General features: G+C 43.6%; 49 protein-coding genes (2 of these 49 only partly in view). 32 read left to right on the forward strand and 17 right to left on the reverse strand.

Features of this window, described 5'->3' with window-relative positions; translation table 11 throughout:
• The 10 genes from atpA to ACZ41C_RS07550 all read left to right on the forward strand — a co-directional run.
• Window positions 1–92: the 3' portion of a F0F1 ATP synthase subunit alpha gene (atpA, locus tag ACZ41C_RS07505; RefSeq protein ID WP_138256598.1), read on the forward strand. The gene continues 1,489 nt to the left of window position 1, outside the view; the window shows 92 of its 1,581 coding nt (coding positions 1,490–1,581); the start codon falls outside the window, past its left edge; the stop codon is at window positions 90–92.
• Between the two features lie 86 nt (window positions 93–178).
• Window positions 179–1,039: an ATP synthase F1 subunit gamma gene (gene atpG, locus ACZ41C_RS07510; RefSeq protein ID WP_464565282.1), complete on the forward strand. Its 861-nt coding sequence runs from the start codon at window positions 179–181 to the stop codon at window positions 1,037–1,039.
• A gap of 93 nt (window positions 1,040–1,132) precedes the next feature.
• A complete protein-coding gene (locus ACZ41C_RS07515; RefSeq protein WP_464565284.1) occupies window positions 1,133–2,377 on the forward strand; it encodes a TCR/Tet family MFS transporter in 1,245 nt (414 codons plus the stop codon).
• A gap of 80 nt (window positions 2,378–2,457) precedes the next feature.
• The gene (locus tag ACZ41C_RS07520; protein WP_464565286.1) at window positions 2,458–3,915 is read left to right on the forward strand and encodes a lipopolysaccharide biosynthesis protein; all 1,458 of its coding nucleotides are present in this window, start codon (window positions 2,458–2,460) and stop codon (window positions 3,913–3,915) included.
• An 18-nt stretch (window positions 3,916–3,933) separates the two neighbouring features.
• A complete protein-coding gene (gene dut, locus ACZ41C_RS07525) occupies window positions 3,934–4,368 on the forward strand; it encodes a dUTP diphosphatase (protein WP_138256594.1) in 435 nt (144 codons plus the stop codon).
• A 156-nt stretch (window positions 4,369–4,524) separates the two neighbouring features.
• Entirely contained in the window at window positions 4,525–5,463 is a 939-nt protein-coding gene (locus ACZ41C_RS07530) for a tetratricopeptide repeat protein (protein ID WP_464565288.1), read from the forward strand.
• A complete protein-coding gene (lolB1, locus tag ACZ41C_RS07535) occupies window positions 5,463–6,251 on the forward strand; it encodes a lipoprotein insertase outer membrane protein LolB1 (RefSeq protein WP_464565290.1) in 789 nt (262 codons plus the stop codon). The genes ACZ41C_RS07530 and lolB1 overlap by 1 nt, the downstream gene beginning before the upstream one ends.
• Before the next feature lie 4 nt (window positions 6,252–6,255).
• A complete protein-coding gene (locus tag ACZ41C_RS07540; protein WP_464565292.1) occupies window positions 6,256–7,482 on the forward strand; it encodes a murein hydrolase activator EnvC family protein in 1,227 nt (408 codons plus the stop codon).
• Between the two features lie 305 nt (window positions 7,483–7,787).
• Window positions 7,788–8,621, forward strand: coding sequence for an aldo/keto reductase (locus ACZ41C_RS07545; protein ID WP_464565294.1), 834 nt, complete (start codon window positions 7,788–7,790; stop codon window positions 8,619–8,621).
• A gap of 241 nt (window positions 8,622–8,862) precedes the next feature.
• Window positions 8,863–10,143, forward strand: coding sequence for a metal-dependent hydrolase family protein (locus ACZ41C_RS07550; protein ID WP_464565296.1), 1,281 nt, complete (start codon window positions 8,863–8,865; stop codon window positions 10,141–10,143).
• Window positions 10,144–10,180: 37 nt separating this feature from the next.
• Here the strand turns inward: ACZ41C_RS07550 and ACZ41C_RS07555 are convergent, their stop codons facing one another.
• The 3 genes from ACZ41C_RS07555 to ACZ41C_RS07565 all read right to left on the reverse strand — a co-directional run bounded on the left by ACZ41C_RS07555 (window position 10,181) and on the right by ACZ41C_RS07565 (window position 12,539).
• Window positions 10,181–10,354, reverse strand: coding sequence for a hypothetical protein (locus ACZ41C_RS07555; RefSeq protein WP_464565298.1), 174 nt, complete (start codon window positions 10,352–10,354; stop codon window positions 10,181–10,183).
• 2 nt (window positions 10,355–10,356) lie between these two features.
• The gene (locus tag ACZ41C_RS07560; protein WP_464565300.1) at window positions 10,357–11,127 is read right to left on the reverse strand and encodes an exodeoxyribonuclease III; all 771 of its coding nucleotides are present in this window, start codon (window positions 11,125–11,127) and stop codon (window positions 10,357–10,359) included.
• 113 nt (window positions 11,128–11,240) lie between these two features.
• Window positions 11,241–12,539 (reverse strand): aminopeptidase P family protein, encoded by a 1,299-nt coding sequence (locus tag ACZ41C_RS07565; RefSeq protein ID WP_138256588.1) that lies wholly within the window; start codon window positions 12,537–12,539, stop codon window positions 11,241–11,243.
• A gap of 150 nt (window positions 12,540–12,689) precedes the next feature.
• Between ACZ41C_RS07565 and ACZ41C_RS07570 the strand changes: the two genes are divergently transcribed.
• The 9 genes from ACZ41C_RS07570 to ACZ41C_RS07610 all read left to right on the forward strand — a co-directional run bounded on the left by ACZ41C_RS07570 (window position 12,690) and on the right by ACZ41C_RS07610 (window position 25,890).
• Window positions 12,690–15,851, forward strand: coding sequence for a WD40/YVTN/BNR-like repeat-containing protein (locus ACZ41C_RS07570; protein ID WP_464565303.1), 3,162 nt, complete (start codon window positions 12,690–12,692; stop codon window positions 15,849–15,851).
• A 22-nt stretch (window positions 15,852–15,873) separates the two neighbouring features.
• Window positions 15,874–17,325, forward strand: coding sequence for a M20/M25/M40 family metallo-hydrolase (locus tag ACZ41C_RS07575; RefSeq protein WP_464565305.1), 1,452 nt, complete (start codon window positions 15,874–15,876; stop codon window positions 17,323–17,325).
• A gap of 96 nt (window positions 17,326–17,421) precedes the next feature.
• On the forward strand, window positions 17,422–18,966 hold the full coding sequence (locus ACZ41C_RS07580; RefSeq protein WP_464565307.1) for a sulfatase family protein: 1,545 nt from the start codon (window positions 17,422–17,424) through the stop codon (window positions 18,964–18,966).
• Window positions 18,967–18,983: 17 nt separating this feature from the next.
• Window positions 18,984–19,673, forward strand: coding sequence for a hypothetical protein (locus ACZ41C_RS07585; protein WP_464565309.1), 690 nt, complete (start codon window positions 18,984–18,986; stop codon window positions 19,671–19,673).
• Window positions 19,674–19,829: 156 nt separating this feature from the next.
• The gene (locus tag ACZ41C_RS07590) at window positions 19,830–21,566 is read left to right on the forward strand and encodes a M28 family peptidase (protein ID WP_464565311.1); all 1,737 of its coding nucleotides are present in this window, start codon (window positions 19,830–19,832) and stop codon (window positions 21,564–21,566) included.
• Window positions 21,567–21,641: 75 nt separating this feature from the next.
• Window positions 21,642–24,488, forward strand: a complete 2,847-nt coding sequence (locus tag ACZ41C_RS07595) for a VPS10 domain-containing protein (RefSeq protein WP_464565313.1) — start codon at window positions 21,642–21,644, stop codon at window positions 24,486–24,488.
• 19 nt (window positions 24,489–24,507) lie between these two features.
• Window positions 24,508–24,846: a cupin domain-containing protein gene (locus ACZ41C_RS07600; RefSeq protein WP_464565315.1), complete on the forward strand. Its 339-nt coding sequence runs from the start codon at window positions 24,508–24,510 to the stop codon at window positions 24,844–24,846.
• A gap of 13 nt (window positions 24,847–24,859) precedes the next feature.
• Window positions 24,860–25,249, forward strand: a complete 390-nt coding sequence (locus tag ACZ41C_RS07605; RefSeq protein ID WP_138256581.1) for a DUF2721 domain-containing protein — start codon at window positions 24,860–24,862, stop codon at window positions 25,247–25,249.
• Between the two features lie 212 nt (window positions 25,250–25,461).
• Complete coding sequence (locus tag ACZ41C_RS07610) at window positions 25,462–25,890, forward strand: hypothetical protein (RefSeq protein ID WP_138256580.1); 429 nt, start codon at window positions 25,462–25,464, stop codon at window positions 25,888–25,890.
• Between the two features lie 58 nt (window positions 25,891–25,948).
• Here ACZ41C_RS07610 and ACZ41C_RS07615 read toward each other — a convergent pair whose 3' ends face one another.
• Window positions 25,949–29,794 carry an Ig-like domain-containing protein gene (locus ACZ41C_RS07615; protein WP_464565318.1) on the reverse strand — a complete coding sequence of 1,282 codons (3,846 nt, stop codon included), beginning with the start codon at window positions 29,792–29,794 and terminating at the stop codon, window positions 25,949–25,951.
• Window positions 29,795–30,237: 443 nt separating this feature from the next.
• On the opposite strand from ACZ41C_RS07615, the gene ACZ41C_RS07620 reads away from it, so the two are divergent.
• The 6 genes from ACZ41C_RS07620 (at window position 30,238) to ACZ41C_RS07645 (ending at window position 36,120) form a co-directional block, all read left to right on the forward strand.
• Window positions 30,238–30,915: a succinate dehydrogenase cytochrome b subunit gene (locus ACZ41C_RS07620; protein ID WP_464565320.1), complete on the forward strand. Its 678-nt coding sequence runs from the start codon at window positions 30,238–30,240 to the stop codon at window positions 30,913–30,915.
• Window positions 30,916–30,926: 11 nt separating this feature from the next.
• Window positions 30,927–32,924, forward strand: a complete 1,998-nt coding sequence (locus ACZ41C_RS07625) for a fumarate reductase/succinate dehydrogenase flavoprotein subunit (protein WP_138256577.1) — start codon at window positions 30,927–30,929, stop codon at window positions 32,922–32,924.
• Between the two features lie 9 nt (window positions 32,925–32,933).
• Complete coding sequence (locus tag ACZ41C_RS07630) at window positions 32,934–33,680, forward strand: succinate dehydrogenase/fumarate reductase iron-sulfur subunit (protein ID WP_464565322.1); 747 nt, start codon at window positions 32,934–32,936, stop codon at window positions 33,678–33,680.
• Window positions 33,681–33,745: 65 nt separating this feature from the next.
• Window positions 33,746–34,216, forward strand: a complete 471-nt coding sequence (locus ACZ41C_RS07635) for a very short patch repair endonuclease (protein ID WP_154917660.1) — start codon at window positions 33,746–33,748, stop codon at window positions 34,214–34,216.
• Window positions 34,217–34,351: 135 nt separating this feature from the next.
• Entirely contained in the window at window positions 34,352–34,897 is a 546-nt protein-coding gene (locus tag ACZ41C_RS07640) for a type 1 glutamine amidotransferase domain-containing protein (RefSeq protein ID WP_464565325.1), read from the forward strand.
• 68 nt (window positions 34,898–34,965) lie between these two features.
• Complete coding sequence (locus ACZ41C_RS07645) at window positions 34,966–36,120, forward strand: methionine aminotransferase (protein WP_464565327.1); 1,155 nt, start codon at window positions 34,966–34,968, stop codon at window positions 36,118–36,120.
• Here ACZ41C_RS07645 and ACZ41C_RS07650 read toward each other — a convergent pair.
• From ACZ41C_RS07650 to trhO, 9 genes are all read right to left on the reverse strand, one after another.
• Window positions 36,117–37,268 carry a serine hydrolase domain-containing protein gene (locus tag ACZ41C_RS07650; protein ID WP_464565329.1) on the reverse strand — a complete coding sequence of 384 codons (1,152 nt, stop codon included), beginning with the start codon at window positions 37,266–37,268 and terminating at the stop codon, window positions 36,117–36,119. The genes ACZ41C_RS07645 and ACZ41C_RS07650 overlap by 4 nt on opposite strands.
• Window positions 37,269–37,379: 111 nt before the next feature.
• Window positions 37,380–37,907, reverse strand: a complete 528-nt coding sequence (locus ACZ41C_RS07655) for a GNAT family N-acetyltransferase (RefSeq protein WP_138256571.1) — start codon at window positions 37,905–37,907, stop codon at window positions 37,380–37,382.
• 2 nt (window positions 37,908–37,909) lie between these two features.
• Entirely contained in the window at window positions 37,910–40,282 is a 2,373-nt protein-coding gene (locus ACZ41C_RS07660) for a S9 family peptidase (protein WP_464565331.1), read from the reverse strand.
• Window positions 40,283–40,776: 494 nt separating this feature from the next.
• On the reverse strand, window positions 40,777–41,433 hold the full coding sequence (locus ACZ41C_RS07665) for a CoA transferase subunit B (RefSeq protein WP_138257312.1): 657 nt from the start codon (window positions 41,431–41,433) through the stop codon (window positions 40,777–40,779).
• 1 nt (window position 41,434) lies between these two features.
• Window positions 41,435–42,136, reverse strand: a complete 702-nt coding sequence (locus ACZ41C_RS07670; RefSeq protein ID WP_138256569.1) for a CoA transferase subunit A — start codon at window positions 42,134–42,136, stop codon at window positions 41,435–41,437.
• Between the two features lie 112 nt (window positions 42,137–42,248).
• On the reverse strand, window positions 42,249–44,591 hold the full coding sequence (locus ACZ41C_RS07675; RefSeq protein ID WP_464565334.1) for a penicillin-binding protein 1A: 2,343 nt from the start codon (window positions 44,589–44,591) through the stop codon (window positions 42,249–42,251).
• Between the two features lie 4 nt (window positions 44,592–44,595).
• Window positions 44,596–45,081 (reverse strand): gliding motility lipoprotein GldH, encoded by a 486-nt coding sequence (locus tag ACZ41C_RS07680; RefSeq protein WP_464565336.1) that lies wholly within the window; start codon window positions 45,079–45,081, stop codon window positions 44,596–44,598.
• A complete protein-coding gene (locus ACZ41C_RS07685; protein ID WP_272635824.1) occupies window positions 45,074–46,255 on the reverse strand; it encodes a PSP1 domain-containing protein in 1,182 nt (393 codons plus the stop codon). The genes ACZ41C_RS07680 and ACZ41C_RS07685 overlap by 8 nt, the downstream gene beginning before the upstream one ends.
• 143 nt (window positions 46,256–46,398) lie before the next feature.
• Window positions 46,399–47,439, reverse strand: coding sequence for an oxygen-dependent tRNA uridine(34) hydroxylase TrhO (gene trhO / locus ACZ41C_RS07690; RefSeq protein ID WP_464565338.1), 1,041 nt, complete (start codon window positions 47,437–47,439; stop codon window positions 46,399–46,401).
• Between the two features lie 331 nt (window positions 47,440–47,770).
• Here trhO and recA point away from each other — a divergent pair, with 331 nt between their 5' ends.
• The 4 genes from recA (at window position 47,771) to ACZ41C_RS07710 (ending at window position 51,573) form a co-directional block, all read left to right on the forward strand.
• A complete protein-coding gene (gene recA / locus ACZ41C_RS07695) occupies window positions 47,771–48,778 on the forward strand; it encodes a recombinase RecA (protein ID WP_138256564.1) in 1,008 nt (335 codons plus the stop codon).
• A 204-nt stretch (window positions 48,779–48,982) separates the two neighbouring features.
• Complete coding sequence (locus ACZ41C_RS07700) at window positions 48,983–49,399, forward strand: hypothetical protein (RefSeq protein ID WP_138256563.1); 417 nt, start codon at window positions 48,983–48,985, stop codon at window positions 49,397–49,399.
• A 70-nt stretch (window positions 49,400–49,469) separates the two neighbouring features.
• Window positions 49,470–50,033 (forward strand): RNA polymerase sigma factor, encoded by a 564-nt coding sequence (locus ACZ41C_RS07705; RefSeq protein ID WP_464565341.1) that lies wholly within the window; start codon window positions 49,470–49,472, stop codon window positions 50,031–50,033.
• A 37-nt stretch (window positions 50,034–50,070) separates the two neighbouring features.
• Entirely contained in the window at window positions 50,071–51,573 is a 1,503-nt protein-coding gene (locus ACZ41C_RS07710) for a porin family protein (RefSeq protein WP_464565343.1), read from the forward strand.
• Between the two features lie 11 nt (window positions 51,574–51,584).
• On the opposite strand, the gene ACZ41C_RS07715 is transcribed toward ACZ41C_RS07710, so the two are convergent.
• Window positions 51,585–52,325: a lysophospholipid acyltransferase family protein gene (locus ACZ41C_RS07715; RefSeq protein WP_464565345.1), complete on the reverse strand. Its 741-nt coding sequence runs from the start codon at window positions 52,323–52,325 to the stop codon at window positions 51,585–51,587.
• A 73-nt stretch (window positions 52,326–52,398) separates the two neighbouring features.
• Between ACZ41C_RS07715 and trpS the strand changes: the two genes are divergently transcribed.
• Window positions 52,399–53,367 (forward strand): tryptophan--tRNA ligase, encoded by a 969-nt coding sequence (trpS, locus tag ACZ41C_RS07720; RefSeq protein WP_464565347.1) that lies wholly within the window; start codon window positions 52,399–52,401, stop codon window positions 53,365–53,367.
• A gap of 273 nt (window positions 53,368–53,640) precedes the next feature.
• On the opposite strand, the gene dprA is transcribed toward trpS, so the two are convergent.
• A complete protein-coding gene (gene dprA, locus ACZ41C_RS07725) occupies window positions 53,641–54,759 on the reverse strand; it encodes a DNA-processing protein DprA (protein ID WP_138256558.1) in 1,119 nt (372 codons plus the stop codon).
• Between the two features lie 91 nt (window positions 54,760–54,850).
• Between dprA and ACZ41C_RS07730 the strand changes: the two genes are divergently transcribed.
• Both ACZ41C_RS07730 and ACZ41C_RS07735 read left to right on the forward strand, forming a co-directional pair.
• Window positions 54,851–55,813: an HU domain-containing protein gene (locus tag ACZ41C_RS07730; RefSeq protein ID WP_464565349.1), complete on the forward strand. Its 963-nt coding sequence runs from the start codon at window positions 54,851–54,853 to the stop codon at window positions 55,811–55,813.
• A gap of 58 nt (window positions 55,814–55,871) precedes the next feature.
• The gene (locus tag ACZ41C_RS07735; RefSeq protein ID WP_138256556.1) at window positions 55,872–56,387 is read left to right on the forward strand and encodes an acyl-CoA thioesterase; all 516 of its coding nucleotides are present in this window, start codon (window positions 55,872–55,874) and stop codon (window positions 56,385–56,387) included.
• Between the two features lie 80 nt (window positions 56,388–56,467).
• On the opposite strand, the gene ACZ41C_RS07740 is transcribed toward ACZ41C_RS07735, so the two are convergent.
• The gene (locus tag ACZ41C_RS07740) at window positions 56,468–56,893 is read right to left on the reverse strand and encodes a hypothetical protein (RefSeq protein ID WP_138256555.1); all 426 of its coding nucleotides are present in this window, start codon (window positions 56,891–56,893) and stop codon (window positions 56,468–56,470) included.
• Between the two features lie 37 nt (window positions 56,894–56,930).
• Window positions 56,931–57,671, reverse strand: the 3' portion of a protein-coding gene (gene brnQ, locus ACZ41C_RS07745; protein WP_464565352.1) for a branched-chain amino acid transport system II carrier protein. It continues 567 nt past the right edge of the window; only the last 741 of its 1,308 coding nucleotides appear in the window; its start codon lies beyond the right edge, outside the window — the gene reads right to left on this strand; the stop codon is at window positions 56,931–56,933.

Below are 57,671 nucleotides of genomic sequence, written 5' to 3' on the forward strand. Positions count from 1 at the left end.
TGGATACCTTAAAAGCAGGTAAACTGACCGATGAGGTTACAGATACGCTTGCAACGGTTTGTAAGGAGCTTTCAGCGAAATATAAGAAGTAAGAACATAGTACTGAGTATGGAGTATTAAGATTTTCTTTGAGAAAGATTGTCTAAATACTAATAACTAAATACTAACTACTAAAAACATGGCCAATTTAAAGGAAATACGGAACAGGATTACATCGGTGTCATCGACCATGCAGATAACCAGTGCCATGAAAATGGTATCTGCCGCAAAGTTGAAAAAGGCACAGGATGCAATTACCGCCATGAGACCCTATGCGGATAAACTAACGGAGCTGCTTCAGAATCTTAGTGCTAGCTTGGAAGGCGACTCTGGTAGTGTATATGCGAGCAATAGGGCGGTCAATAAGGTTTTGGTGGTTTCCATTACATCCAACCGTGGTCTTTGTGGTGCCTTTAACTCGAATATCTTAAAACAGAGCGTTCATCTTGTAGAAAACGTTTATACAGGTAAGCAAGTCGACTTTGTTGCAATCGGAAAAAAGGCGAATGATTATCTAAAAAAGCGTTACAATGTGATTTCAAATCACAATGGGATATTTGACGATTTGACCTTTGATAATGTTTCGGAAATCGCCGAGGATTTAATGGAAAAGTTTGCCAAAGGGGAGTATGACCGCATCGATATCGTGTACAACAAATTCAAGAATGCGGCTACCCAGTTGGTCATGACGGAACAATTCTTACCGATTATTCCTGCGGAAGGTGAGGAAGGAAGTAATTCAGACTATATGTTCGAACCTTCCAAAGCTGAAATCGTGGAGCAATTGATTCCTAAATCCCTGAAAACACAGTTGTACAAAGCTATTAGGGATTCCTTTGCCAGTGAGCATGGAGCACGAATGACGGCCATGCACAAGGCGACCGACAATGCCAAGGAATTGCGGGATCAATTGAAATTGACGTATAACAAGGCAAGACAAGCGGCCATTACCAATGAAATACTCGAGATTGTAGGAGGCGCCGAGGCTTTGAACAACTAAGTGATTTAAATAATTTAATTGAAAACCCCTTCGGAAACGTTGGGGTTTTTATTTGCACATGAGAAGACTTTTTTTCCGACTTTTGTCCCTTCTATGAAATCAAGAAAATCGGCCCTACTCTTTATTTTCGTCACCATTTTGGTGGATGTTATAGGAATTGGCATCATTCTCCCTATTATCCCAGATTTGATCATGGAACTAACCGGCGAAGGGACGGCCATGGCCGTAATCTATGGGATGTGGTTGACCACGGCATTCGCAGGGATGCAATTTTTGTTTTCGCCCGTTTTAGGCGAGATTTCGGATAAGTTTGGAAGGCGCCCTATTCTTTTGCTGGCATTGCTGGGTTTAAGTATCGATTACCTGATACATGCCTGGGCACCGAGTATTACCTGGTTGTTCTTGGGTAGGTTTTTGGCCGGTATTACCGGTGCTAGTTTTACGGTGGCATCGGCCTATATTGCCGATGTTAGCACCAAAGAGAACAAGGCCAAGAACTTTGGATTGATCGGTGCCGCTTTTGGTCTGGGTTTTATCATTGGTCCGGGCGTGGGCGGTTTTTTCGGGGAGATCGACATCCGCCTACCCTTTTACATCGCCGCTGGACTGACCTTTGCGAATTTCCTATTCGGATTGTTTTTTGTGCCTGAATCCCTAACACCGGAAAATAGAAGAGCTGTCAATCTTACAAAGATGATTCCCGGGGTCTCCTTATTTGCCCTCCGGAAATACAAGGGGGTGCTTTTACTCATTTTAGCTTTTTTTCTGGCGAATTTGGCCGGTCAGGCCCTACCCTCCACATGGTCTTACTACGGAATTGAACGCTATAATTGGAGTCCCAAGGAAATAGGGGTATCCTTGATGGTAGTAGGGCTTTTGGTGGCCATCGTTCAAGGTGTATTGGTAGGTGTCCTGGTCAAAAAGTTTGGAAAGCGATTTGTGGTCACGGTCGGTTTTTTACTTTGGACCGTAGGCATGTTCTTCTTTTCCCTGGCATCGGAACCATGGATGTTATATGCCTTTTTAATCCCGTATGCCTTGGGCGGGGTTGCCGGTCCAACGGTACAAGGAATCATTTCCAACCAAGTTTCCGAAAAGGAACAGGGAAACCTCCAAGGTTCCATCACAGGTCTTGTGAGCATTACCGCCATTCTTGGTCAGTTGGTTTTCTCGCCCGTATTCTACTTTTTTATCCGTCCCGGCGGAGGAATCTACTATCCCGGTGCGCCCTATACATTGGCCGCCTTTTTCTTGTTGGTGGCGTTTTTAATGGCATTTATTGCCATGAAACGACTGGAACTCTCGGACGAGCAGGCCCCGGTTCAAGTTGAGGATTGAACAAATGTGTTGATTGGGGGGAAATCCAACTTTGTATAACGAAGGTAAATAGGTACATTTAACACTTCAATCTAAGTTGCTTGAATCCGCTTAAAAAACTTTTTAAACAAACGGCGATTTATGGCTTGGCAACCGTGCTCCCGCGGATGTTGTCCTTCCTTTTGGTTCCCATTTATACCTCGGTCATGCCACCGGGAACGTATGGAGAAGTGACCCTTATTTTTACTTGGTTTGCCATCTTCAATATTTTCTTGGCCTATGGTATGGAAACCGCTTTTTTTAGGTTTTACAAGGATTCTGAGAACAAAAAGAAGGTTGTCTCAACGGCCTTGCTATCGTTGGGGGGTTCCTCGTTCTTATTTCTTTTGATCGGTCTGTTATTTAAAAAGACAATTGCCGCTGCCATCAATATAGAGGCCCAGTACATGAACTACGTGCTATGTATCCTAGTATTGGATGCCCTGGTAATCATTCCCTTTGCTTGGTTGAGGGCGAATGAAAAACCCATGCGATATGCCATGGTAAAGACGCTTAACGTAGCGCTGAACTTGGGGTTAAATCTGTTTTTTCTTTTAGTTCTCCCATCGTTGGCAGTTGAGAATGGGGCCGGTTTCTTCAACAAATTGTACGTGCAGGATTATGAGATATCCTACATACTGATTTCCAATCTACTTGCCAGCGCGGTTACACTGTTGCTTATGATACGGGTATACCTTAGAAGGCCGTATATTTTTGATGTGGATTTATGGAAACGGATGTTGATCTATGCTATGCCGGTAATGGTCGCTGGTATTGCCTTTACAATAAATGAGGTTTTTGATAAGTATTTGTTATCGGAATTATTACCGCCCGATATTGCCAAAAGTGAAATGGGAAAATATGCGGCCTGCTATAAATTGGCCTTGTTCATGACGCTTTTTGCTACCGCATTTCGATTAGGAATAGAGCCCTTTTTCTTTAGCCATTCGGACACTAAAAATCCTCAGAAGGCCTATGCACAGATTACCAACTACTTTGTGGTATTGGGGAGTATTATTCTGTTGACCGTAGTTGTATTTGCCGATGTTTTAAAACAACTCTTTATCCAGGACACTTCGTATTGGGATGCCATGTCCGTAGTGCCGATCATAATCCTGGCCAGTTTTTTCTTGGGTATTTACCACAACCTCTCTGTCTGGTACAAAGTAACGGATCGAACCAAGTTTGGGGCCTATATTTCAATGATCGGAGCCGTTCTCACCATCATCATAAATGTTGCCTTGATACAATACTTTAGCTATGTGGCTTCTGCCGTGGCGACTTTGGTCGCATATGCATCTATGATGTTAATGTCCTTTTATTTTGGGCGTATGTACTATCCCATACCCTATAATTTCAGAAAAATTATATTTTACTTAGGAGTTTCCATACTGTTTTCAATTATATCCTTCTATATCTTTGATAGAAATTTATTTGTAGGGATTCCTTTATTGTTGATTTTCTTGGGATTGGTGTACAAAATGGAAATCGAGAATTTGAAAAAGGTATTTGTCAAATAAGAGTAGCGAACAATAAAAATGAAGATTAGGATAATCAACAAATCAGAACATGAGCTGCCCCATTACGAAACCGAGGCTTCGGCAGGAATGGACCTCAGGGCCAATATCGCAGAACCAATTACCCTAAAACCGTTGGATAGGGCCATTATTAAAACAGGCCTGTTTATAGAGTTGCCCATAGGTTATGAGGCCCAAGTACGCCCAAGAAGCGGTTTGGCGGCCAAAAAGGGAATTACCGTGTTGAATGCCCCTGGCACGATAGATGCGGATTATAGGGGGGAAGTCGGTGTTATTTTGGTGAATTTATCAAACACAGATTTTACCATTGAAAACGGGGAGCGTATTGCCCAGATGGTTATCGCCAAACATGAGCGCGCCGAATGGGAGGTAGTAGAAGAACTATCCGAAACCCTTAGGGGAGCCGGTGGCTTTGGCAGTACCGGAGTAAAATAGAACTACGAATGAAACGAGCATTAAAAAAATTTAAAAATTTCTTCATAAAAGGGAATTTTTAAAATTTTTAATGAGAGAACGAGTACAGCGAGTGAATGCACACGTTCTTAATTTTATAATTCATTTATTATCAAATAATTATTAAAATTTAAACGTTTGAAAAAGACAGTCCCAATGCTACTACTTTTTTTAGGAGCAACGCTTTCCCCAGGGATTGTTTTGTCCCAAGAGGAAGGTCCCATCACCGAGGAGGAGAGTGCGGAAGTATCATTTGAGGAGTATTCAGATGAATTTCAGCAATATTTTTTTGAAGGTCTAAAACAAAAGGGCATTCAAAATTACGATAAGGCCATAAACGCATTTTTAAAGTGCAAGAATTTGGAACCGGAAAAGGAAGTTGTTTCCTTTGAACTCGCCAAATCCTATTTGTTGGACAAGCAGTATATCAATGCCCAGGAATATGCGCAGGAAGCCGTTTTGGAGGATCCGGAAAATTATTGGTATGCTAACACCTTGGCAGAGAGTTTGCAGGCCCAAAACACTACCGTGAGCACCATAAAAGAACAGATTCCTTGGAATAATCGGGAATTAAAATCGAACCTGGCCACTATTTATTATGAACTGGGAAACTATCAAGAAGCCAAGAGCATATTGATGGAATTGGAGAAAACGGTGAAAACCGAGTACCTTCAATCCAAAATAAACGATTCCATTGCAAAGCAGCGGACTATAACGAACAAGATTGACATATCTGAAAACAAGAGCGGGGATGCCAGCGATTTGGGTACGTTTGAAAAGCGGATACAGGACTTGATAAACGCATCCAGGGATGCCAAAACACTGCTAGAGCTTACTGAGGAGGCTCTTGAAAAGTATCCCCTACAGCCCTTTTTATACTATGCAAATGGAGTCGCCCTTAAAATGGGCAACACCCTCAACGAGGCAAAGGAGGCCTTGGAGACGGCCTTGGATTATCTAATAGACGACCCGGTATTGGAGAATAAAATCTATAAGGAGCTTTCAGAGGTGTACGGTGCCATGGGGAATACGGAAAAGGCAAACGAATATTTGAACAAGGTGAAACCCGGATTTTAATGATGCAATTGAGTTTACGAACATATTTAAGAATGGCTACGGTATGTAGTTTCGCGCTTATTGTCTTTTCCTGTAAAAGTGCCAAGGTAATTTCCGATGGTTCCATGGATGATCGGCTATCGGCAAAGTCCGTTGTAAAGGCCCACTACCAAAATAAGTTGGAATTCAAGACACTTACGGGAAGGGTCAAAATCGATTATTCCGATGGGGAGGATGAACAAAGCGTATCCGTAAGTCTACGGATGGAAAAGGATAAGGGCATATGGATCAGCGCTCCTTTAGGAATCGTAAAGGCATATATCACTCCGGATAGGGTATCCTTTTACAACAAAATGGACAATGAATATTTTGATGGTGATTTCTCCTATTTGAGCAAGCTTTTGGGAACCGAGGTGGATTACTCCATCCTTCAAAACATGTTGTTGGGACAGGCCCTTTTTGACTTAAGAAATGACAAGTTTGACCTTTCAATAGGTAAGGATAACTATCGATTGACCCCAAAAACTGCCGGTGCGCTTTACAAGACCCTGTTCCAAATCGAGCCCAAGAACTTTAAGATGGACCTACAGCAATTGTCACAGCCCCTGAAAAAGCGCTTGTTGGAAATCAAATATGAAAACTACCAACTTGTGGGGAAGGAAGCCATACCCAATGAGGTATCCATTTTGGCGATAGAAGAAAACAACGAGAACCGGATTCTTTTGGAATATAGAAACATAGAATTGAATCGTGACGTCAATTTTCCTTATAATATACCGAAAGGTTTTAAAGAAATCGTTTTGGAGTAGCGTAATGGTAGCAAAACAACATTGCAGTATCTTTTTTCTTCTTTTGCTATGGGGAGCACCTCTTTTATGGTCGCAAACCACCGAGCAAAAGGCCTTGGAGGAAAAGCGGGAACAACTACAGAACGAAATCCGGGAAATCAATAGATTATTGTTATCCGAAAAAAAGGAAAGGGGCACGGTACTGGATCAGATGGAGGCCCTCGATAAAAAAATCACAGTACGTCAACAATTGATCCGGGTTACAAACCAGCAGGCCAATTTGCTGAATAGACAAATAAATACCAACATACGAAACATCAGTAAGCTCAAGGGAGAGCTTCAGCAAATAAAGGAGGAATATGCCAGGATGATCCAAAAATCCTATCAGAACAAATCCAAGCAAAATAGATTGATGTTCCTATTGTCCTCAGAAAGCTTTTACCAGGCATTTAAACGGCTTCAATACATGAAGCAGTACACGGACTATAGAAAGGAGCAGGGAGCACAGATTTTGGCCAAAACGGAGGAGTTAACGCGTTTGAACATGGATCTGAACGAGGAGCGCAAGGTTAAGGAGGTACTGTTGGCCCAGAACACCAAGGCCAAAGACCAATTGTTCGCGGAGATACAGGAGCAGAAAGAACTATTGGGAACCATCCGACAGAACGAAAGCAAATATGCCAAGGCCATTGAGGAAAAGAAGCGGGAGGCGCGTAAAATAGACCAACAGATAGAAAACCTGATACGGTCGGCCATAGCCGCCTCAAACAAGGAAGCCGGGAAAACGACTACCAGTGCCAGTAAATTCGTGTTGACACCGGAGGCGACCCTAGTGGCCAACAATTTTTCGGCGAATAAAGGAAAATTAATTTGGCCCGTTGAGAAGGGCATTAAAAGTCAGGGTTTTGGTATATACAACGATGCCGTATACCCTGGAATAAAACACCAAAGCAACGGGGTCATCATAGCCACAGATCCTGGATCTAAGGCAAGGGCCATATTTGAAGGCGAGGTTATCGCCATTTTGGCAGTGCCTGGCGGAAACAAGGGAGTTCAGGTAAAGCACGGTAATTTTATAAGTACGTACTATAATTTGTCCGAACTTTATGTAAAAAAAGGAGATAAGGTGAAAATAAAGGATGAATTGGGAACCATATATACCAATCGGTCAAATGGCCAGACCCGACTAAAATTCTACTTATACCAAGACACGGATAGGTTGAATCCAGAGGAATGGGTATACCGGTTGTAAGTGGGTGGTAGTTAGTGAAAAGTGAAAAATGAAAAGTGAAAAATAACTTTTACATTATGAACAACTCCTGCCCCTGAGCAGAGCCGAAGGGAACAACCAAAAATCGAAACATATGAAATGAGCCATAACAAGTCTTGATACCCACTGAAACCAAAGGTTCACGAGCACCTTTTTTGAAAATAGACGAGCTTCGTGAGTAAATGGTTATTGGCGAAATCAAAGATTCATGAACACCTTTTGAAAATACAATAAACAGCGATGTGAATAATTACATCTGACCTATGAAAAACAATAAAAATAAACATATGAAAATTACGGACATTTCAGGGGGAGTTGAATTACGAAACGGGGTTTTTATGCCTTATTTAGGTTTGGGTACCTACCAAGCCGATAACGACCAAGAGGTCATAGATTCCGTAAAGCATGCCTTGGATTTGGGGTACAGACATATCGATACGGCTTCGGTGTATAAGAATGAAGAAGGTGTGGGCAGGGGAATCAAGGAAAGTTCCGTAGTCAGGGAGGATATTTTTCTGGTGACGAAGGTTTGGAACAGCGAACAAGGATATAATACTACGCTACAGTCGTTTGAAGATAGCATCAACCGATTGCAGGTGGATTATCTCGACCTATTTCTGGTGCACTGGCCCGTTAAGGGGAAATACAAGGATACTTGGAGGGCTTTGGAATATTTATACGAAACTAAAAAGGTTAGGGCAATCGGGGTCAGTAACTTTTTGCGGCATCACTTGGATGACTTATTAAGTGACTGCAATATCGTACCTATGGTGAATCAAATGGAATTTCACCCATATTTAGTGCAGCAGGACCTTTTGGATTTTTGCAATAAAAATACCATTCAGTATGAAGCTTGGTCTCCCTTCATGCAAGGGAAACTATTCCAATTGGATTTTTATAAGGATTTGACCGAAAAGTACAACAAATCGGCTGCTCAAATCATCCTGCGATGGAACCTACAGAAAGGGGTGGTCACCATACCAAAATCAGTACATAAAAAGCGTATCGCCTCCAATGCGGATATTTTCGACTTTGAGCTTTCCAATGAGGACATGGCCTTTTTGGATAGCTTGGACAGGGATGAACGCAGTGGGCCACATCCTGACCATTTTGATTTTTAAGCCTTAAAAGAGTAGGCTTTTTGCACTTTGTTTCGTTTTCATTTATTAGACCGATTCGTGCAAATCAGAAGCTTTTGTATTCTAGGCAATATGGAAGTGTATTTGCTGAGCTTTCTATTTTTCATAGCTACCCACCTAAACTTCGAAATATGTCCTTAAGGTAGCATTACGGGTACTGAATTTTAAACATAGGGATGATGAAAATTGTATCTTTCCTACATATACTAACACTACGAGAATAATGAATAGAATCCGTCTATCTTTCGTTTTTATCTTTTTATGTTTCAGCATTGCCTGGGCACAGGAAACAACGGCCTTAATTTGCGGAAATCTTATCACGGCAAAAGATACGCAAGTTCAAGCCGATGCCGTAATACTTGTAGAGGGGGATCGGATTATTGAAGTGGGCACCATGGACCTGCTAAAACCGGGATATACCGTTATCGATTTAAGTGAATATACCGTATTACCAGGAATGATAGATGCCCACACCCACCCTTTAATTTACGGCAGTGAATACCAAACCAATCACTTAAAGGGTTCCTCGGCTTTTAACGCATTACGGGGATTAAAGACGGTACAGGAATGGCTGGAAGCTGGTTGGACCACGATAAGGATTGCCGGTGATGCCGATACCAAATATGCACATTTTGAGATCCGCAATGCTATAAATGCCGGCCTGTTCAAAGGACCACGGATTTTTGGTGCCGGGCACTATATTTCAGTAACCGGAGGGGGAGGGGATATAAATTATATTTCCAACGAACAATCCGTTATCCCTGATGGTCTCATTGTGGATGGCAAGGATGAAATGCGGAAGGCCATTAGACAAGAAATCAAGAATGGGAGCGACTGGATCAAACTTTTGGTCACTGGGGCTTTTATGTCTACAGGAGACAACCCAAGGAACGTACATTTTAGCGATGAGGAACTTAAAACGGCGGTAGAGGAAGCCGGACAAAGGGATATTCCGGTCATGATGCACGCACATGCCAAAGAGGGGATTGTTAAAGCTATAAAATTTGGGGCAAGATCCATAGAGCATGGGACCTTTTTGGATGCTGAAACGATAGACTTGTTTTTGGAGTACGACACCTATATAGTACCAACTTTGACGGTTGGCACCTATTTTCGCTTAAAAGACCCCGGGAATGTGGCACTGACAAAAACGCAACGTTCCCAAAAGGAATTTAGGGAAGCCAGAATGAAGGTACTTGGGGAGGCCCATAAGAGAGGGGTAAAGCTGGGTATTGGTTCGGACAATGTGGGATTTCCCGGTAGCTTTGCGGCCAATGAATTTCACGAATTTGTACTGTTTGGCATGACCCCTATGGAAGCCATTATTGCCGGGACCAAAGTAAATGCGGAGCTTTTGAAAATGGATGATAGTATAGGAACTATTGAGGTAGGTAAATACGCCGATATTATTGCTACCAAAAAGAATCCGCTGGAAGATATTACAGAACTACAGCGTGTACAATTTGTAATGAAAGGCGGCGAGATAATAAAGTCTGCCGAGTAAATAAGTAGCACTATTTTTAAATCATCCTGTACATATATCAAGAATCCCTCCGCTTTTTGGAGTAGTAGTAAAACAAATAGGCTACCAAAATCAATACCACAAAGGGAAGGTAGGTACCAATGGCCACACCAATCTCATAGGAACGATCAGGTGCCTCCTGGATTTTCTTTTCGATTTTCGAAACGTCCTGTAAAAACAATAGGAGTCCCATATCTATAGTGCTATTTCCAAACTGATAGGGCAATGATCGCTACCCATGACCTGGTCATGGATTTCTGCCGAGGTTACCTTGGACCATAAAGATTCGCTGACCAAAAAATAATCGATACGCCAACCCACGTTCCTACTTCTCGCTCCGCCGCGCATGCTCCAGAACGTATATTTGTCGAACGTATCCGGGTGCAAAGCCCTAAAACTATCAACTAGGTTCAAAGTTTTGAGCATGTGGTCAAACCCATCAATTTCCACTTGGGTAAAACCTGCCGTTTTGTTGTAATTGGATTTGGGATTGGCCAAATCATTTTCAGTGTGGGCCACGTTAAAATCGCCCGTAATGATCAAAGGTTTCTTTTTCGACAGGTTTAGAAGGTATTCCGTGAAATCAGTATCCCAGCCTGACCGATAATCCAGCCGTTTGAGTCCATTACCGCTGTTTGGTACATAGACATTGACCAAATAGAAGTCGGGGTACTCCGCATAGGAAATCCTGCCTTCCATATCATGGTCCGCAATACCCATATTGCTGCCAAAAGAAATGGGCTCTTGTTTTGATAGTATCCCTGTGCCTGAATATCCTTTCTTTTCGGCACTATTGGTGTATAAAGTATAGTCGGTAATTTCGGCCAAGGCCTCTGCCACTTGGTCATCCTGGGCCTTGGTTTCCTGGATACAAAAAACATCGGCATTAAAACTGGACACAACATCCTCAAAGCCTTTTTTTACGGAAGCTCTTATGCCATTGACGTTCCACGATACTAATTTCATAATCTTTACTTATTAAATTCTTTCTAGTTTTTGAGGAATTAAAAACCTCTTATTTTAAATCATTTTGAAACAAATCATCCTACATGCAAATGGGTACTACCATTTTTGGGAAGTTAGAGAGGGCTATTCATCAACTCCTCAATTTCCTCAATTTCAATAGGAATATTGCGCATTAAATTAAAGGGATCCCCTTTTTCTTGGATGACCACATCGTCCTCCAAACGAATGCCCATTTTTTCATCGGGGATATAAATTCCCGGTTCTACGGTAAATACCATATTGGCCTTCATGGGAGTCTTCAGTTCCCCATAGTCATGCGTATTCAACCCAATATGGTGACTGGTGCCGTGCATAAAGTATTTTTTATAGGCGGGCCAATCCGGATTTTCATTTTGAACATCGGCTTTATCCAAAAGACCCAAGCCCAAAAGTTCAGAAGTCATCAATTTACCGCATTCCTTATGGTATTCCGCCCAAAGGGTTCCGGGAACCAACATTTTGGTCGCATCGTTTTTCACCCTTAGTACGGCGTTGTAGACCTCCTTTTGCCGTTTCGTGAAACGGCCGTTAACGGGGATGGTCCGGGTAAGGTCGCTGGAGTAGTTGGCATACTCCGCCGCTACGTCCATCAACAACATATCGCCATCCTTACAGGCTTTATTATTTTCCAAATAGTGAAGTACGTTGGCATTGTTGCCCGAGGCGATGATCGGCGGATAGGCAAATCCTTTGGAACGGTTCCGTATAAATTCGTGCAATAGCTCCGCCTCCACTTCATACTCCATAACCCCAGGCTTTACAAAGCCCAACAACCTACGGAAGCCTTTTTCGGTGATGTTGCAGGCCATTTGTATCAGTTCCAATTCCTCCGGTTCCTTGATCCCACGGATTTCCTGAAGAATCGGGTTGCTCTTTGCCACTTGGTGCGCAGGGAATTTTTGCTGGCAGGCCAGTATAAATCGGTCTTCCCTGGTCTGCGTTTCAACTGCCTGCCTGTAGTGTTCGTTGGTGTTGAAATAGATAGTATCTGCTTCGGTCATCAGATCAAAAAAAACTTTGTCAAATTCCTTTAGCCAGTAAATGGTTTCTATCCCCGATACGTCGGTTGCCTTTTCCTTGGTCAACTTTGCACCTTCCCAAATGGCGATGTGCTCATTGGTTTCCCTTACGAATAGAATTTCCCGGTGTTTTTTGTCCATGGCATCCGGAAATAATAACAAAATAGTTTCCTCTTGATCGGCCCCGCTCAGATAAAAAATATCCCGATGTTGCTCAAAGGGCATGACACTATCGGCACTTATGGGGTAAATGTCGTTGGAATTAAAGACCGCAATGCTCTTGGGACGCATGCGGGCCATAAATTTCTCTCGGTTTTTTATAAATAGGGCGTTGGGAATTTGTTCGTATTTCATGAAGTCTATGATTTTGCCATAAAATTAAGCAATAGCCACTGTTTTCTTAAGAAATGAACCACATATTTACCACAATTACACCCTTTTTAAAGGGCTATTTTAGACAACAATTGGCTAACTTGTACACCATACCATAACAAACCAATTGTCATGAAAATCCGGTATTTTTTGCTTGTATTACTTCTTTTAAATTTTGTTTCGATTTTTCCCCAAACAGACCCCGCTGTTTTTGGGAACCTACGGTTTCGTTTTATAGGACCGGAAGGCAACCGTACCATTGCCATGGCGGGGGTGGCGGGAGACCCCATGACCACCTATATCGGTGCGGCCTCCGGCGGATTATGGAAAACCTCCGATGGCGGTATTAGCTGGAACCCCATTTTTGATGCTCAGGACGTTTCATCCATTGGCTCGGTGGCCATTACCCCAACAAATCCCGATATCATTTGGGTGGGCACGGGTGAAACCTTTGTGATTCGGCCCGCCCATGCCATGGGTGATGGCATCTATAAATCCGAGGATGGTGGAAAGACCTGGATAAACATGGGCCTTGAGAAAACGGGGCGCATTGGGCGCATTCTTGTGCATCCTACCAATCCGGACATTGTATATGCAGCTGCCCTTGGACATACCTACGGACCACAGCAGGAACGAGGGGTATTTAAAACCACGGATGGTGGAAAGACCTGGAATCGCATCTTTTTTGTGGATGAAAACACCGGGGCTGCCGAATTGGCCATGGACCCAAAAAATCCAGACCGACTCCTAGTAGGCATGTGGTCCATACATATCAATACATGGGGCTTGAATAGTGGTGGTCCCGGAGGAGGTGTTTACAGGACCTTGGATGGTGGGGATACTTGGGAACCCTTGTCCAAAAAAGGCCTGCCGGGAGGTGAAGACCATCCCGTTGGTAAAACTGCTGTAGCCATTTCACATTCCAGTCCGAATATTGTCTATGCCCTTTTTGAAATAGAGAGTCCGGCCCTTTATCGCTCCGAAGACTTTGGGGACTCTTGGACCCTACAGACAAGAAACCATGACATTGCAGAACGTGCCCCTTATTATACGCGTATGGCCGTTTCAACTGCAGACCCTAATGAACTCTATTTTGCCAGTGTTAAATTCAGCATTTCCAAGGATGGCGGTAAGACCATTGAAAGTGGTTACAGTGCCGGAGGCGATAACCATGATATCTGGGTGGACCCCACCAATGCGGACCGACTCATGGTGGCCCATGATGGGGGTGCCAGTATCAGTATGAACCATGGAAAAACCTTTCAGCGGATCGTGCTTCCAATAGCCCAAATGTACCATGTAGCCGTTGATGATAAAATTCCATACAATGTCTATGGAAACCGCCAGGATGGGTATTCCTATATGGGGCCCAGCAATAGCAAACAGGGGTACATACCTCTGGGCCTTTGGAAGGGCGTAGGCGGTTGCGAAAGCGGTTTTGCCCAACCCGATCCTTTTGACAACGACATTGTTTGGTCCGGTTGTTATGATGGGGGACTGCAACGTTACAATGTTAAAACAGGACACGCCCGTGATGTACGGGTTTGGCCAGAGGCAGGCTACGGTTGGGAACCGGGAAAATTGAAATACCGCTGGCATTGGAATTTTCCATTGGCCTTTTCGCCCCATACAAAACATAGGGTCTACGTGGGCAGCCAATATGTACATAAAAGTGATGACGGCGGACAAAGTTGGCAAGTGATCAGTCCGGACCTTACCTTGAACGATAAGACCCATCAACAAAATTCAGGGGGTATCGCCGTTGACAACCTTATGACCTTTGATGGGTCGGTTTTGTTCAGCATTGTGGAGTCAACATTGGAACCTGGCCTTATTTGGACCGGTAGCAATGACGGACAGGTACAGCTCACCAAAGATGGAGGAACCACTTGGACCAATGTAACCTCCAATATTCCTGACCTTCCCAAATGGGGAACCATTGCCAACATAGAAGCATCCCGATATAAAAAGGGAAGTGCTTATATCACGGTAGACCTGCATCAAATGGGGGACTTTGACCCGTATGTTTACAAAACCGAGGATTATGGGCAGACCTGGAAATTAATAAGCGATACAGTGCCAAAATCTGTCCATAGCTTTGCCCATGTTATCAAGGAAGACCCCAAAAGGGAAGGAATGCTCTACTTGGGAGTTGATAACGGACTTTATATAAGCCATGATGATGGTGAACATTGGATGCGTTTGCGCAACAATCTGCCACCTGCACCCGTGTATTGGTTGGAAATCCAAGAACGGTTTGATGATCTTGTGGTGGGTACGTATGGAAGAGGCTATTATATCATGGACAATATTTCCCCTTTACGGGAATACGATATGGATGCAAAGGATAAGGAGGCCCATCTTTTCAGTCTTAGACCGGTATATCGTTTCCAAGATGTTCAAAGCATCAAAACCGATGGTCCTAGCTTAAATTCCGGTACTAACCCTGCCTATGGTGCGGAAATCAATTACTTCTTAAAGGATAGTACCGATCAAAAAATCGAAATACAGATTTTGACCATGGAAGATGAAGTAGTCCGCACCTTGGAAGGAAAAAACAAACCAGGCGTCAATAGGGTCATGTGGAACCTACGCTATGAACCCACATATAAACCAAAACTTCAGACCTCCCCACCAGGAAGGCCATGGGTCCAGCTCAATGGTGAAGGATGGCGCCCCTTGGTCACTTGGGACCTTGATTTAATGCGTGGACAATACGGTCCCAAAGTAGTACCCGATAACTATAAGGTAAAACTGGTTATTGGCAACAAAGAATACATTAGGGAACTGGAGGTTTTAAAAGACCCGAGTACGGAAGGTAATCTCGAAGACATTCAAAAACAAGTAGCCTTTTCCTTGGAACTTCGCGATGCGATGAACTTGGCCGTAACCATGATCAATGATATTGAAGCGATACGGGTAGAGCTCAATGATATCATCCCAAAGTTAAGCCGCTCAGCGGACCGAAAAAAAGCCGAGGAACTACGCGCCATGGCCATTGCCATAGCTGGCAGCCTTTATGACATCCATCTGACAGGGGCCCGTGAAGATGCCTTTAGATCTCCCATAAAGCTTTATGGTAGGCTGAGTGCTTTGGCCAGTGACATCGGTGGGTTTGGTGCAGATTTTAAACCTACGGACCAACAACAGGAAGTGTATGCCATTTTTAATGAACGTCTTAAAGAGGTAGATGCCAAGTTTAAGAAATTCATAACCGTGGAAGTGGAGCAATTGAATTCCCGATTGAAACAAAGCGAACTACAAATACAACATACCCAAAAGATAAAATCATAAATTAAATTCAACTAGCAGACCTATGAAAAAACAACTCTTTATTGTTTTAACAGCCATTTTAGCCGTCTCTTGCGGCGAAACGAAAAAAGCAGAAACACAGGCAGAACTATTTGCCCGCATAGATTCCGAAATCAAGCAAAACGCAAAAGGCTACAGTACGTTAAAGGAAGCTTCCGAAACTATTGGTCACCGACTTACAGGTTCCGAAAACGGTGCCAAGGCAGAGGAATACACCTATAATAAGTTCAAGGAATATGGTTTTGAGGATGTGGAATATCAATCTTTTGAAGTAGAGGCTTGGTCCAGAGGAACCGTATCCGTCACTATAAATGAAGAACCTGTCAAGGCGGTGACGCTAGGACATTCACCCGTGGAAGCCATGGTATCGGGAGAAATCGTGGACATGGGCAACGGCCTAGAAGTAGATTATGCGGCAAAACCCGATGCCGTAAAGGACAAAATTGCCTTGGTGTATATCAGTATTTTGGAAGGAAGTCCGGAGGGATTGAGCAATCTGCACCGAAGTGAAAAAACTGCCTTAGCAATTAAATACGGTGCCAAGGGAATTATCATCATCAACCAAGTGGACAATGGGGTGCTATTAACTGGAACCGCCTCCGTAACCGGGGAACTGATTCCCATTCCGGCCGTTTGTATCGGCAAGGAAGATGGTATGGCCTTAAAAGAAACGCTGAAAGAAGGAACCGCGTCCGCCACAATTGAAATGACGAATAACAGCGACATGATCAGTGCCAGGAACGTGGTAGCTACCCTCCCGGGAAGTGAGATACCCAATGAAATCATCGTCATTGGCGGCCATTTGGATTCGTGGGATTTGGCCACAGGAGCCATAGATAACGGCATTGGATCCTTTGCGGTATTGGATATTGCCCGTGCGTTTAAGGCCAATAACCTTCAGCCAAAAAGAACGGTAAAATTCGTCATGTTCATGGGTGAGGAACAAGGCCTTTTTGGTTCCAGACACATGGTGGCAGAAGCCCTGAAAGAAGGCACTATGGACCAAATAAAGTATATGATGAACTTGGACATGGCAGGCAATCCCATTGGTATGAATGCTGGTGGAAAGTTAGATAACGAGGCTTTTTTCACCAATCTAGGTGCCGCAATCCAACAACAGGACAGCATCTATAAAAATGAATTTTCAAACCGTTCCGGATTGCATAGCGACCACCAGCCCTTTATGTTGGAAGGGGTGCCAATTTTATCGGTTCACAGCAACTTGGACCGTTCCATTTACGGTTGTTATCATTCGGATTGTGACGATTTTAACTTGGTGAACGAGGAACATATGACCAATACTTCCCGGTTTGGCACCATGATGTTGTACGGCTTGGCAAATGCCGAAACCCTTCCCGCGACCAAAATGGATAGTGAGACTACAAAGGAGTTCATGATAAAAAACGACCTTAAGGAAAAACTGATTATTGGAGGCGATTGGAAATGGGAGGAGTAGCATAGATTAAGTCCAAGGTTAATTTTCAAATTTAAATTCAATTCATCTGACCGCAGGGCATGAATTAAAAATGAGAAAAAAACAAATCATCTAAGAATGGAAAGTCGACAACTTCTTATTGTTTCAATTTTGGTATTGAGCCTTTTCTCGTGCAAAGACAATACTGCCAAAACCAGTGAAATGACGAGTGCTGATGGTTCAAAACCCAATATCGTTATTATTTATATGGACGATTTGGGCTTTGGTGAGCTTAGTGCCTATGGGGCTACGGAATTGAAAACTCCAAATATGGATGCATTGGCCAATGGCGGACTACGATTTACGAATGGTTATGCCACCTCGGCTACCTGTACGCCCAGTAGATATGCCTTGTTGACCGGGGTGTATCCTTGGCGGAATAAAAATGCAAAAATCCTTCCGGGGTCCGCTTCCTTGATTATTGATACGGCCCAAACCACACTACCAAAGCTTTTGAGAAACGAGGGCTATGCTACTGGGATTGTTGGTAAGTGGCACCTTGGCCTAGGTGCCGCGGAAATCAACTGGAACGAGACCATACGTCCGGGGCCTAATGAGGTAGGTTTTGACTACAGTAATATTTTGGCCGCCACCCAAGATAGGGTACCTACGGTCTATATCAAAAACGGGAATGTCGTGAATCTGGACCCCAATGACCCCATTCAAGTCAGTTATGAAAAGAATTTTGAGGGTGAACCTACTGGGTTGGACACTCCCGAAATGCTAAAAATGAAATGGCACCATGGGCATAATAACAGCATTGTTAATGACATTCCGCGAATAGGCTTTATGAAGGGTGGGGAAGCCGCCAAATGGGTCGATGAGGATATGGCCGATTATTTTCTGGTGGATGCCCAAACCTATGTCAAAAAAAATAAGGACCGACCCTTTTTTCTATACTACGCCCTACAACAGCCCCACGTTCCAAGAACGCCCCACCCAAGGTTCGTTGGAAAATCAGGAATGGGACCTAGAGGCGATGTGATTTTGGAAGCGGATTGGGTCATAGGGGAGTTCATAAAAACCTTGGAAAAGGAAGGTTTGTTGGAAAATACCCTGATCGTTTTTTCCAGTGATAACGGCCCCGTGGTAAACGACGGTTATTATGACGAAGCTGTTGAAAAATTGGGTCATCATAAACCTGCCGGTCCCCTACGTGGCGGAAAATATAGTTTGTTCGAAGCGGGAACCCGAGTACCGTTCATTACCTACTGGAAGGGAACCATAGCTCCGGGTGTTTCCAATGCTATGGTATCCCAATTGGATCTTTTTGCTTCGTTGGCCTCTTTAGTAAATAGTGATGCCACAACGGAGGATAGCAAAAACCTGATGGCCGTATTGTTGGGAAAGAGCGAATCTGGCCGGGACGAGTTGGTACTGGAGGCTACTTCCAGAACGGCTTTTCGAAAAGGGGATTGGGCGATGATTCCCCCATACAATGGTCCAGCAAGAAATGATTTGGTGGATATTGAATTGGGAAATGACAGTGTATATCAGTTGTATAATTTACAGGACGATATAGGGCAACAAAACAATTTGGCAGAAAGCCATCCAGAGAAACTACAGGAACTAATCGATTCCTATCGAGCCATCCTTAAAAACACCAATACAGATATCGAATAACTTCAGTTGTGGAGCGTATGAAAAGAACAATTCAAATTTTATTTTTACTGATTTCAATTATTGCTGTTGGACAGAATAATGAACACGTAAAAAATAACGAACATATTTTCTGGCAAAAGAATATTAAACTTAAAGCTACTGATTTTCAGAATGATGGAAGAGATATTCCTAACGCTGTAAAATATTGCGACACAATCGGACTTTGTACAGCAGGAGCTTTTGGCATTTTTGCTGTACTTGATATCCCTAAAAAGAAAAGAAAGCGTGGAAAATTGAGAGAGAAAGTCTATATCGTTCCTGCATTTGAATTTGAAAGCTCATATAGAGTCAAAAACGATAGTTTGGGAGTAGAAAAGCAGCAAGTAGTTTTTGATATTTTTGAGCTTTCCGCAAGATGGATGAGAAGAGAGTTAAAGAAAATGACTCAAACAATGGATGGCTATGGTACATTGTCAATTTGGTTCAAAACAGTGGAAAATGATGCTAAGAAAATGGCTCAAGAAATGGTAGACGGATTTACTCACGAGGTTTTTATTGACCCGCAGCCAAACGCTTACGAAGAATGGAAAAATCAAATCGATAAAATGATTTTAGAAACTAAAGAATTTGAAACAAGTAAAGAAGAGATTGAAAGATTTAAATTAGGAAAACCATTATTGGAGGAATATAAAATGGCCGAACAGTTAATGGGAAATTTATTTAACTAAAAATAAGTGCTACAGTATTGGCCATGTTTGATTGCCTTTTTATCACTAAATTTAAATCAACTAAACACTAACAGGACCCGATTTCTCTCAGATAATATCCGTTGGAAATGTCTGTCGCAAATAATATACCTATCGTTGGGCTCAAGGTCTCCTCGTATGTCACAGTTCCTAGAAAAAACAAGCACCCTCTGTTTCCTTTATGCTCTATTGCTGGTGATGCCCTCACATTTACACTCACAGAACAAGGAGGGTGAAAAAAACGAATATTTTGATTTGGTCCGACCAAAGTTCGATGGGAAATTGGCCTATGAAACTACGGACTATGTAGCGCAATACTGGAGGGTCCCTGGAAATACCGGGTTCAACAATAGTGTGAAATGGATAGCCAAGGAACTTGAAAAAGCCGGATATGTACTGGAATCCAAAGCCGATTCCAATGACCGATTGACCTACAGGATCGAATCCCGACCCATGAAAGACCCAACTTGGGAACCTGTTTCCGCACGTTTGGAAATTTTGGGCCAAACAGATCCAATTTTGGTCTCCACCTCAAACAGGAACATGACCTATCTCAACGCGGCTTCAACACCAACAGAAGGCATAGCGGCGGAAGTGGTCCCCATTGGCGCCAAGGAAGATATACCCAACCTCGACTTGAAAAACAAGGTAGTTTTTATGGAATTCGGCCTCAATGGTATCTACCAGGAGTTATTGGACAATGGGGTTTTGGGCGTTTTGACCTATAACAATCCAACGTACCTACAACCGGAAAAGAATATCACCTCCATACAGTTTAGAAGCCTACCTCCGCAAACTAATACCAAATTCTGGGGAATCGCCCTGTCCTTTGAAGCCAAGGAAAGACTTAAGGCAGCGTTTAAAAGAGGGGAAACGATGGTCAAGGTAAATATTCAAACGAAAATATATGAAGCTGAGGAGCTTACAGTAATCGCCAATATAAAAGGAAGTAAAAAACCTTCCGAACGACTGGTTTTCAGTGCCCATATCCAAGAACCGGGCGCCAATGACAATGCCAGCGGTGTTGGGGCGCAGCTAGAAATGGCTTCCGTTGCGGCGAACCTTATCGATTCCGGACAAATCGACTGCGAGCGTACCATGACCTTTCTTTGGGGCGATGAAATATCGTCCACCCACCGATACATTCAAGAAGATAAAACAAGGGCGCAAGGCATAAAATGGGGCATCAGCCTGGACATGGTAGGCGAAAATACGAATATCACAGGAGGCTCCTTTTTAATAGAAAAAATGCCGGACCCAAGTGCCATATGGACGCGCGGAAATGACAAACACACGGAATGGGGCGGCGAAGTCCTTTCTCTAGGGGACATGAAACCCCATTATCTCAATGATTTTATTATCCGCAATTTTCGACAACAAGGCGACTTTGCCGGCTGGGAAGTGAATACGAATCCTTTTGAAGGAGGGAGTGACCATACTCCCTTTTTAAAAGCCAACATTCCAGGACTATTATTATGGCATTTTACGGATCAGTTTTATCATACCGATAATGACAGAATAGACAAAGTATCCCAAAAGACCTTACAAAATGTGGGCACGGCGGCACTGGCCAGCGGTCTACAATTGGTCAATGCCGATGAAAAAACCGCACTGTGGATTTTAAGCATATTGGAAAAAGAATCCTTTGAGCGATTGGAAAACGAGTTTGAACAAAGTCAAGTGGCGATTGAAAAAGGTTCCAATTTCAAGTTTGAGAAACAGATTTTATCGGCATGGGAGGAGTGGTATAACAAAGCCTATGGTTCCGTAATCGATATAGATGATTCCCCAAAAACAAAATCGGCAATAGCCCAAAAACAGTCGAATTTGAAATCATATTACAACAAACTGATCGGAAGGCTTAAGAATCAATAAATACTTCTGTTGGTCCAAAGGGACTTTGAACAAAGTTTTAGTAACTTTCCAAAACCCTATAATTTATAATCTACCATGAAAATAGTACCCTTCTTTCTTCTATTGGGATTCAGGATGCTAACGGCCCAGATTTCCCCCACCGATCAAACCGAGGTTTTGAAATCCTTGGAAAAAAAGGCCCAAATGGGTCAAGCTTCCTTGGTAAAAAACATCCCTTTGAAGAATATTGGACCTTCCATTATGAGTGGGCGTGTGGTGGACGTGGCAGTAAATCCAAAATCGCCTATTGAATTTTATGTGGCCTATGCTTCGGGTGGACTTTGGTATACGAACAATAACGGGACGACCTTTACCCCAATTATGGACAATACCCCAACACAGAACATTGGGGACATTGCCGTGCATTGGGAATCGGGGACAATCTATGTCGGGACCGGCGAGAACAACGCCTCTCGCTCGACCTATGCCGGCATCGGTATTTTAAAATCAACGGACCAAGGAAAAACTTGGTCGAATATGGGATTGCCAGATTCGCATCATATCGGTCGCATCCTAATAAATCCCGATAATCCAAACGACGTAGTGGTTGGCGTGGTAGGGCATTTATATTCCACCAATGCGGAAAGGGGTCTTTATAAATCTGCCGATGGAGGCAAAACATGGAAAAAAACCTTATTTGTGGGCGATGACACGGGTATTATTGATGTGGCCCATGCTCCCAAAAACTTTAATATCATGTATGCGGCCGCGTGGCAAAAAGATCGCAAGGCTTGGGATTTTTTGGGCAACGGCAATTTATCGGGCATTTATAAAAGTACCGATGCCGGAACGAGTTGGAAAAAAATAACCACGCCCCAAAGTGGGTTTCCTACCGGTGAGGGAGTGGGTAGAATCGGCCTTGCCGTATACGATGACAACACCGTTTATGCCGTGCATGACAATCAGTTCAGGAGAGCAAAACAGGATAACGATGTCAAGGAAAAGGAAGGACTTCAAAAGGAAGATTTCAAGGCTATGGATACGGAGGCGTTTTTGAAATTATCGGACAAACAACTCAACGATTTTCTAAAAACAAATAATTTTCAGGAAAAATACCGTGCCGAAAACGTAAAACAAATGGTGCGCAGTGGTGCCGTAAAACCGGCAGACCTTGCTTCCTACTTGGAAGATGCCAATGCATTGCTCTTTGATACGCCAGTCATTGGAGCGGAGGTATATAAGAGCATGGACGGCGGTGTTAGTTGGAAAAAACAGAACCAGGATTACATTGACGGACTATACTACAGTTACGGGTATTACTTTGCCCAAATCAATGTGGACCCATCCAATGTGGATAAAATCTATTTGGCGGGTGTACCCCTTTTAAAATCGAACGACGGCGGAAAAACCTACATGGCGGTCAATGAGGATAACGTACATTCAGACCATCACGCTTTGTGGATAAACCCAGATAGGTCCGGGCATCTGATCAATGGGAATGATGGCGGCCTCAACATTTCCTACGATGATGGGGAGAGCTGGATAAAGAACAACTCCCCGATCGTGGGTCAGTTCTATGCCATAAATGTGGATAATCAGGAACCGTACAATGTATATGGCGGTCTTCAGGACAACGGCGTTTGGATGGGGCCCCATAATGCGGAGGAGAATAGGGAATGGCACCAGTCCGGGCAATACCCTTGGAAATCCATTTTGGGCGGTGACGGTATGCAGGTGCAAATAGACAGTAGGAACCCAAATATCGTGTATACGGGATTTCAGTTTGGTAATTACTTCCGATTGGATTTGGAGACCGGAAAAAGGAACTATATCCAACCAAAGCACGAATTGGGAGAATCGCCCTACCGATTCAATTGGCAAACACCAATACTACTTTCCTCGCACAACCAGGATATTCTGTATTTGGGCGGAAACAAGTTGCACCGGTCTTTAGATCAAGGCGATACTTGGGAAACCATTTCACCGGACCTGACAATGGGAGGAAAAAGGGGGAACGTGGCCTATGGTACCTTGACCACCATTTCTGAATCGCCATTTAAGTTTGGACTGATATATACCGGCAGCGATGATGGATTGGTGCAGGTAAGTACGAACGGAGGCGGTAGCTGGGATTTGATATCAGGGTCCTTTCCCAAGGATTTGTGGGTGAGTAGGGTGGCGGCATCAAAACATAAAAAGGAACGCGTTTATGTTACATTGAACGGATATCGTTGGGATGATTTTACACCCTATATCTATGTGAGCGAGGACTACGGAAAAACATGGAAATCCATCGCCAATACTATTCCAACTTCTTCGGTTAACGTCATTTTGGAAGATCCGGAAAATGAAAATCTGCTTTTTGTTGGAACGGATAATGGCCTGTATGTTTCGTTTGACAGGGGCGGTTCCTGGGAGGTTTTCGATAACGGACTTCCCTACGTGGCGGTGCATGATCTGGTCATACAGGAAAAGGCAAAACACCTATTGGTGGGTACGCACGGGCGAAGTATTTATAAGGCCAATATTTCAACCTTACAGCAAATGACACCCCGGGCCTTGGAGAGTAAATTGAAACTTTTTGAACTTACCGATATCAAACATTCCAGCAGATGGGGCAACCCTAGAAGCTCCTGGTCAAGAGCGCAAACCCCAGGCTTGGACATCACCTTTTATACCACAAAGAAAGGCCCTTTTAAGGCCATCGTCCTGAGCGAGGACGATATTGTGGTAAGCGAGACCGAGATAAACGGGGATAAGGGTTTCAATATTCTGTCCTTTGATGTAGCCTTCTCTAAAATCGGAAAAGACAATTACTTAAAACAACATAAAACAAAGCTATCGGAAGCAGAAGATGGAAAAACATATCTGCCCAAAGGAACTTACGTGGTTAAGATTTCCGGCAATGGCATTACAGAATCAACCACATTTAAGATAGACTAACTTTTATTCAATTAAACCTGTGAAAATAGTAGATTGGAATACACTGCCAGAACTAGGGTTGAGCCATAATCAACATATCAAGAAAAAGACCTTGGTTTCAAAAGGGGAAATACCTCACCTCATGATGTTTGGTACTGCAGTTTTTAAACCAGGAGACAAAGTGGATTTTCATCTACACGAAATCATGTTCGAGGTGTTCTTCATTCAAATTGGTAAAGTCATTTTTGAGGTAAATGGCGAAAAACATATTTTAACAAAAGGAAAGTGTATCATCATTGAGCCCGGTGAACTTCATGCACAATCAAACCCCTTTGATGAGGACGTTAGTTGGTCATATTTTGGAATATCGATTGATTAAAACAAAATACTAAATGGAACTAACTTTAGGAATTCCCGCATTACTTTTTCCGGCCATATCTTTGACCATGTTGGCCTATAACGCCCGTTATTTGGCCATCGCGGCGCTGATACGTCAATTGCACCAAAAGTTCGAGGAGACGGGGTCAAAATCCGTAGGCTTACAGGTTAAAAAGCTACAAAAACGTCTGACAATAATCAAGAACATGCAGGCTACGGCCATCTTTAGCTTTTTGCTGGCCGTCATTACCATGTCTTTGATCTACGTCCAGCTCACGTTTTGGGCAAATCTTGTCTTCGGCATCAGTCTGCTTGCACTCATGATTTCCTTGATACTTTCCTTTATTGAGGTGCAACTTTCTACCAAGGCTTTGGAGATTCAGCTCAAGAACATGGAAAACTGAATATCACCCTATTTGCAGGGCATTTCTGACCTTTTATTTCAATTATAAACCGTACATTTAGAGGAGTTTGTCCAAATGATACAATGATTAAAATAAGTTAAGGTTACAATGGCTGCCTGCCGAGATTTCCCGATAACTATCAGGTTGGTTAATTTTCTACCCTGCGCTGCGAGAAGTCCAGACTTGACCTATAAAACAAAAAACTTGAAAGTATGAAACGTGTTAAGGATCTTCCATACTTCAAAAAAATACGAGAGGTAAGGGAGTTTGAATTCGGGGTTTTCTATTATTTCGATGGTCTGGTCATTTCGGAAATAAAGGAAGGAGTTGTTTTTGACTGGAATATGGCCAAGAGGGCAGTAGCGGCCGCCAAGGAAATTTTCGGGGAGGAGACCCCTATTGCCTACATCTCCAATCGTATAAACAGTTATACGGTGGTTCCTACGGAATGGTTAAAATTTTACAAAAACAGACATCAGTTGTCCTATTACAGTGTGGTGGGTTCCACACAAGGTAGTTTTGCGAGCATCGTTTTGGAGAAAATGTTCTTTAAGGAATCACTACGGCAATTCAATGATTTGGAAGCCGCCGTTGCGTGGAGTTTGGACCGAATTAAAGAGAAAAAGGAGACTTTGTCCTAAAACCCAATAAAAAAGGCCTTTAACATGTAAAGGCCTTATGAGTTTACTTTGTTGTTTTTTAATTGATAATCAGTGTTTTACCCTCATAACCGTCCGCGGATTCGAACAAGAGGTAATATACCCCTGATGGATATTCCGATACGGAAAACTGATTTACAGTAGGATGGTTCGCAGGGTAGCTTACCGTTTTCAATAACTGGTTACCGGGCCCATAAAGACTGACCACCACAGCTTTGCCCATATATCCGGATAGGTCTATGTTGAAAGTATCCGTCACTGGCATAGGGTACAGCTTTATAGAACTGGTATTTGGAGCTATTACCTTGACAAGCATCGTGGCGTGATAGCCACCGTCCTCGGTAACAACGGATACATCCATCTCACCTACGGCATTGGCCGTCACCAATCCTGAATCGGGATCAACAGAAACAATGGATGGGTCATTCGAGAACCAACGTACATTTTTGTTCGTTGCATTATCCGGTTCAACGATGGCGCTCAGCAAGAACGTCTCCCCTTCATTTAAGGTCAATGTCTTTGGCGACACCAACACATTGTAAACTGCAATGTTGGGAGCGGTACCTCCGGTAACCTTTATCAAGGCACTGGCTTTGAAACCACCATCGTTCGTAGTAACGGTGACATCGATCTCACCCGCCCCATTGGCGATTACCAGACCTGTTGTGGCATCAATTGAGGCAATGCTAGGGTCGTTGGAAATCCAACTAACGCTTTGGTCCGTCGCATTGGCAGGTTCTGTAATCGCATTCAACTGAAAGGTCTCCCCAACCTTTAGGCTGACTTGACTGGGTGATGTCAATACGTTATAAACGGAAATTGGGTTTTGGGGAGTGCCGGCCACCTTAACCAAGGCACTGGCCTTGTACCCGCCATCATTGGTCGTCACGGTTACATCTATTTCACCGGGACCCACTGCGGTTACCATACCTGTTGTGGCATCAATGGATGCAATACTAGGGTCGTTTGAAATCCAACTAACGCCTTGGTCCGTTGCATTGGCCGGTTCCGTAATGGCGTTCAATTGGAAGGTTTCACCAACCTGTAGGTTGACAACGTTTGGTGATGTCAGTACATTGTATACTGGAATGTTGATTGTCACCTCTCCAAAGACTTCTACCTCCGCTAAGGAAAGAATTTTATTGTTTCCCGGTAAATATACCATTAGATATCTACCACTGGTGTTGACATTGGTAAAGAATTGCGAGGGTTCAGCATTGGCCGTTCCCACTTCGGTATAGTCGGCTGGATTGTTGCTCGGCGTGTTTCCAACCAAGAGTTTGGCACCGCTCAGACGCTCGTAACAGCAATCGGTTCGATTGTACATATTGATTTTGTTGATGGTATATTCCCTACCTAAGTCTACCCTCCACCATGGATTGTTGGAAGTGGCCGTATGCGTTACGGAACCATTGGAATAGAGGCCGCTTCTGTTTCCGTCAACGGCCTTTGCAGCATCCCCTCCAAAATCGTTACTTGACTGTACTGCTGGTTTGTTCAAGGCCAGATTCAATTCGTTAGGTTCCGTATTCGAACCCAATTGGCGTATCCAAGCTTCCAATAGGGCAACGCCATTCGCATCAATTTTGTTCTTGGCAATGGGAGGCATGGCAATGCCTTCCTGTAGGCTATTGGCCCGCAGGTAAATTATGGATTTCTCCGGAGAACCTTGTCGCAAAATGGCTTCATCTGGGATGCCCAAGGAATTGAAAATTCCCGCATCCAAAAGCCCCGTTTGTTCCAGGTTCGGTACCATCCTCATATCAAAATCCGCCCGAACATCGGAACCGGCCTGGTGGCAATAGGCGCAATTAAGGTCCAGGTAGGAACGTGCCTTTTCATCCAAGGAGGCGTTTGCATCGGTCAAAGCCTTATATGTTAAAAGGGAGTTTGTATTGGCATCCGTGATCGTTTGGTCCAATATGCCCAAATGGCTCAAGGTGACCAATTGATTGGCGGTTCTACCCGTTCTTGGATATCTTAAATCCTTGTTGAGGTATCTCGTACGTGTACCAATGGTACCACCGGTGCTTGGATTATGGCAGGTAACGCAGTCGCTTCTGCTGGGGTAGGTCCAGACTTGGGCTTCGGTCGTTCCATCGGCCCTTTTTATGTTCAAGGTTTCATCCAAACCGGATGTCAATAGCACCGCATCGGTCTGGGCCTCGTTCCATTTATAGGTAACATAATAAAACTGGCCGTTGGACGCCTTGACCGAAAAACGGGTCTCCAAACGTTTGGTAAGCGATGGGTTATTTTCATCCAATGGCATTTCAAAATGCTTTATCAGCACTGATCCAATGGGGAAATCCCAATTTCCGTTTTCGGAATAATTGATCTGTTCTTCTTGTGTATCGTGTGTACCATCATTAGGGATTCCCAACCATCGTTTTTTCAGGGCGCCATCGGACCAAAAAGACTCGATCAATTCATAGGGGAAGATTCCTTGTGAGGGTGTTAGCGTGGATAGATCGCTGAAGGCTCCCGTTGCGCTCAAGGTCTGGGGCAAGGTCTCTTCGAATGATTTTTTGGTGGAAAGTTTAAAAAGCGTGGACACGCCCTGTTTCAGGATATACAGTTCTCCCTGTTTGTCCTCCCCAAAGGATATGATATTGGTGGAACTAAAATTGCCTAACTGTTCATAGGTTCCGTTGGAAGTATTCACGGCCCAGATTTCCTCGCCAACACCATAATCGGCACAAATATACTTACCCTTTAGTTCCGGAATTTCCTCGCCCCTATACACGAATCCCCCAATAACGGCATTCGCTTGGGATCTGGGAAAAGCTACCAGGGGTTCTTCATGCGGCATGTTCTCGTAAAGACCGGATACACAAAAAGTGCTCCTGAAAAGACCCTCATAAAGTGGCCAGCCATAATTTTTTCCTTTTTTGACCACATTGATTTCCTCGTGTCGGCCTCCGCCTATTTCGCCAATGTACAAATCACCCGTAGCCCTGTCCTTTGTCATTCTATGTGGGTTTCTATGACCCATGGAGAAATACTCCTCAAAGCGTGCACCGTTGGGGCTTAGAAAGGGGTTGTCATTGGGTATCCAATATCCTACGCCTGAAATCTCATCTGAAAATCCATGGTCTTGGGGCATGGTCCTAATGGGCGCATGGCTTCGGGCAGGGTTTCTATCCACATCCAAGCGGAGTACGCCCCCGTCCAAATTGTTTACAATGTCCTGCGACTTTTTAAAGGCAGTTTGATCCCCAGTGGTGAGATATAAATAGCCATCGTCCCCAAAGAGAAGTCCGCCCCCTCTGTGTGTGGTTCCGTACATTCTTAGCTTCAACAGAACCTGTTCCGAACTTTCGTTCACGGTCATGGTCGTAGGATTCATGGTATATCTGGAAAGAATCAAAAAATTGCCCCAATACTCCTCGCTATTGCAGCTTTGGGTGGTATACATATTTGGGAAATTATTCCCATTACGGTCCTTAGTGGTGTAATAGGTATAGAAGTAATTGTTCCCTGCGGTACCAAATTTCGGGTGAAAAGTAAAGCCTAAAAAGCCTCCGTCCCAAACTACACCTACCTTATTGCTCAAATCCAACAACATGTTTTTTTGGGATACTTCAGGGTCCTTGTCAAACCAAAATATCTTTCCGTCCCTTTGCCCGACTACAATTTTGGCCGATGTTGGCAGTTCATTAAAAGTCAAGGGCGAGTCAAAGGTCAGATTGGTGTACACGGGTGCGTACGGCAAACCGTTCGAGTTGGGTACGGCCGCTGGAAAATTGAAGTTTAGGTAACGCCCAAGAGGTTCCGGGGCATCTAGCCCTGATCCTATAAAAAAAGGTGCCGCACTTAATAGTAAAAGTGCCAAGGCGGCAAGTAAGGTAATTTTTCTTTTGGTAGATCGTAAAGCTATTTTCATATAGTGATTGGTCTGGATGAACCGTCGAAATAAAAGAAAGTAGCTAAAAACATAGCTTGTTTTTCGACTAAACGATGGTATTTTAGACCAATTAAAGGTGTTGTGGTTAATTCTTACACGACAGGATGGTATTTACTTATGGTTCTGATTATCAATATTTTCAAGGGTCTTTGTGGGTAACGGGATCGTAGAGCCTTCCAAAATTGGTATTCATTCAAATCCGATTTGGGGATGGTTGGCCATACTAGATTTCTGGGTGAACCGTTATAAAAATCCATCGATCTGTTTAAGTAATAAAGCTATTTAAACCCTGTTTTTTAGGCCGTACTTAAACAGTCTTTAAAACATTCTTAAAATGGGTCTAAATAAGCACACTTAGACTCTTGAAAACTTGTTAATAACTGCCCTGTGCAGTAAATTTGTGCAAATTAAAAAAGCAACCAATGAGCGGATTTTTTAAATCTTCAATCGGTAGAAAATATGCGATGGCGCTTTCGGCCCTTTTCCTTATGGTTTTTCTACTACAGCATTTTGCCATCAATATTTTATCGGTTTTTAGTCCGGATGCCTTTAACGAGGCTTCCCATTTTATGGGAACCTTTTGGGCGGTTCAATTCGTTCTTCAGCCCATACTCATTTTTGGCGTGATCTTCCATTTTGTAATGGGATTCATCTTGGAAATCAAAAACAATAAGGCAAGGCAAAAGAGCTACGTTAAGAATAACGGCAATGCCAACTCCACTTGGATGAGCAGAAACATGTTGTTGAGCGGCGCGGTCGTTTTGGCATTTTTGGTGTTGCACTTTATTGATTTTTGGATTCCCGAAATAAATGTTAAATACGTTCAAGGAGACATGTCCGGTCTTTTACCAAGCGGGGATGGTTTTAGATATTACGAGGAATTGGTCCATAAATTTGAAAATCCATTGCGCGTTGGAGCCTATGTATTGGCCTTTGTGCTATTGAGCCTGCATCTGCTTCACGGGTTTAGTTCGGCATTCCAATCCATTGGTGCCAATTCCATTTACAAGAAAAGTATGAAAGGTTTGGCTCAGGTGTATGCTATAGGTCTACCTGTAGGATTTATTTTCATTGCACTTTACCATCATTTCACCCATTAAAAACAGCTAATATGGCATTAGATTCAAAAATACCTGAAGGCCCATTGGCCGATAAATGGACCAACCATAAAAACAAAATAAACCTTGTCAACCCGGCGAACAAACGTAATATCGATGTTATCGTTGTGGGTACAGGCTTGGCGGGAGGATCCGCCGCGGCAACTTTAGCGGAATTGGGATACAACGTAAAGGCATTCTGCTTTCAAGATTCACCACGTAGGGCACATTCCATTGCCGCACAGGGTGGAATAAACGCCGCGAAAAACTATCAGGGCGATGGCGACTCTACTTACCGACTGTTTTACGACACGGTTAAAGGCGGGGATTACCGTTCGCGCGAGGCAAACGTTTATCGTCTGGCCGAAGTATCCGCAAATATCATTGACCAATGTGTAGCCCAAGGGGTACCATTTGCCAGGGAGTATGGAGGTTTATTGGACAACCGTTCTTTTGGGGGCGTTTTGGTATCGCGAACGTTTTATGCTGCGGGCCAAACCGGACAGCAATTGTTGCTAGGGGCGTATTCCGCTATGAACCGACAAATTGGTAGGGGGAAGATAAAGATGTACAACCGGCATGAAATGTTGGATGTAGTCATCGTTGATGGTAAGGCCAGGGGTATCATTGCAAGGGATTTGGTTTCCGGTAAGATAGAAAGGCATTCCGCCCATGCGGTGGTTTTGGGAACCGGCGGTTACGGAAATGTATTTTATTTATCCACCAATGCCATGGGCAGTAATGTGACCGCTGCTTGGAAAGCGCATAAGCGAGGGGCCTTTTTTGCAAACCCATGTTACACCCAAATACACCCAACTTGTATCCCTGTTTCTGGAGACCATCAATCCAAGCTTACCTTGATGTCAGAGTCCTTACGAAATGACGGTAGGATCTGGGTGCCCAAGAAATTGGAGGATGCCGAAGCGATACGAGCTGGGAAACTTAAACCAACGAAGATTGCAGAGGAGGACCGTGACTACTATCTGGAAAGGCGTTATCCGGCTTTCGGTAATTTGGTACCTAGGGATGTAGCATCTAGGGCCGCCAAAGAACGTTGCGATGCCGGATACGGTGTAAACGCCACCGGTGAGGCCGTGTATTTGGATTTTGCCGATGCCTTCATGCGCTATGGTAGGGAACAGGCCTTGGTAAAAGGATTGGACGTAAATGATGATGTCCTCGTTAAGAAATTGGGTCAGGAAGTCGTGAAGACCAAGTATGGAAACCTGTTCCAGATGTACGAAAAAATCGTGGATGAAAACCCATACGAGACCCCAATGATGATTTATCCCGCGGTGCATTATACCATGGGCGGTATTTGGGTGGACTATAACCTGATGACGACCATACCCGGTTGTTACGCAATTGGGGAAGCGAACTTCTCCGATCACGGTGCCAATAGATTGGGAGCGTCCGCATTGATGCAAGGTCTGGCAGACGGCTATTTTGTATTGCCTTACACCATTGGCGATTATTTGGCAAATGACATCCGTACAGGACCTATCCCAACGGACACGAAGGAGTTTGATGAAGCTGAGAAATCGGTTCGGGATAATATAGATCACTTGATCAACAACAAGGGAAAATATCCAGTAGATTACTTCCATAAGAAACTGGGTAAAATCATGTGGAACAAATGTGGTATGTCCAGAAATGAAGCCGATTTAAAATCGGCCATCAATGAAATTGCGGAACTACGTGCCGAATTCTGGAAAGATGTTTTGGTACCCGGTTCTGCGGACGAATACAACGAGGAACTTGCCAAGGCGGGACGCGTTGCGGATTTCTTGGAGTTGGGAGAATTGTTCGCCAAGGACGCCCTGCAAAGGGAAGAGTCCGCAGGGGGTCACTTTAGGGAGGAATACCAGACTCCGGAAGGTGAGGCCAAGAGGAGAAAGGAGTTCCAATATGTTTCCGCTTGGGAATATAAGGGAGAACCAAAAGACGCCGTTTTACACAAGGAGGATTTGGTGTACGAGAATATAGAAGTTAAGGAACGAAGTTATAAATAAAGAAAAGCTATGAATTTAACATTGAAAATTTGGCGTCAAAAAAACGCTCATGATAAAGGAAAGATGGTTGATTATAAAATCAGCGATGTTTCCCCCGATATGTCATTTTTGGAAATGCTGGATGTGTTAAATAGTCAGCTGATATCAAAAGGAGAGGAGCCCGTAGCTTTTGACCATGATTGCAGGGAAGGTATCTGTGGGTCTTGTTCCTTATATATTAATGGCGAAGCTCATGGACCTGATAGGGGAGTTACTACGTGCCAATTGCATATGCGAAAATTCAAGGACGGTGACACAATCTATATTGAACCTTTTAGGGCGACGGCCTTTCCGGTAATCAAGGATTTGATTGTAGACAGAAGTGCCTTTGACCGTATCCAGAATGCGGGCGGTTTTATATCGGTAAATACCTCTGGTAATACCATCGACGCCAACGCGATTCCAGTAAACAAGCACGATGCGGACGACGCCTTTAGTGCCGCCACATGTATTGGCTGTGGTGCCTGCGTGGCCAGTTGCAAAAATTCTTCGGCCATGTTGTTTGTAGGTGCCAAAGTTTCCCAATACGCGCTGTTGCCGCAAGGAAGGGTAGAGGCCGTTGACCGGGTAAAGAATATGGTCGCGCAAATGGATTTGGAAGGTTTTGGAAACTGTACCAATACCGGTGCATGTGAAGTCGAGTGTCCAAAAGGAATATCCTTAGAGAATATTGCCCGTATGAACCGGGAGTATCTATTCGCAAACGTTAAGGGTTAATTCCTAGATCATAAAGTTTTTATAAATCCCATTTCATTCGAAATGGGATTTTTTATTTTTAGTGAATGTCCAAAAAGTATTCCGAAGAACGAATTATAGTCCCCAGATTTAACGAGGAATCCGGATTCTACACCACACCCCAACGCTCGAAGATTATGAGTAAGATCCGGGGAAAGGACACAAAGCCGGAAATGGCCTTTAGAAGGGCCTTGTATGCGGCCGGATATCGATATAGGGTAGACTACAAAAAACTCATTGGAAAGCCGGATATCGCCCTAAAAAAATATAAAACGGTCATTTTCATAGATGGGGAATATTGGCATGGCGAAAACTGGGAGGAACGCAAACCCAAGATCAAGACCAACCGCGATTTTTGGATAGCTAAAATAGAACGCAATATGCAGCGTGACCAAGAGGTAAATCAGGAATTGGACCGCTTGGGCTATACCGTATTTAGGTTTTGGGAACGCGAGGTCAAAAAGGAGCTGGACCGATGCCTTCAAGAAGTCCTTCAACATCTTGCATCAGTTCACTAAAAATCCTAGCCTTTGTCCGTTTAAGAGAGCTTTAACCTTCAGCAGTCCTAATTTAATAAGGCATTAACGGAGATTTTCCTTTCCTATTATTATATTCTTGTAGTGATAGATTATTAACTTAAAAAAATGAATATAATGAAGAGGATAGCAATTTTAGCAACACATGGATTTGAAGAAAGTGAATTGAAATCACCTAAAGAAGCCATGGAAAAAGAAGGCTTTCAAGTGGACATCATAAGTCCGGAAAACGGAAAAATAAAAAGCTGGGCCAATGGCAACTGGTCAAACAGTTACGATGTGGACAGAAATCTTTCCGAGGTAAAAGCATGGGATTATAATGCTTTGGTATTGCCCGGAGGTGTAATAAATCCAGATACCCTAAGAAGAAACGAAGATGCCTTGGTTTTGGTTAGGGATTTCTTTAGCATGAAAAAGCCGGTGGCGGCAATATGCCATGCCCCCCAGATTTTGATCAGTGCCGATGTCGTAAAAGGAAGAACCTTGACTTCTTTCAGTTCCATAAAGGATGATCTCATCAACGCTGGAGCCAAATGGGAAGACAAGGAAGTTGTTGTGGATGAAGGTTTTGTAACAAGTAGAAATCCACAGGATTTACCTGCATTTAACTCAAAAGTAATTGAGGAAATAAAGGAAGGTAAACATGAAGCGCAACATGCTTAATTTTTTAGTTTAGTTGTTTGGAAAGGCCCGGGTTTATTCTCGGGCTTTTTTGGTTTATTTTTATGATTATGAATATCGATACGAAAAACAGTTCCAAACTGCCCAATGTAAAAACTACCATTTTTACGACCGTAGGGAATTTGGCTCGAAAACATAAGGCTCTTGACCTGTCCCAAGGGTTTCCAAATTTTGAGGCGGACCCGAATCTTATTTCCTTGGTGAACAATGCCATGATGGAGGGACACAACCAATATGCCCCCATGCAAGGGTATTTTGGGCTAAGGGAGGTTATTTCTGAAAAAATTCAAACACTTCACGGTCATCAATACCATCCAGAAAATGAATTGACCATTACTGTGGGCGCTACCCAGGCCATTTACACGGCCTTATCGGCATTTGTGCATGCAGGGGATGAGGTAATCGTACTAAAACCTGCCTATGACTGCTATGAGCCGGCCATTCTCGTCAATGGGGGCAAACCTGTCTTCCTCCAATTGGATGCCCCGGATTATAGCATAGACTGGGAAGCCTTCAAAGCCAAAATCACCAAAAAAACTAAAATGGTGATAATCAATACGCCGCATAATCCCAGTGGAAAAATAGTTTCCCAAAACGATATGCTACGGTTACAGGAAATTCTCAAGGACACGAATATTTTGGTATTGAGCGATGAGGTGTACGAGCATATTGTATTTGACGGACAACAGCACCAGAGCGTATCCAGATTTCCGGATTTGGCGCAGCGTAGCTTTGTCTGCGCCTCCTTTGGCAAGACCTTTCATGTTACCGGCTGGAAAATGGGTTATTGTGCCGCTCCAAAAGCCCTGATGGAAGAATTTAGAAAAGTGCACCAATTTGCCGTCTTCTGTGTTGACCATCCCGTACAGCGGGCTTTGGCAGAATACTTAAAAACCCCCGAACACTATCTTGGGCTCAATGATTTTTATCAAAGGAAGCGAGATCTATTCCTAAAGGGTCTTGCCGATAGCAAATTTAAGTTCATCCCCTCGCAAGGCACCTATTTCCAACTGTTGGACTATACCCAAATTACCCAAGAATCGGACGAGGACTTTGCCAAAAAACTGATTCTCGAGCATAAATTGGCAAGTATTCCCATATCCTCGTTTAACGTAAACGACAGGGATGATAAAGTACTCCGATTTTGCTTTGCGAAAAAGGAGGAAACGTTGGAAAGGGCTGTGGAAATTTTGTCCTCACTTTAGTTTATTGCCTGATTTAATTTGGACATGAATTCCCCGATTTTATTGGGCTCCAACCAACGGGTGACGACGACCATATCATTTTCAGGGTCTATGACGATAAAATTTCCGCCAAAACCAGCGGCGTAGTATATGTTTTGCGACAATCCCTCCCAATGCCTGTCCCCTTTTTTATTCAACCACCACATATAGCCGTAATTGCTATTTGGAACGGAGGGTGTTATGGCTTTCTCGATCCACTCCTTACTAATCAATTGTTCGTTTTTCCATTTGCCATTGTTCAGGAACAGCAAGCCAAAACGGGCCATATCTTCCGTATTGATGAACATTCCTCCTCCTGAATGGCCACCGCCTGTCACGGATTTCATATTAATACCATCGATTTCCGTCCACGCATGGTCGTATCCATGCCATCTCCAGGTTGTGCTCGCCTCAATCGCATCCATGATATTTTCCTTCAAAACTTGGGGAAGCGGTTTTCGCCATACATGGGTAAGGGCATAGGCTAGTACGTTGACACGTACATCGTTATATTCCATGAACGTACCGGGCTCCTTGGGTTTTTCAAATTTCCAGTCATCGATATCACCTTCTCGCGGTGGCCGGTCCGCCCAATCCTTTCCACCCCATAATTCACCGGACCAAGCCGAATTCTGTTGTAATAGATGTTCCCAGGTGATTTTGGAATTGTGTTCCCCTTCAAAGGTACCGTCCCAAATATAATCACCGGCCTTATCCTGTGTTGTGGAGATCAATCCTTGGTCCCATGCAAGTCCGGCCATGGTACTTAAAAAGCTTTTGGTGACGCTAAAGGTCATATCCACCCTTTTTACATCGCCCCACTGTGCTATTACATAGCCATTCTTAAGAATCATTCCCGCAGGACCGCCCCGTTTTTTGGTAGGACCCGATATCTCATGGAAAGGCTCCCTTTCAAAACCCTTTAATATAGCGATCCTTAAATCTCGGGAACCGGTATATTCGTTCGCTTCGGCAAAGTCTACGACCGCTTTTAGTCTTTCGGTATTGACTTTATATTCCGTTGGATTTTTTTGTTCCCAAAGGGCATTTCGCTCCGGAAAGTAATATTCCTGGGCGTTTAACATACCGCATAATGATAGGGTGAGCAAGGTGTACAATAATTTTTTCATACGCTTAAGTTAAGGTAACATATGGATTTTTAAACATTTCCTTTTGTGATTGTATTTAGTTAATGATAGTAAATACCTTAATGAGGTTTTCATCTTACATTAACTTTGTTTTTAAAAGTCGAAACGCATGAGCCAATCCGTTTGCTCGTCCTGTCCAATAAAGTAGGGATGTGTCCCAAACTTATAGAATCCATGACGTTCATAAAAAGCGATGGCACGGGGGTTTTTCTCCCAAACGCCCAACCACAAAAATGATTTTTCGTTTCCTTTGACCCAATCCTTTATCCAATCCAAAATCCGCTTCCCCAATTGTTTTCCCTGGAAGGCTTTAAGGACATAGATACGTTCCAGTTCCATTGAACCCTCTTGTTTTATATCCGTTTGGGCATCGCCTTCGTTCAATTTAAAATAGGCCGCCAAAACACCCTCGAAATACACAAAATAAAAATTCATTTTAGGGTTGTCAAGTTCCTTCCCTAGCTGTGTTCTTGAAAAGGCCTTGTCCAAATATACATTGAAATCCTCGGGATTGTTCTGAGCTTGAAAAGCATCGGAAAATGTAGTTCTGGAAATGGTCATTAATTCCTTTAATTCCGAAGGTCGACACGGCATAAATTCTATTTTGGGAATATTCGGCATTTCTAATCCGTTAAAGTTTCCTCGAACAATTTGAATATGCGTTTATACTCATCGGTCCAGCTACTAGGTTCCACAAAACCGTGGCGTTCCACAGGATATACGGCCATTTCCCAGTTTTCCTTGCCCAGTTCTATGAGCCGTTGGGATAATCGGACCATATCTTGAAAATGCACGTTGTCATCCACCATTCCGTGTAAAATAAGCAATTTACCTTCTAGACCTTCCGCAAAATAGATAGGGGAACTCCGTTTATAGGCCAGACTGTCCGCTACCGGCGTATTCAGAATATGCGCGGTATACGGGTGGTTATAGGCCGCCCAATCGCCCACAGAGCGTATGGCCGCTCCGGCACTAAAGGTTTCCGGTGCGTTGAACATGCCCATTAAGGTTATAAATCCGCCGTAGGAGCCACCATAGATACCGATTTTATCCGGATCAACCCCGTAATTCTTTACCAAGTAGTTGGCGCCATCCACTTGGTCTGACAGGTCCTTGCCACCCATGTGACGGTATATGCCCGTCCGCCAATCCCTACCGTAACCGGCACTGCCGCGGTAATCGATGTCCAAGACGGTATAGCCATTGTCCACCAATAGATTGTGGAACATATATTCACGGTAGTAGGAGCTCCACCATTTATGGGCATTCTGTAAATAGCCTGCACCGTGCACGAAAATTACGGCCGCGTTATTCTTGACTTCCAACTTGGGGGTGTACAACCTTGCGTGAACCATGGCACCGTCAGAGGCCGAAAACGTAATAACCTTTGGATCCTTCCAATCATAGGAATTGAATGCTGTCGTATTGGAATTTGTGATGGTTGTAGGTTCGCTTGTATCTCCAAACAGCGGATTGCCTTGGAGGTACAGCTCTGTGGGCTTGTTGGAGTAGGAATGTAGAATGGCCATCTGTGTTTCATCTGGTGAAAGCGTTACGTCGTTTCTGCCTTCCCATTGGGTCAATTGTTCCATTCTGCCCCCTTTTAGGGGCATGGTATAAAACTGGCGGTCGCCTGGATGGTTCTTATTTACCGTAAAATACCAGCGTTTTTTATCCTTGGAGATAAAGGGGTCATAAACTTCAAAATTGCCCGAGGTCAAGGCCTTTTTGTTCTTGCCGTTCATATCCATGGTATACAGGTGGGAATAGCCTGTTTTTTCGGATTTATACCAAATACTTTTTCCGTCGGGCATCCAACCCAGGTCGCCCCCATCAAACCACCCAGTAATGCCGGGGCCCGCAATCCAAGCCTCGTCATGTTGCCGGTCAAGGAGTTCTATTTTTCCCGTTTTGGCATCCAAAAGCACCAACCATCGGTTTTTATAATTGCTGGCCTGAATGTCCAAAATGGCCTTTTCACCCTCAGGATGCCATGTAGGACTGGGTATCCTTCCAATGGGGTTTTCGTTTTGATATGTCTTGTCCGGGTAATCCTGCATGAATTCCGGAACATCGTTCAGCCCTTCCAGGCTATCCAAAACAACGTTATATTGGGTACGTTTCTTAGTGTCGTACACGAACATTTCATAGGTGGGAAGTTCGTCGCCTACCTTGGTCCGGGTGGTTTGTTCTTCCGTATACCCGGATTCCGTCACAAAATGGGGTACCATCGTGCTTTTGTTTTTAGGGGAATCCATCAGCACAAAGCTAATATAGCGCCCATTAGGGGAAATGGTTTGGTTGATGACCTGTTTCTTTCCTGTTGCTATGGGCAGGGGTTCAAGGGCTTCCATTTTTTTGGTAATTTGCTCGCCTAACTCCTTTTTTTCCTTCCGTTGGCGTAAAACACCAAAAAGCTCCAATTGATCTTGGTACAGCCATTCATCCTTCTCGCTCCGTTTGGAGTCTTCCGCAACTTGTTCCACAAAATCAGTAAGCTGTTCCAAAACCCCATTGTCCATATCCCAAGAAAAAAAATTGGACCCGTTGACAAAAGCCACTTTTTTGCCATTTTCTGTAAAGTGCGGATTGGATTCCCTTTCCTTGGTTTTGGTGATGGCCAAGGATTTGCCCGTGGCATTATCCAATAGGAAAATGTTCCCGTTTTTAGTATAGACCGATTTATTTAGCGTGGGATGGTCCACCTTTTGTGTTGCGGGAAGTTTTTGCGCTTCAAGGAAACCGACTTTTTCAATGTTTTTGGAATTTAAATTATAGCTATAAAGCGAATCGCTATAGGCCATTTCTGGATTCCAATCGAAATAGATGGCGGATTGGTCGGTCGCCCATAAGACATTGGAAGGCCGGTGCCCGATAAAGTCATCGCCTTTCATGATATCCTCAATTTTTAATCTGGAGGTATTCGAAGCTTGCGCGGCTACGTCCACTAAGTGCCCTAGAAATAGGGTGCAAAAGACAAAAAAGTACTTTGTCATAGAAACTGAATTTAATTCTCAAAGAAGAGTAAGATGATAAAGCAATAAAAATAGGAATAATTAGCAGGTTAGGGCTGGCAATTTATAATTAAGATTTGGATGTAAATTGTCCAATACTATTTCCAATTCAAAAGTGAGCTAATTTAATGGTTCATTTTTCAATTAGAAACAAAAAAAGAGCAACCTGGGGGAGTTGCTCTTTACAGTTAATTTCATTTGCTTTTGACCTAAAGCATGAAAAGCTTTTTCGTCAAACGTACAAAACCACTAAAAAAATCATTATGGTATACTTGCACTTTTTCTTCTCTCGGAATGTAATTCTGGGTATCCATCTTCGGTTAAGTTTTACTTTTACTTTGGGTTAAAAAATATCAGTGACGTAAATATAGGTACAAAGAGAAGCTGTTTGTGAATTATTGTTGTGAAGTTATCCAAGAATGTTGTGAATAAATCAAGGTATTTGATTTATCCGATGAAATGCAATGGTTGTAGTGTTAGTCCAATTTCATTTCAGGAATGTCCCCGGACACGATAAGTGTACCTTCCGTAGCCTGTTTTATTTCTTCCACGGATACTCCTGGCGCACGTTCCAACAGGATAAAACCTTCTGGGCCTATTTCCAGTACCGCAAGGTTCGTCACAATTTTTTTTACACACTTTACGCCCGTGAGCGGTAGGGTGCATCTTTTTAATAATTTGGATTCCCCGGCCCTATTTGTATGCATCATCGCCACGATAATATCTTCTGCGGATGACACCAAATCCATCGCTCCTCCCATTCCTTTGACCATTTTACCCGGTATTTTCCAATTGGCAATATCCCCGTTTTCAGCAACTTCCATAGCCCCTAAAATGGTAAGGTCTACATGTTTGCCCCGTATCATGGAAAAACTGGTGGCCGAATCGAAAAAGGAGGCACCGGGCAAGGTTGTAATGGTTTGTTTACCTGCATTTATAATATCTGCATCCTCTTCACCTTCAAAAGGAAACGGGCCCATTCCCAATACGCCATTTTCGCTCTGAAATTCTACACTAATATCGTCACGTACAAAGTTTGCCACCAGTGTAGGTATACCGATACCGAGGTTCACGTAATAACCGTCCTTTACTTCTTTGGCGATACGTTTTGCAATTCCGTTTTTATCTAACATTTTAATTTCTTTTTCGTACGGTTCGTTGTTCGATTCTTTTCTCATAACCTTCTCCTTTGAAGATTCTTTGGACAAAAATCCCCGGAACATGTATTTGATTGGGGTCCAAAGACCCGGCGGGTACCAGTTCCTCTACTTCGGCTACTGTGATTTTTGCCGCACCACACATCACCGGATTAAAATTTCGGGCCGTTCCCTTAAAAATGAGGTTGCCGGCCTCATCGCCCTTCCATGCCTTGACGAAGGAAAAATCGGCTTTGAAAGCTTCCTCAAGCACATACATTTTTCCATTGAACTCCCGTGTTTCCTTACCTTCCGCGACTTCGGTGCCGTAGCCTGCCGGAGTGAAAAAAGCTGGAAATCCACCTTGTGCGGCCCTACATTTTTCTGCCAAGGTCCCTTGGGGGGTCAGTTCCACCTCCAATTCCCCACTAAGCATTTGCCGTTCAAATTCGTCGTTTTCGCCCACGTAGGATGAAATCATTTTTTTTATCTGACGCTTTTGAAGTAAAAGCCCTAAACCAAAGTCATCTACACCTGCGTTGTTGGAAATGCAGGTGATGTCCTTTATGCCCAATCGCACCAATTCTTCTATGGCCTTCTCCGGAATTCCGCATAATCCGAATCCGCCGAGCATAAATGTCATGCCATTTTGAACCCCGGCAAGCGCGTCCGATACTTTTGAAACCGTTTTTCTAATCATATCTGTACATTAAATGTCATATTACTAAAATAACGCTTTTAGATTGAACAAAATAAAAAAGCCTCGGTGTATACCGAAGCTTTTTTAAAAATTTTGCAATATTTGACGTATATCAAAAATCCAAATCTTCAAGATCATCCTCAATCTCAATATCCTTCTGTTGGTCTTCAATAAATTGGGTACAATCTGTGACAATGGTCATATCTTCCGGTTTTTCAAAATCTTCCTTGGATACGCCCAATTCCTCGTTCGCATAATTCTTTTTCATATACAATCCCCAAATGGGCAATGCCATGGAGGCTCCTTGGCCATAAAGTATATTTTTAAAATGGATGGAACGCTCTTCACCACCTACCCAAACACCGGTAACCAAATTAGGCACCATACCCATAAACCACCCGTCACTGTTGTTTTGGGTGGTACCCGTTTTCCCGGCAATGGGGTTGGTGAGCTCATATGGGTATCCCGTAATAATCTCTTTATACACCGTATTATTCTTGTTGTAAGCATGTCTCAGGCGCGTACCTGAACCACCTTGGGTTACCCCTTTCATCAAATCGATCATGGCATAGGAAACTTCCTTGCTCAGCACATCTTTCGTCTCTGGAACATACTCATACAATACGGTCCCGTTTTTATCCTCGATTCGGGTTACCATAACTGGTTTTACATAGACCCCTTGATTGGCGAAGGCTCCATACGCCCCAACCATATCATAAATATTGGCATCCAAGGTACCCAGGGCGATGGAAGGAACTTCCGGAACTTCCCCAGACATTCCTAAGTTTTTGGCAATGGACACGACAGATTTTGGTCCCACCTTATCGATTAATTGTGCGGTTACGGTATTAACGGAATTGGCCAAGGCGTGCTTTAAGGTCATTTCCTTACCCGTGTACTTAAAATCGGAATTTCTTGGGCACCAAGCCTCCATGTTTCCATGTTTGCCCGCCTCTATGCAATATTGTGTATCCGGTAGTTTTTCACAGGGCGAAAGTCGGAGTTGATCTATGGCGGCGGCATATACAAATGGCTTGAACGTAGAACCTACCTGCCGGGCCCCTTGTATAACGTTATCGTATTGAAAGTGCTTGTAATTGATACCCCCAACCCAAGCCTTTACATGGCCTGTTTGAGGCTCCATGGACATCATCGCCGCCCTTAAAAAGGTTTTGTAGTACCTGATGGAATCCAAAGGGGTCATGACGGTATCCTTTTCACGGGTATCGCTTTTCCAATCGAATACGGTCATTTCGGTTTTTTTGGTGAAGGAACTCCTGATTTCCTCTTCTGATTTGCCCGCTGCCTTCATCTCTCTCCAACGATCGGAGTTTTTCATGGCACGCTCCATGATTGCTTCCGTTTCCTCTGGGGTAATATCAGAGAAAGGTGTAGTTGCATTTCGTTCCTTGGTGTTTTGATTGAAAAACTCGGCCTGTAGGTTTGCCATATGGGCGTATACCGCCTCTTCGGCGTTGGCCTGCATCTTGGAATCGATCGTGGTGTATATTTTCAATCCATCCAGATATATGTTCCATTTATCACGTTCACCGGCCAAGGCGGGTTTGGGATTTTCGTCGATCCAATCCTTCATAAAACGTTGCAAGTACATCCTAAAATAAGTGGCCAAACCTTCCCTATGGTTCTCCGGATTGTAGTTGATGTCCATTTTTAGGGCCTGCAAGGAATCCTTTTCCTGCTCGGTGATATAATCGTATTTGGCCATCTGGGCCAGCACAACGTTTCTTCGGGTTTTGACCATTTCCTCTCTTCGAAGTGGATTGAAAAGCGAAGAATTTTTGAACATACCAACCAACATGGCAGATTCCTCTATTTTCAAATCCTTGGGCTCCTTTCCAAAATAGATACGTGCTGCGGAACGAATACCATCCGCATTGTTTCCAAAATCATAAATGTTAAAGTACATGCTTATGATTTCCTCCTTGGTATAGCTTCGCTCCAAGCGTGTGGCCAATACCCATTCCTTTATTTTTTGTTTGATTGCGTCCAGTTTACTTCTGGAGCGGACCCCCACAAAAAGCTGCCGCGCCAACTGCTGGCTAATGGTACTTGCGCCACCTTTGGTTCCCAAAAAGAAGAAGGCACGTACGGTTCCCCTAAAATCGATTCCGGAATGGTCCTGAAACCTGGCATCCTCCGTGGCTACCAAGGCGTTGACCAAATTCTCCGGCAGATCCTTATATTTTACATCGGTACGGTTATCGTCCAAATAAAATTTCCCCAACAACTCGCCATCTGAAGAAATTATCTGGGATGCTAGATTGGTTTGCGGGTTTTCCAAATATTCGTAGGGCGGTAGTTCTCCGAAAAACCCCCATGCGGCGGAAAGAAAAATAAGTGCGACCATTGCCACACCCGACGCAAATAGTATCCAGAACCATTTGATATATTTTGAAAAACCGGAGTTGCCTTTCTTTTCTGTCGCTTTTGCCATGAGCCTAGGGATTACTTTTTGTTAATTCAAAACCTACGTCGGTAATGCCTTCCAGGGAAATCACCCCTTGAACATTTCCGTTTTTTCGCATCGCGTGCGAAACTTCTAAAGTATATACGCCAGAATTGGGAAAAACGATGTTTTCCTTATACCATAATTTGTTCTCCTTCAAACTCCCGGAACCTTTGCCGAGCCAAGTACCGTCCGGCAGTGCCATGGTATATTCAAGGGTGTCCTGTAGCACCTCACCTTCCGGGGTATTCAGTGCCGTAATTAAAAAAAGATTGCTGTAGGGAAATGTATCGTCGTTACGAACATTGATGAAGATATCGTATTGCTGTAGGGTATCCAATTCAGAAAACGTGAACTCCAAAACATCGTCTTTGTTCCAAACGGCCCCATTGAGACTTTTATACTCGGTTGCGACCACATTGGTATTACATGATTGGAGTAGGAATATGGCAAACACCAAAAAAAGACAGTTACGCATTTTTTTTGCTCCTATTTCGTTTTCTATTTTTATTCGTATTCTTTTTTCTGTTCCTGTTTCTGTTGCCTTTTGAATTTTTCTTCGGCCTATCAAAACGGGTAAGGCTATCTTGACCCACTACATTTTCAAAAACTACCTTATCCTCAACAATATTGTCCGCCGCATAAATTTCAAGGCTTGGAACTTTTTCTTTTTTCTTGTTTTTTTCGATGATCTCGTTCACCTGGTCCTTGGAGAGGACATGCCAATTGGCCGGTTCATCCTTGTATGAAAACCAAAGCAGTTCCTTGAAAATATCCGTTTTTTGACAGAAGGCCAATCCCTTTTCCGTAAACAGCTTGGTGTCCTGTGGTGGAAAGTCCTTTAGGGCATCCAGGTAAACGTCCAGCTCATAATTAAGGCAGCATTTCAGTTTACCGCATTGTCCCGCCAATTTTTGGGGATTTAACGAGAGCTGTTGATAACGTGCGGCAGAGGTGCTTACGGACCTGAAATCCGTTAACCAGGTGGAACAGCACAACTCTCTTCCGCAAGACCCGATACCGCCCAAACGTTGGGCTTCTTGCCTATAGCCTATTTGCCGCATTTCGATACGAATACCAAAAGCCTTGGCCATATCCTTGATCAATTGACGGAAATCAACCCGGTCCTCCGCGGTATAATAAAAAGTTGCTTTGGATCCATCGCCTTGAAATTCCACATCTGAAATCTTCATCTGCAGTTTTAGGATGATCGCGATTTCCCTGGACCGTTTTTTTATTTCCTCTTCCCGGTTCCGGCACTTTTGCCAGATGTCTATGTCCTTTTGCGTGGCCTTTCTGTATACTTTGGGAATTTCCTCTTTGGAAGGGTCTATTTTCTTACGTTTCATTTGCACACGGACCAGTTCGCCCGTGAGGGTCACCATGCCAACGTCATGACCCGACTGTGCCTGAGTGGCCACCACATCCCCTATGGATAAGGATAGGTTTTCCGTATTTCTAAAGAATTCCTTTCTACTGTTCTTAAAACGCACCTCCACATACTCAAATGGACGCTCTCCGTTGGGAAGCGACATGTTTGAAAGCCAATCAAAAACAGTTAATTTATTGCAACCATCTGTACCGCAAGTACCGTTATTCTTGCATCCCTTTGGTTGTCCATCCTTGCCGGTAGAACAACTACTACAACCCATATTTTATATATTGATTTGGCCCAATCCCAAAAGATTTGCCAAACTAGGTTCATAAAAAATCTTCTTGTAAAGATAATGAAAATCTATGCGAAAAAAAGAGCACTTAATTTACCCTGATCTTGATATATGGATTTCCGGTAGACCTAAACAGGTTGCTTTTTATACTTGAGAACCTCTGAGCGCCCTTTTTTAAAGATTTTGTTACTTACCACTTTCCCTTTTCTCAGCGCCTTTTGTTCTTCGTAAGGCAATGCATGTATCTCCTTACAATGGTCCGAACAACAATCGTTCATTTTTTCGGCACATTTTTTACATTGAATGAACAGAAGGTGACAGGCCTCATTGGCACAGTTTACATGGTCATCGCAGGGTTCCCCACATTGATGGCATTGGGAAATGATATCATCGCTGATGCGTTCGCCCCTTCTATGGTCGAACACAAAGTTTTTGCCTAAAAATTTGTTCTCCAGTTTCAGTTGTTCTACTTGTCTGGTGTATTCGATTATACCCCCTTCCAGTTGGTAGACCTGTTTGAAACCTTTGTGTTTGTAATAGGCACTGGCCTTTTCGCAACGGATGCCTCCGGTACAGTACATGACCAATTTCTTGTCTTCTTTGTGGTCCTGAAGGTCCTTTTCGATGATATCCAAGGAATCCCTAAACGTATCCACATCTGGCGTAATGGCGTTCTTAAAATGACCGATTTCGCTTTCATAATGATTTCTCATATCTACCAAGACGGTATCGGGGTCTTCTATGAGCTCATTGAATTTCTCCGCATTCACGTGAACCCCTTTGTTGGTTACATCGAAGGTGGCATCGTTAAGGCCATCGGCCAGGATCTTATGCCGTACCTTGACCTTTAATTTTAAAAAGGACATATTGTCCTGTTCTATGGCGATGTTCAATCGCACATTTTCCAAAAAGGTAATACTATCCAAAAAATCCTTGAATCGCCCAAAGTTCTCTGCGGGAACGGACAATTGGGCGTTGATGCCTTCATGGGCTACGTAAATTCGGCCCAAGACATCCATTTCGTTCCAATGAATGAACAAATGATTTCTAAAAATGACAGGATTGCCAATGTGTGCATATTTATAGAAAGAAATGGTCAGGCGATCCTGACCGGCCTTTTCAATAAGGGCCGCCCTTTCCTTTGCACTTAAGGTATTGTACAGTTGCATGCTATACGAATAGTTAAGTTAACAAATTTTGAGGGGCAAAGATATAAAATCCCGTAGGAAGGTCGGTTACCTATTCCGCATAAAAAAAGCCCCGAATAATTCGAGGCTCTTCGTTCGGCCATCCCTGCTTTTCTTCTTCACAGCATTGTTTGAGTTAGTTTCTATCAAGAAATGGCCATCAAAACCAGTGACACTAAAACCAACCAACAAAACATGTTTTGCCAGTTTGCTTTTTAACTAGATAAGAAAAGTTGCAAATGGTTGCGTTCAAAAACCGAATATTCTTTTTTAAGAAAAGAAACACTAATTTAGCGTTCCTAAAAAACACACAATGAGTTCCGAAAAAGAAGCCAAATTAAAAGCCCTGAAACTGACCCTTGATAAACTGGATAAGACCTATGGAAAAGGCGCCGTAATGAAGATGGGCGACAGTGTTGTTGAAGATGTAGAGGTAATTCCGTCCGGATCCTTGGGACTTGACATTGCCTTGGGTGTTGGCGGATATCCCCGCGGAAGGGTTATTGAGATATATGGGCCTGAATCTTCGGGAAAGACCACCTTGACATTGCATGCCATTGCCGAGGCACAGAAAAAAGGTGGAATCGCGGCGTTTATTGATGCGGAACACGCGTTCGACCGTTTTTATGCCAAAAAGCTGGGGGTGGATATCGATAATCTCATCATATCCCAACCTGACAACGGTGAGCAGGCCTTGGAAATTGCGGATAATTTGATTCGTTCCGGAGCGATTGATATCGTAATCGTGGATTCCGTGGCAGCTTTGACGCCCAAGAGCGAGATCGAAGGCGAAATGGGCGATTCAAAAATGGGATTGCATGCCAGATTGATGTCACAGGCACTACGTAAATTAACAAGTTCCATAAGCAAGACCCATTGTACGGTGATTTTCATCAACCAGCTACGGGAGAAGATTGGGGTGATGTTCGGGAACCCTGAAACAACCACAGGGGGTAATGCCCTAAAATTCTATGCTTCGGTCCGATTGGACATTAGACGTTCTACACAGATAAAAGATACGGACGGAAACATTCAAGGTAACAAGACCCGGGTAAAAGTGGTCAAGAACAAGGTAGCGCCTCCATTCAGGACCACCGAGTTCGACATCATGTACGGCGAGGGAATCTCCAAGGTAGGAGAAATCATTGACCTTGGCGTGGAGTACGAAATCATTAAGAAAAGTGGTTCCTGGTTCAGTTACGGCGATACCAAACTAGGGCAGGGTAGGGATGCAGTCAAAACACTTTTAATGGACAATCCTGAATTACTGGATGAATTGGACGGCAAAATTCGTGAAGCCCTCAACGCGGTCAACAACTAAACTCGGTTGTAAGGTATCTATGGGGTTTTAGATCCGAAAAGAGTTTCTCGATTTACTGTAGGATTTCAAAAATATTGCCAGAACCAACAAGTTCAATCCTTTTGTCCCATTATCTTATTAAATCAAATCCCTCATTAATTAGTGGGGGATACTACGCAACCTTTAGGGGGTATTTTCATCTTTCTTATAAAAGAAATTGTAACGATGATTAAAAAATATACCCTAGTGGTTGCGTTTTTCGCTTTGGTATTGGGAAGTTGTTCCCTAGAAGATGATGAACCCAACTTTAATTTTAAGGCATTGCGCATAGAAAGTGCGGAATTACCGGAATCCTTCAATTTGAACGAAACCTATCAGATAAAGGTAACCTATTTATTGCCAGATGGTTGTACGCAATATGAAGGTTTTGATGTGACCAGGGAAGATACGACCGTAAGAAATGTAGTTGCCATAGGTGTTGCAATGACAGATTTGGTATCTTGTACCCAAGCGGTTATCCAAGAGGAGGCATCCTTTAACTTTATAGTTAAATATGACCAACCCTATACTTTTAGGTTCTATCAGGGGGAGAATAGTGATGGCGAACCTGAGTTTTTGGAGGTAGAGGTACCCGTCAACTAAAAGAACATTTTCGGAGTACCCTTAGGTGCCAATAAATCTTGGATTTAGAGTAAAAATACAACCAACTAATTTGTCGCAGGAAGAACTGGTACATAGATGTAAGAAAGGCGAACGCAAGGCCCAAGAGCTATTGTATAGGCAATACGCTGGAGTACTCTTTGGTATCTGTTTGAAGTATTCCCGCAATAAAACGGAAGCAGAGGACAACCTGCATGATAGTTTTATGACCATTTACGATAAAATTGGACAGTACGAATCCAAAGGGTCTTTTGAAGGTTGGATAAAGCGAATTACGATAAATACGGTATTGCAGAAATACAGACAGCAGGAGTATTTAAGCGTAGTCAATGAGAATATTCCAGACGAGGTAATCGTAGAGTCCAATTATGCGGATATAGGGCTTCCATCCTTATTGGGTTATATACAGGAACTGCCCAATAAATATAGGACAACCTTCAACTTGTATGTGCTGGACGGTTATAGCCATAAAGAAATCAGTCAGATGTTGGGAACCACAGTGGGCACCTCCAAGTCCAATTTGGCCCGCGCCAGAATGTTGTTGAAGGAAAAGATAGAAAGTAAACTGTCACAATCCATTATTGGGTTGGTGATTATTATAGGTAATTGTTTTTGATTCCATAGGGAATCCGTAGAAATATGAGTTTTGAAAAATGAGTAAGAAGCATTTAGACGAATTGTTCCAGGAAAGATTCAAAGGATTTGAGGAAACACCTGATGAAAAGGTCTGGTCTGCCATAGAAGCGTCTTTGGACAAAAAAAGGAAAAAGAGGATATTGCCCTTGTGGTGGCAACTGGCCGGAGTAGCGGCAGTCCTTATCGTTGGTCTGCTACTGTTTAATCCGTTTAACAACGAGGTTTCTCCGGACACCCATACCATAACAGATACGGAACAAACGGATGAAACCCCTCAATTATCAAAAGACCCTATACAGACAAAAAACGAAAATGGGCGTGAAACTGAAATGAATAGAAGTGCCGAATCCAAAGATGGTTCTAACACTATAGATGAAACTTCCGTGGCGGACACGGATACTGAATTGAATGGTACTATCTCAACCAATAAAGTCGTTAATTCTGCGGACGCCCAAGCCAACATTCGCTCTGGCCGATCCAATAGTGAAGCCACAAAACAGGATGGCCAGCAGATTACCAAGAATACCGGTATTGCCGAGCAATATTTGACTGAAAAGGACAGGCAAAATACGGAAGTCGCTTCGGTTTATACTACGCAATCCAACGATACTCAAGAAAATGGTACCGGCGAAGATGCTGTTAGTGGAACGGGTGAAGTAGTTTTGAGAAATGAAACTATAGTCTCCGCGGAGAAAAATAAGAACCCTGAAACCAAGGGTGTTGACGAAAAAAAATCCCTTTATGAAGAAATTCAGGCCATGGAGGAGGAAGAAAAAGTCGCGTCCAGAACATCGGGCAATAGATGGTCTGCGGGACCTAGTATTGCGCCTGTGTATTTTGATGCTATTGGAACGGGATCTCCAGTAAGTCCCATGTTCAGTACCAATTCCAAATCCGGTAATGTCAATATGAGTTATGGGCTATCGGTAGCGTATGAAATTAGTCCAAAACTATCGGTACGTTCCGGGGTACATAAGGTGGATTATGGGTATAATACCAACGATGTGTTTTTTACATCTTCCCTTTCGGCCTTTAGCGAAAACCGCATCGCGAATATAAATTATGCGGAAACCGCTGAAAACATTGTGGTCTCGGCGAGCAACGCCACCTTGAACGTGGATAGCAAATCCTTTGACGTATCTGCTCGTTCTGCCAATAGATCCGGTGTCATGGCACAACAATTAGGCTATTTGGAAGTTCCCGTGGAGGTAAGTTATGCGTTGGTAAATAATAAATTCGGTGTACATGTGATCGGCGGGGTGAGTTCCCTGTTTCTTGTGGACAACGACGTAGATTTGACTTCTGGTAATCTTACCACCCAGATCGGGGAGGCCAACAATGTCAACGACCTTAACTTCAGTGCCAATTTTGGAATTGGTTTGGGGTATCAATTTTCACAAAGATTGAAATTGAACGTAGAGCCGGTGTTTAAGTATCAGCTAAACACTTTTTCCAATGTGGATGGTACCTTTAACCCATATACGATTGGGGTGTATAGTGGCATCAGCTTTAAGTTTTAAAAGAAAACATATCACATTGAGGAATGTAGGTCTTGATAAATAACATTCCTAACCTCCTCCCGCAAGGTACCCTTGTCCTCTTCGGATAAAATACCGGTTTCAAAGAACTCGTGGACCCTGGCCCTTACCACGCCCGGCCCTCCACTAAAAAAGGTGAAGGAAAAACGCTTTTTATTGTCATGAAAGGTAATGGGTACCAAAGGTATTTTATGGGCAATGGCCATTTTAAAGGCCCCGTCCTTAAAAGTGTCCAGGATGATGCTTTCGTCATCTGGCACACCGCCTTCCGGAAAAATACAGATGCTAAGGCCTTGATTAAGTCGCCGCTGTGCCCTTCTGTAGACGCCCGTCCTACTTTGGGTACTGTCGCGATCCACCATAATGCAGACTCTTTTATAAAAAAAGCCGAAAACAGGGATTTTTACCAATTCCTTTTTTCCTACGAATACAAAAGGGTTTTTGCTCACGTAAAGCATCAGCATGATATCCAACATACTGGTATGGTTGGCAACGAGCATGTAGCTTTTCCCTGGCTTCAGTTCTTGGTCATAGGTGACTGTTGGAGGGCATCCCATGCCATATAAAATGGGTTTCGCCCAAAGGTTTCTGGCCATCCAAAAGAATTTGGGGTACCATACCTCCTTGGAAGCGAACAAAAGCAAAAACGGGAAAAACAGAAATATTGGAACGGCCACAAGCACGTAAAACCAAATTCGATAGAGCGTTTGACCAATGCGCACGAATAGTACCATGCATCAAAAATAGCGATTCTACCCTTGTTTTTTTCTATTTGTTTTATCTTTGTCGCCTTATAGAATTTAGCAAATGGCAAGAATTTTAACAGGTATCCAAAGTACCGGCACGCCCCATTTAGGAAATATCCTTGGGGCGATTATACCGGCCATAGAAATGGCAAGCGACCCAAAGAACGAATCGTTCTTGTTTATTGCAGATATGCATTCCCTTACCCAGATCAAGAATGCCGATGTCCTGCGCGAAAACACCTATGCCATAGCCGCTGCTTGGTTGTCTTTTGGCCTGGATATCAACAAAACCGTTTTTTATAGACAGAGCGATGTTCCCCAGGTAACGGAACTTTCGTGGTACTTGAGTTGTTTTTTCCCCTATCAGCGACTTACGCTGGCTCATTCCTTTAAGGACAAGGCCGATAGGCTTGAAGATGTAAATGCCGGTTTATTCACCTATCCCATGCTTATGGCCGCGGATATTCTGCTGTATGACGCCCACATCGTCCCGGTTGGAAAGGACCAATTGCAACATATTGAAATGACACGGGACGTAGCGCACCGATTTCACGCGCAATTGGGAGAGACCTTTGTGGTTCCCGAGGGAAAAGTACAGGAAGAGACCATGTACGTTCCGGGGACCGATGGTGCCAAAATGAGTAAAAGCAGGGGGAATCTTATCAATTTGTTTCAGCCCGATAAAAAACTACGCAAACAGATAATGGGCATTCAAACCGATAGTACCCCTATGGAAGATCCAAAGGACCCAACTAGGGACAATGTGTTCGCCCTCTATAAATTAATGGCTTCCAAGTCCCAAATTGAAGAGATGACCGCGAACTATCTGGGAGGCAATTATGGATATGGGCATGCCAAACAGGCCTTGTACGAACTGCTTCTGAACAAGTTTGAGGAACCCCGGGAAAAATTCGAGTACTTTATGAACCATTTGAACGAAGTTGACGAAGCTTTAGCCTTGGGAGCCGAAAAGGCCAAAAAAGTGGCGGACGGCGTTTTGGCCAGGGTTCGGGAAAAGTTGGGGTATTAGGTCCACTTACTCCCCTCGATACATTAACAGTGCTCAGCACGGGCGGAGGAGAATTTGTTCCTTACTTTTTGTAATTGGGCCTCCCGAACTTTTAAAAGATAAAAGCACCAAAAATTTAAGTAAACCGACCAGCTGGTCGGTTTTGTGTTTTATGAAGCATTAAATTTTTTGGAATAGAACGGTAAGGCTCCGTTCTTTATCGGTGAATGGCGTAAAGCCCGTCCATTTTAATTTGGGTCCCAATGCAGACAAACCGTGTGGTCTGTAAAAATCCTACACCGCCTCGAACAATTTACCCGGCAAGGGCCGTATGACCCCTTTCATTTCCATGGAAAGTAAGGTTGCAGAGGTCTTAAAAATGGGCAATTGGCAATCGAACGCGATGCTGTCCAGCAATTGTTTTCCCTCCTGTTGTAAGTAGGAATAAATTCTTTGTTCTATTTCGTCCAGATCAATGAATAATTGCTTTTGAACGGCTTTGGCATGGGTTTCCTGGAGGTCCCAGTTCAAAAGATAGATCAAATCTGCCGCTGAGGTCAACATCTGGGCCTTTTGTTGCTTGATGAGGTTGTTGCAGCCAACGCTGTATTTATCCGTACTTCTTCCCGGAAGGGCGAACACGTCGCGGTTATAACTGTTCGCGATATCTGCTGTGACCAGACTTCCTCCTTTTTCGGCAGATTCCACCACAACGGTCGCTTCGCTCATCCCGGCGATAATCCTGTTGCGTTTTAGGAAATTTTCCCGTTCCGGAATGCTGGTGCTCCAGAATTCCGTAAAGAACCCACCATTATGCAGGACATCGGCTTGATATTTCTTGTGCACTTTTGGGTAAATCTGGTTTAGGCCATGTGCCAAACAGCCTATGGTCTGCAAGCCTTGATTAATGGCTTCGCGCTGAATGCAGATGTCCACACCGTAGGCGAACCCGCTTACGATTACGGGATTTAGCGGCATCAAATCGGCAATGAACTGTTCGCAAAAGGCGGTACCGTAACTGGTAATGTTCCGCGTCCCCACCACACTAATGATTTTTCGGCCTTCCAAATCGATATTTCCCTGCTTGAATAGAAGTATCGGGCTATCGATACAATTGCGCAGATGCCTGGGATATTCGGTATCTTCAAAATAGGCGACCTCTATTTCATTATCCAGGATAAACTGGTATTCCTTTTCGGCATCGGAATGGTTCGCGGCATCGTACAGGTGTTTTAGGGTGTAGGTGCCAATACCATCGATCTTTAATAGCTGGTTTTGTTTCTGCCTGAAAATTTCCTGCGGACTTCCGCAATGGGCAATCAATCTTTTGGCAATGACATCGCCAATATTGGGTACGTTCTGCAAGCGTAATATTGCAATCAACTCATCCGCAGTATGTTGTATAAAGCTCATTTTTTATCCACCAGGGATTACAAATATAATGTTAATAAAAAGTTATGTCCGTAATTTTGTGAAGCCCTATTTTTTTTGATATTTGCCAACGATGGTCGTAGAGCACTATATAAGCGAATTACTATATCGATACAATTGTGTGGTGGTGCCCAACTTTGGGGCCTTCCTTACACAGCATACCTCCGCGCGTATCAACGACATTACCAATACCTTTTTTGCCCCCGCCAAGTCCATATCTTTCAACGAGCAATTGATTTCGAACGACGGTCTGCTGGTTTCGTACATCGCCGAAGCTGAAAATTCCTCTTTTGAGGATATTCTGTCCAAAATAGAAACGATTACCAAACAGTGGAAAAGTACTTTGAACGCCGGGGAAAAACTGAGTCTTAAGAATATTGGCCTATTGTGGAACAATGCCGAAAACAGGATTCAGTTCCAACCTTATTACGAAGTCAATTACCTTACCTCTTCCTTTGGATTGTCATCGTTTAAGTCGATTCCCGTGACACGGGAAGTACTTAAAGAGGAGGTAGAAGCCATTGAAGAAAAGATTCCCTTTATCATTAGCCCGGAAAAAAGGGAAAAAACCCGTTTTAGGCCGTATTTGAAATATGCCGCAATTTTGTTGTTGGCCATTTCCGCCGGGTTTACGGGCTATCAGGTGTTCAACAACGGATTCCAATCCCAGCAGGTAGTTAGGGAAGATGCGAAAAAGGAAGTTGAAAGACAGATACAGGAAGCTACTTTTTTCAACACCGCTCCTTTGGAACTTCCCACGGTGAGCGTAGATGCCGTTTCCACGGCCGCCGTTAAGGTAGATGAAACCGCCAAACACCATATTGTGGCCGGAGCCTTTCGGGTCAAGGCGAATGCCGACAGAAAAATCGCTTCCCTACAGAGCAAAGGGTACAAGGCCGCATATTACGGTACCAATGCCTATGGACTTCACGTAATTACCTATGATCGATTTACAGATCCCAAGGAGGCCCTGACCGAATTACGTCGCATCAAGCGTACCGAGTCCAAGGATGCCTGGCTGCTTTCCGAAAAATAACCGGCTTATTTTCCCTTAGAATTTTTGTTGCTCGTATCTTTGCGGAAAATTTTCGTCTATGACACCGAAAACGCCTTCAGAATCGAGAACAACCATGACCGATATGGTCCTGCCCAGTGAGACCAATGCCCTCCAGAACCTTTTTGGCGGGGAACTGTTGGCACGTATGGACCGTGCGGCAAGTATTGCCGCTGGCAGGCATAGTAGGAGGATTACGGTAACCGCCTCGGTCAACCATGTCGCCTTTAATTTGGCGGTGCCCTTGGGGAGCGTTGTTACGGTGGAAGCGGCCGTTTCACGGGCCTATACGACATCCATGGAAGTCTATATAGATGTATGGATCGAGGACCGTTACAACGGAAAGAGAACCAAGGCCAATGAGGCCATTTATACCTTTGTGGCGGTGGATGAAACCGGAAAACCTACCGAAGTACCGCCCTTACAACCGGAAACCGATCTGGAAAAGGAACGCTATGCCGGCGCACTGCGTAGAAAACAGTTGAGCTTGGTCTTGGCAGGCAAAATGAAGCCCAACGAGGCTACGGAGCTAAAGGCACTGTTTATTCAGGGGTAGCATCAAATAGCGATAGTTGTGGTTGCTGAAGGGAATTAATAGAACTGGTTTTAAGATTAGTTCTTTGTCGTCGGTAGTTTTTATTTTTTATTTAGTTTCTCGAAGTATTTTTTGCGTAATAGCTTATTGAGGTCTCTTTTTATCGTGTCAGTCTTTGAAATGAGAACAAAATAATCAAAATCCGATTCAGGTTCCTTGAACAAAGAATCTCCAACAGTTAGCTTTTCATGAATGAAAAAAGGGACCTCTTTTTCCCATTTGTTGTCAATTAATATAGGTCTTGTCCGTCCTTTAGTTCTTTCCAAGAGTAAACTCGTTATATTACCTGAATATGAGTCGTTATGGCATTTATAATACTCTTTTTCTAAATAGCTAAGAGAGTTTTGTTGAATTAGTGCAATTGAAATTATCATTAGGAAAATCGGTATAAAAACAATGGCCAGACTTTTTCTTATTGTTCTTTCCTGTTTTTCCAACTCTTTTGATTTTCTATTTTCATATTTCAAATCACCCAAACCGTTTTTATGTGTATAACTTACTTACTTATTCTTCGTTTATTTTTGATTCTCCCCAAAACCCAATAGCGTTTACTATCAGAAAAACCACCAAAGCTGGTAACACCCAACCTAGGCTATACTGTTGTAGGGGTATCCATTCGAGTATTCCCCCTTTGGGAGCCAGGGGGCTTCCAATAGAGGCTAGAAAATCCGGGATACTACAAACAATGGTCGTCCACACGACCGCTTTAAATACTTTTGGAGATGCATATTTTTCGGGAAGGACGTTCAGTAAAATGAGTACAATGGTATTGGGATAGATGATCATCAAGGCCGGTAAGGCCACGGCAATAATGTAGGAAACATCGAACTGCCCCATGACAACTCCCAACAGGCACCCGATAATGGCGGTTATGAAATAGGCTTTTTGGGAATTGTGAAATCTAGAGCGGATAAAATCCGAGGTTCCCGTAACTATGCCCACGGCCGTAGTGAAGCACGCTAAGGCCACAAGGATACTTAGAAACAGATTGCCTATGGAACCCAAGGACAAGGTGGCCATCCCGGATAAAAGTCCGGTGCGGGAGATATCGTCCTCAAAAGAATTATGTACTAGGGCACCTGAAAGGATAAGGCCAGTGTATATCAAAAACAATCCTAGTCCTGCCAGCCAACCGGCGCTACCGATCAGGGCTTTTTTTTCCGCATAGGAAGCCTGCTTTTGGTTGATGTTGATGGAAACGATGATAACCCCTCCCACCACTACGGCCCCAATGGCATCAAAGGT

It is taken from the genome of Maribacter sp. C-4077 (assembly GCF_055378385.1).

Bases quoted from the DNA above. Each gene is read 5' to 3' on its own strand.
- ACZ41C_RS07670 (WP_138256569.1), bottom strand. From the start codon at position 42,136: ATGATTAGAAAAACGGTTTCAAAAGTATCGGACGCGCTTGCCGGGGTT.
- ACZ41C_RS07615 (WP_464565318.1), bottom strand. From the start codon at position 29,794: ATGAAAATAGCTTTACGATCTACCAAAAGAAAAATTACCTTACTTGCC.
- ACZ41C_RS07735 (WP_138256556.1), top strand. From the start codon at position 55,872: ATGACACCGAAAACGCCTTCAGAATCGAGAACAACCATGACCGATATG.
- ACZ41C_RS07655 (WP_138256571.1), bottom strand. From the start codon at position 37,907: ATGCCGAATATTCCCAAAATAGAATTTATGCCGTGTCGACCTTCGGAA.
- ACZ41C_RS07555 (WP_464565298.1), bottom strand. From the start codon at position 10,354: ATGGGACTCCTATTGTTTTTACAGGACGTTTCGAAAATCGAAAAGAAA.
- trpS (WP_464565347.1), top strand. From the start codon at position 52,399: ATGGCAAGAATTTTAACAGGTATCCAAAGTACCGGCACGCCCCATTTA.
- recA (WP_138256564.1), top strand. From the start codon at position 47,771: ATGAGTTCCGAAAAAGAAGCCAAATTAAAAGCCCTGAAACTGACCCTT.
- lolB1 (WP_464565290.1), top strand. From the start codon at position 5,463: ATGATGCAATTGAGTTTACGAACATATTTAAGAATGGCTACGGTATGT.
- ACZ41C_RS07645 (WP_464565327.1), top strand. From the start codon at position 34,966: ATGAATATCGATACGAAAAACAGTTCCAAACTGCCCAATGTAAAAACT.
- ACZ41C_RS07545 (WP_464565294.1), top strand. From the start codon at position 7,788: ATGAAAATTACGGACATTTCAGGGGGAGTTGAATTACGAAACGGGGTT.
- ACZ41C_RS07650 (WP_464565329.1), bottom strand. From the start codon at position 37,268: ATGAAAAAATTATTGTACACCTTGCTCACCCTATCATTATGCGGTATG.
- ACZ41C_RS07665 (WP_138257312.1), bottom strand. From the start codon at position 41,433: ATGTTAGATAAAAACGGAATTGCAAAACGTATCGCCAAAGAAGTAAAG.
- ACZ41C_RS07590 (WP_464565311.1), top strand. From the start codon at position 19,830: ATGTCACAGTTCCTAGAAAAAACAAGCACCCTCTGTTTCCTTTATGCT.
- ACZ41C_RS07560 (WP_464565300.1), bottom strand. From the start codon at position 11,127: ATGAAATTAGTATCGTGGAACGTCAATGGCATAAGAGCTTCCGTAAAA.
- ACZ41C_RS07620 (WP_464565320.1), top strand. From the start codon at position 30,238: ATGAGCGGATTTTTTAAATCTTCAATCGGTAGAAAATATGCGATGGCG.
- ACZ41C_RS07730 (WP_464565349.1), top strand. From the start codon at position 54,851: ATGGTCGTAGAGCACTATATAAGCGAATTACTATATCGATACAATTGT.
- ACZ41C_RS07715 (WP_464565345.1), bottom strand. From the start codon at position 52,325: ATGGTACTATTCGTGCGCATTGGTCAAACGCTCTATCGAATTTGGTTT.
- ACZ41C_RS07625 (WP_138256577.1), top strand. From the start codon at position 30,927: ATGGCATTAGATTCAAAAATACCTGAAGGCCCATTGGCCGATAAATGG.
- ACZ41C_RS07635 (WP_154917660.1), top strand. From the start codon at position 33,746: ATGTCCAAAAAGTATTCCGAAGAACGAATTATAGTCCCCAGATTTAAC.
- atpG (WP_464565282.1), top strand. From the start codon at position 179: ATGGCCAATTTAAAGGAAATACGGAACAGGATTACATCGGTGTCATCG.
- ACZ41C_RS07585 (WP_464565309.1), top strand. From the start codon at position 18,984: ATGAAAAGAACAATTCAAATTTTATTTTTACTGATTTCAATTATTGCT.
- ACZ41C_RS07605 (WP_138256581.1), top strand. From the start codon at position 24,860: ATGGAACTAACTTTAGGAATTCCCGCATTACTTTTTCCGGCCATATCT.
- ACZ41C_RS07710 (WP_464565343.1), top strand. From the start codon at position 50,071: ATGAGTAAGAAGCATTTAGACGAATTGTTCCAGGAAAGATTCAAAGGA.
- dut (WP_138256594.1), top strand. From the start codon at position 3,934: ATGAAGATTAGGATAATCAACAAATCAGAACATGAGCTGCCCCATTAC.
- ACZ41C_RS07565 (WP_138256588.1), bottom strand. From the start codon at position 12,539: ATGAAATACGAACAAATTCCCAACGCCCTATTTATAAAAAACCGAGAG.
- ACZ41C_RS07515 (WP_464565284.1), top strand. From the start codon at position 1,133: ATGAAATCAAGAAAATCGGCCCTACTCTTTATTTTCGTCACCATTTTG.
- ACZ41C_RS07630 (WP_464565322.1), top strand. From the start codon at position 32,934: ATGAATTTAACATTGAAAATTTGGCGTCAAAAAAACGCTCATGATAAA.
- ACZ41C_RS07580 (WP_464565307.1), top strand. From the start codon at position 17,422: ATGGAAAGTCGACAACTTCTTATTGTTTCAATTTTGGTATTGAGCCTT.
- ACZ41C_RS07680 (WP_464565336.1), bottom strand. From the start codon at position 45,081: ATGCGTAACTGTCTTTTTTTGGTGTTTGCCATATTCCTACTCCAATCA.
- ACZ41C_RS07700 (WP_138256563.1), top strand. From the start codon at position 48,983: ATGATTAAAAAATATACCCTAGTGGTTGCGTTTTTCGCTTTGGTATTG.
- ACZ41C_RS07610 (WP_138256580.1), top strand. From the start codon at position 25,462: ATGAAACGTGTTAAGGATCTTCCATACTTCAAAAAAATACGAGAGGTA.
- ACZ41C_RS07550 (WP_464565296.1), top strand. From the start codon at position 8,863: ATGAATAGAATCCGTCTATCTTTCGTTTTTATCTTTTTATGTTTCAGC.
- trhO (WP_464565338.1), bottom strand. From the start codon at position 47,439: ATGCAACTGTACAATACCTTAAGTGCAAAGGAAAGGGCGGCCCTTATT.
- ACZ41C_RS07575 (WP_464565305.1), top strand. From the start codon at position 15,874: ATGAAAAAACAACTCTTTATTGTTTTAACAGCCATTTTAGCCGTCTCT.
- ACZ41C_RS07660 (WP_464565331.1), bottom strand. From the start codon at position 40,282: ATGACAAAGTACTTTTTTGTCTTTTGCACCCTATTTCTAGGGCACTTA.
- ACZ41C_RS07640 (WP_464565325.1), top strand. From the start codon at position 34,352: ATGAAGAGGATAGCAATTTTAGCAACACATGGATTTGAAGAAAGTGAA.
- ACZ41C_RS07570 (WP_464565303.1), top strand. From the start codon at position 12,690: ATGAAAATCCGGTATTTTTTGCTTGTATTACTTCTTTTAAATTTTGTT.
- ACZ41C_RS07540 (WP_464565292.1), top strand. From the start codon at position 6,256: ATGGTAGCAAAACAACATTGCAGTATCTTTTTTCTTCTTTTGCTATGG.
- ACZ41C_RS07675 (WP_464565334.1), bottom strand. From the start codon at position 44,591: ATGGCAAAAGCGACAGAAAAGAAAGGCAACTCCGGTTTTTCAAAATAT.
- ACZ41C_RS07595 (WP_464565313.1), top strand. From the start codon at position 21,642: ATGAAAATAGTACCCTTCTTTCTTCTATTGGGATTCAGGATGCTAACG.
- ACZ41C_RS07685 (WP_272635824.1), bottom strand. From the start codon at position 46,255: ATGGGTTGTAGTAGTTGTTCTACCGGCAAGGATGGACAACCAAAGGGA.
- dprA (WP_138256558.1), bottom strand. From the start codon at position 54,759: ATGAGCTTTATACAACATACTGCGGATGAGTTGATTGCAATATTACGC.